The organism is Mesorhizobium sp. CA5, assembly GCF_020165105.1.
In the GTDB taxonomy this organism is placed as follows: Bacteria; Pseudomonadota; Alphaproteobacteria; order Rhizobiales; family Rhizobiaceae; genus Mesorhizobium.
Genome location: NZ_JAIUHJ010000001.1, coordinates 439,968 through 489,766, shown reverse-complemented (window position 1 = coordinate 489,766; position 49,799 = coordinate 439,968). Strand labels below are relative to the sequence as shown.

The following is a 49,799-nucleotide window of genomic DNA, read 5'->3' as shown; positions in this document are numbered from 1 at the left end:
GCGCGCGCAGCGCCTCGCTTGACCTTGCAGCAATCCCATGCCGAAAGCAGCCTCAGCGCCACGCGCCGCATTCGTACAATTTCATTCGGGCGAATTGCCGAACCGACTCTGCAAACCGTCGTAAAGGCTTGGCGCGATTGAGAAAGCCGAGGCCGCTGGCGGCGCGTCCGGCGCGGATCGCTGTGCAATAATATTCTCTTCAGCGGCGAATCTACGGATTGGTTTGGCTTTCAAATCCGCGGCTTCAGCGGCATTGCGGGCAACGCAATTCCACCTCTTCGATCAAGGGCCTGCCATGGCGTTTCGCCTTTTCGTTCCGATCCTTGCCGGTGCGACGCTTCGCGAACGGCTGCTTGCCTGCATCGGCGCTACCATCGGTATCGCGCTCACCGGCATGATTAGCGGGCTCGCCATGGGTAGCGGCCCGCTTGTGGCGATGCTGGTGGCGCCAATGGGCGCTTCGGCAGTGCTGCTCTTTGCCGTTCCCTCGAGCCCGCTGGCGCAGCCCTGGTCGATCATCGGCGGCAACACGATTTCGGCGCTGGTTGGCGTGACCGTGGCGCATTTTGTGCATGACACGGTGGTCGCCTCCGGCCTAGCGGTGGCGCTGGCGATCGCCGCCATGTCGTTCACGCGCTCGTTGCACCCGCCGGGCGGCGCAGCGGCGCTTACCGGCGTGCTCGGCGGGCCGGCCGTCGCCGCTGCGGGCTTCCTGTTTCCCTTCGTGCCGGTAGCACTCAACTCGACCATCCTGGTTGCGCTCGGCTTCCTTTTCCACAAGCTGTCGCGGCGCAACTATCCCCATGTGCACGTGCCCGCCGCCCGCGGCCACGGCACCGCCGACCGGCCGCCGGCCGAGCGCGTCGGCTTCCGGCCCGAGGATGTCGACGCCGCCCTCTCGGCGCTCGACGAGACCTTCGACATCGACCGTGACGACCTGGAGCGCCTGCTGCGCCAGGTCGAGTTGCAGGCCATGGTGCGCTCGCAGCGTACGCTGCTTTGCAAAGACATCATGTCGCGCGATGTGATCTCCGTGGCGGAAAAGGCCTCGGCCGACGAGGCGCGCAAACAGCTGATCGACCACAATATCCGCACCTTGCCGGTGATCGACGCGGACGGTCGGCTCTCCGGCGCGGTCGGCCTGCGCGAGCTGACAAGGGCGACCGACACGGTCAAAGGGGTGATGTCTAAGGCCGGCACAGCCTCACCCGACATCCCGGCGATGAGCCTGCTACCGGTGCTGACCGACGGGCGAAGCCATGCGGTGGTGATCGTCGATGCCGAGCGGCGCATCCTCGGCCTGATCACCCAGACCGACCTGCTCGCGGCCGCCGCACGCCTGCAGCAGGCAGACAGGGCGCCGTTGAAGGCGGTGGCCTAAGCAAGGCCCTCACCCCGGCAAGCCGGCTGCCAGGTCGAGACGCTGCCGCCGGTCATGTCGCCGCGGCGCCCTCGATCAGGCGGTCCGAAGGGACAGCGTCTTCAGGCCCAGGCCAGCCAGGCGGTTCCGGCAAGAAGCGTCACCAGCGTCAGCGGCAGGCCGACCTTAAAGAAAGCCGAGAAGGAAAGCTCCTTGCCGGCAGCTTTTGCCTGCTCGGCGACGATCAGATTGGCAACCGAGCCGAGCAGCGTGAAATTGCCGGCAAGCGTCGAGCTCATCGCCACGACCAGCCAGGCGCGCGCCGGGTTTTCCAGCCCAGGAACGAAGGGCCGGAGCGCCAGCACCGCCGGCACATTGCTCATGATGTTGGAAAGCACCGCAGTGAAGCCGGAGAGCCGCCAGACATCGTCGAGTCCGATGTTCTTGGCCCAGGCGATCATGTCGGGCGTGAGCAAGGTGCGCTCGGCACCCGCCACCACCACGAACAAGCCGGCGAACATGAAGAGCAGCGGTCCGTCGATCTCGCGGTAAATGCGCCGCGGCTTGATTGCCCGCGTGACCAGCAGGAAGGCGCCGGCAATGAGCGCCGCCTTCGCGACGGGAACGCCGGCGAAGAAGGCGAGCGCCAGCAACACGCACACGATGGTGGCCTTCAGGACCTGCCCGGGCAGCATGCGGCCGCGATAGACTTCCGGGCTGAGCTCGGCAGGGCGGGAGAATTCGGCCCGGTAGACGATGCGCACCATGACGATGACGCAGAGCAGGCCGAACAGCGCCACCGGCGCGAGCGCCAGCGTGAAAGCCGGATAGGAAATGCCGGACAGCGCACCGATCACCATGTTCTGCGGGTTGCCTGTGATGGTGGCGACGCTGCCGCAGTTCGAGGCCGTGCAGGTAGCGATGAGGTAAGGCACCGGGTTGCGGTTGATGACTCGTGTGACGTGCACGACAATCGGCGCCATCACCAGGCAGATCGCGTCATTGACCAGGAAGGCCGAGAGCGCGCCGGTCAGCAGCGTCACCATTACCAAAAGCATGAAGGGCGCGTGGGCATGCTCGATGGCAAAGCCGCCGAGCGCCCGAAACGCGCCCGAGACCTTCAGATGCGCCACGACGATCATCATGCCGAGCAGCAAAGTTATGGTGTCGAAATTGATGGCTCTGTAGGCATCCTCGATGCCGATCGCGCCGATTGCGATCATGGCGGCGCCGCCCAGCAACGCGATCCCGGCGCGGTCGAGCCGCAGGCCCGGAATACGGCCGACGGCGACGCCGGCATAGGTGAGCACGAGGATGAAAAGCGCGCCCGCGCCGGTCCATGTCATTGCAAGAAGGTTCCCTTTGCGTGCCCTGATCCGTCGACGCATCGGGCGGCACCACATTTAACAACGCCAGCGCAAAGGGAAAGCGCACAAGCGCGTGAAAGCCTTATGTCGCTTTCACGCCTTTCACATTCATAAACCCTAATGTAAAGAATAGTGAATTAACATATGTGACCGATAATCCAGGCGTTGGGGACTAAACGGATGAACACGGTCGTTGAAGCGGAACATGGAGTCCCGTCACGGGAGGAACTGATCCATCCGCAGGAATGCTCCCGCTGTCACGGGGCCAAGAAGGTTTTCGTTTGCGCGCGCTGGCTGAGCTCGAACGGCCATTGCTGCCCAGAGGGCACGCACCGGCTGAATTGTCCGGGACACAGTATCGTGTGCCTCGAATGCAGTGGGCGCGAGGGCTAGCGGGATTCGCGGATCTGCCGCCGGTCGACCGCAACGCTGCCGAATCCTGTTCTGTGGCAGCAATGATCATCTGACTACGATGCGCCCTGCGACGGCAAATGCTTCCGCTCCTTGCCGTCGTCGCGCTGATCGCCGCCTAGCCCGCCAAACTCGCCGAAACGCAGATCGGGAACCGCGACGCCAGCCGCGAGGCAATCGCCCGGCGGCGAAGCTGAGGGACGCGCTGGCGACACTCTGAGGCCTGGTCGCATCGTGGGCCGTCAGATGCGGCCGAGCAACACCAGGATGATCACGATGACCAGGACGAGTCCGAGGCCGCCGCCGCCATAATAGCCGGTGCCGTAGAAAGGCCCTCCGCCTAAGCCGCTGAAGCCGCCAAGCAGGGCAAGAATGAGAATGATGATGAGAATCGTGCCGAGGCCCATGGTTTCTTCCTCTCTGACAGTGCGATCCCGCGCATTGCTATCGAGGAAGTGAACTCGCAAGCCGCGCGCATGTTCCGCCGACGTCGAAGCCGGCTTCTGCTTTCGGACGACACGATCGGTGGCTCAATCCGCTTGGAACCATTTCGCAGCCGGCAACGTTGGAGCCTGCCCATCCGGGCAATCTTAATAAGAAGGCAGGCTAATGGGCGTATCGATCCTTATCGGCATATTGATCACCTTCCTCGTGGTGATCCTGGTGCTTTACCTCGTGCAACGCCTGCCGCTCGATGCCCGCGCGCGCCAGATCGCGCAGATCATCGTCATCATCATCGGAATCGTTTCGCTGCTCAAATATCTTGCGGTGTTCTAGCCGCGGTCGATATTCGACACCCGGAAACTTCAAAAACCTGGCGTCCCCATGAGAACCCTGTTGATCGCACTTGCCGCAGGCAAAACATTGTGCGCCGGCCCAATGTTGTGCACCATGAACGCCGCCTACGCCCGGCCGGACACACGCGCGATGACTTGCGAGCAGACGCAGATGCTGATCAAAAGTGATCGTGCCGTGGTCTTGAGCACAGGCGCGGACACTTATGACCGATTCGTTCGGCAATTCGGCAATGAGTGCGACTGGCCGGAAGTGCCTGTGTCGACGACTGTTCCCACCAAGGACGGCGAGTGCCGCGTCTATCGGTGCGAGGAGCCGATCAACCTCCCCGACTGACCGTGCTTCTTGCACGCAGGCGTGGAACCATCGCAACTTGTTGCGGGTTTAGCAGCGGGCAGCGGGACCTGCCGGGGCGAGCGAAATTGGCTCTGTGCATAGCCGCAGGAGGAACAGCAATGCCTGAAATCGCGCGCAGCGGGAGTTGCCTGTGTGGCGGGGTGCAGTTCCGCGTCACTGGGGAGCCGCTCCGGGTCGGCCTCTGTCACTGCAAGGACTGCCGCAAGACAAGCGGATCGGCCTTCCATGCCTACGCCGTATGGCCGCTAAAAGCGTTCGAAACCACCGGCATCACCAGCAGCTATGGCGCTCGGAGCTTTTGCCCCACCTGCGGAAGCCGCGTTCCGTTCGTTGACGACGACGAGGCCGAAGTGACGATCGGTAGCCTGGACGTTGCGCCAACCGAAGGGCTGGTGCCGAGCTATGAACTCTGGATCGGACGCCGCGAGCCCTGGTTGCAGGCCCTGCCCACGGCGCGCCAGTTCGAGCATGACCGAATCGCCGATGATTCGGCCGCAAGCGCTGAAGCCGACCTGGAGCCGCGGCAAAGACTGGCTTAGGTTGATCTCTTGGCAGACTTTAGTCTGAACGACAGAGACCTTCAGTCTGGTGACGGCTTCGGACGTCCGGGAGGACGCCCAGCCGCGGATTGATATGCGCGGGCTTTTCTCGAAGTTTCGCGTTTTTCAACCACCGGTCGGTTTGCCGGTCAATCGGCTGACGCTAGCATTTAGATATGCTGCAAATATGAGGCGGCAAGCCGGCTTGGCTCCCTGCAGCAGCACGCAAAGAGTTTTATTCTTTTTACAAAATATAAGAATTTTCAACCATGCCTCTTGCGGAAATACAGCCTCCGGGGTTGTTTCGCCTGCTTGTCCGCCGCGTTTTCGCGTAAAATGCCAAGCGGCAGTTGCAACATCAAAGTGAAAATTCTTTCGGCTCGAGAAATTTTTCTTCGCCGTCTTTCCGGTTATATCAGCGTGACATCCCCGAATTGCCAGTGGCAGCAAGTCTTATGACTTCCGGCCTTGTACAAAAGGCCATGTTTGTTTCTTACCGCTTTTGCGACATAGTGCTGCCAAAGCTTGAAACCGGACGGGGCGGTTTTCATGATGTCGGCGCCTGAACACGGCCGCAACATGCATATGCGGTATCCACCGATCGACGGGTTCTGGACCTGGGACATCAAGCGCGACCGCGTTTATGGCGACGCCAATCTTTCAGATTATTTCGGTCTGACACTCGATGAGTTCTCTCATGGCGCTTCGCTTGAACGATGCATGCAAAGCATCGATCAGGACGATCGTTCACGGGTTCGGCTGGCGATCCGCAAGGCCGTGGAGCGCAGGTCCGCATTCAGGGAGGTCTATAGGGTCCATTCCGAAAAGATGGGGTTGCGCAAGATCCTGGCCGTCGGCCAATGCTATGTTGACGGGACGGGCGAGGCAGCGCTCTATCCCGGCTGGTTCGTCGATTTGACGGACGACGCCGCGTGCGAAGAGCAGGCGCTGCGCGAGATCCGCAACCATGTCGGGCAAGCCAAGGACCTAGCGCGGTCGATCGGACACGACCTGATGTCCTATCTCCTGGACAACATCGAGGAAGAGGTCGAGCAGCGGCTTAGCGCAAGGCTGGGGAGGCGAAGGTCGTCTTGAAGCAGCTTTCGCCGATTGCTCGCGGGTCAATTTCGCTTGCCGCGCCGGCCGACTTCAGCCACGACCATGCGCGCAAAATGCGACTGGGGCGACCGGCGCTCTATGAGCTTGGCCCGCTCCAGGGCTGCATCGCCGTAAAATTCGATCAACACGCCGGCAGCCTTGGCGGCGTCGGCTTTCAATCGGCCGAAATCGGCTTGCCCGCTCTCGCTTGGGGGCTCGCTCCTGGCGATCACGTCAAGCATGGCTTGCAACTTGTCAGGAGTGCTGCCCTCGTCTTCGTGCATGGTCGCCATCCGATTGGGCGCGTAAAATATCGACATTTCCGCGCGATGTCCAACAGCTTCGTTGATCGGGCGTCCTCAGTGCAACCGAGTACAGCTTCACCGCGAGCGAGGCGATAATCTTCGTACAAGCATAGTGAGCCAAACTTACCGCACCGACATTTGGGGGCACCCATGGACCAGCCTAGCAAAATGGAAAACCTGCAATTTGCGCAGGGAATCCTGCGAGAACTTCGCCAGAAGGCGGAGGCCGATGGCGAGAAGCTTCTGACCTACCTGATCGACATGGCTTATCTCGAAGCCAGCGACCGCATCCGCGCCCACTGGATCGGCAACCACGAACACGAAGGCCGCCGAGCCAAGGGCTAAGGCCCGCCGGGCCGGGACAACCAGCCGAAACGCAAAAAAGCCCGCCATGCCTTCCGGCACGGCCGGCAGATCAAAGCGCGTGAAGACTATGTCAACACACCGCGGTCGCTGATTATGACGCGGCCGCCTGTTGACGAACCGGAAGCTTCCAGCCCGGCCGTGCGAAATGGCAGGTGTAGCCGTTGGGATAGCGCTCGAGATAGTCCTGATGCTCGGGCTCGGCTTCCCAGAAGGGCCCGACCGGAGCGAGCTCGGTGACGACCTTGCCAGGCCACAGGCCGGACGCGTCGACATCGGCTATCGTGTCCTCGGCGATCCGTTTCTGTTCATCGCTGGTATAGAAAATCGCCGAGCGATAGCTCGCGCCGATATCGTTGCCCTGGCGGTTCTTCGTCGTCGGATCGTGGATCTGGAAGAAGAATTCGAGCAGCGTGCGGAAGCTGGTCTTGGCCGGATCGAAGATGATCTCGATCGCCTCGGCGTGGGTGCCGTGGTTGCGGTAGGTGGCGTTGGGGACATCGCCGCCGCTGTAGCCCACTCGCGTCGAGATCACGCCGGGCAAGCGCCGGATCAGATCCTGCATGCCCCAGAAGCAGCCGCCGGCAAGGACCGCACGCTCGGTGGAAGAAGCCATGTCGTACCTCCTTTGGATTGCTCCATAGATAGGCGTTGCGCCTGGATTCTTCCAGCGGCTCGAGCGGGCAAACCGCTGATACCGTCATCTTGGTATCGTGTGGACGATCTCCCGGTCGATGTCTCGATGCCTGCACGGTGTCGGTCCGCCGCGATCAGGAATCCGGCGTTTGTTTGAATCTTCGCACGACCACCTCGAAAACGATGTCCGAGATCCACATGGCCGAGACTCCGATGAGGAAGGCTGCGGCGAGCGTGGTGGTGTCGTCGGCGGCGGGAATTGGCAGGCCGCTTGCCCGGACCCAAGCGACGACAGGCAATGTCAGATAGGCGGCGGCCAAGGCGCCGCAGATGGGCGAGGCAATCATCTCGCGCAGCTTGTAGCGATGGCGCGACAGCGCCCGCAGCACGCCGCCGGCGAGCCCCGCTGCCACGACCTGGCCCTTGATGCCGAGAAGATCGAAGATGTCATGCATCACGGCCTCCAGCCGCAGAGTTTTTCGCCCTTGCGGTTGTGCGCAAGCAGCGCCCTCGCCTCCTGGTCGGACAAGGCATCGACCGCGCTGGCAGAGAGGCGCATCGGCGGCGCGACGGCGCAGAAGCTGCCCCTGGCCGTCGTGCAGCCGGCGAGCGCGGCGACGATGGCGGCGACGATCAATCCCTTGCCCATGACTTCAGCTCCTTTCTGACCGCGTCAGCCGGCAAAGCGCCGACATCGTTGTCGACCTGGTCGGCGACATCCCGGGCCGCGGCCTCGGCGTCGGCCTGCTTGCTGCGCTCAGCCCTTGCGCCTGCGAGGCGCTGGCGGAAGCCCCAGCCGAGCGCGCCGACAAGGCCGGCTCCGATCGCCAGGATTGTCGGATTGGTGAGAAGCCATGCCAGCAGCGCGCTCATAGCAGCGCTCCGATGAGAAGACCGGCGACAAAGCAGGCGGCGCCGATAACGACATACGGCCTGGCGGCTTCGATACAGGCGGTGAGCAGAGCTTTCAGATTTTCCATGGTCAATGCTCCCAGCCGAACCGGCGCGCGAGCAGATGCCACCACTCGGCCGCGGCGGCGATGGCAAGACCGAGGCCGGTCTCCAGCGCCATTTGAATGTCGGGATCGGCAGAGAATGCCGAGGCGTCGTCGGCGCCCAGAAGGCCGCGCGCGACAAGCACGCCCGCGCAATAGCGCAGGGCGACGCGGATGATAACGGCAGTCATCGGCAGAGCACTCCGAAAAGATTGCAAGGAAGATGCGCGGTCCAGGCGATGAGCGAGCCGAGCGCCAGCGCGATCAGGGTGAGAATGCCGGCTACCTTGGCACCCGATGCGGATTTGTGTGGCAGAGTGGGCGCCTCGCCGGCGGCAGGCAATCCGACGCCGGCAGACGCTGCGGCTAGCGGGACGTCATCGGTGGATGCCGGCCTCGGCGAAGCGTATCCCTCAGTCGCCGACGGCACGGCCGACATCAGCAGCGCCTGCCGGCGCACGGAGGCGACTCGGACGCTCCAGCCCCGGCCGAAGCTCGGCCAGGTCGATAGTTTTTCCAGGAAGGCGAGCCGCGCGTCGCACAGCGCATCGATGACGACGCCGGCGGGTTTTGCCCTCACCGCCGCCAGCGTGGCCGGGCCAATGCGGCCATCCTGAACAACACCGAGCACACCTTGAAGATACTTCGCCGCCCTGCCCGGCCCGCTGTTCACGGCGAAGTCGAAGAGCGCGTAGTCGATGCCGCCGGGGAGCTGAGCGCCCACCACAGCATCCCAATAGAAACGGCGGTAGACGGTGGCGACTTGGTCATCCGAGATGGCGCGCAGATCGGCCTTCGTGGCGTCTGCTTTGACGTAGCGGCGGAAATTGGCGAGCGTAACGCCCTTCATGGTCGCACCGCCGGGGTCGGCGGGGTTGTCGGACCAGCCGCCTTCGGAGGTGAGGACGAGCGAAAGGGCACGCGCAAAGTTGCGGTCCATGGGGGTTCCTTTCCGCCGGGAGGGGCAGTCAATGTTGGCTTTGATGGGGAAGCTGCTAAACTGTGCGCCAAACAGAGACTGGCGCGCGAAATGGAAGAGAACCTGCGAGCAGGCGAAATACTGGATGGCGAGACCTTATTAAGCGAGGAGCCAAACTTGCTCCTGTGGGCGCTGGTCGGATCGCTTGTATTGAATGTTGTTTTGGGGGTGGCGCTAGCCGGCTTTTATTTCGGACTGGTCAACTAGTCCCCAGGCCTTGTCGTCGCGTCGGCCAGCGTACCCGATAACGTGAACCCACCACCCCCGCCTTTGTTGGTCGGCCATCCCGAAGTGGGGCCGCTGAGACGGATCAAAGGTGTCCCCAGAGCCGCGACCGCCACGGCTGGGTCAACTGGCTTCTTGATGGAATCGATGAACAGTCGCCTATTAGCTACTACCGAAAGGTCGAGGTAAGTCGGCCACACCAGCAAGTCAGCCATATCGCCCGGATATTTCAAATTTCCCGTTCCGCCGCCGCTTATGAACCAGTCGACCAGCGTCCAATCGACGGTCGATCCAGTCGCGTACGTTGGCACCGTCGCCAAATCGGAAACGTCATTCATGTACAGCCAGCGAGTCGCTGTGCTGGCGAGCTGGAATGACACCAAGAAATGACACCAACCCGACGCCACAAAGTACGACGCGGAAGAACGCATGTCGCCGATAACGGTCCCCGATGAGTTGCTGACAGAAGCTTGAACAGCCCCGGAGCCTCCCAGCGCCAAGAACACACGAGAACCCGTCGCCCCCGCTACCCCAATACCGCCAAGGTTCCTGATACCGCGTCAGATGATTTTTTGAACCAAAGCGAGGCCAACAACGAATTGCCGTCCACTGCGCCGGTAAGCCCTCCGCCGCGCGAAAGGACGGTGGTCGTGCCGTCGAAATTGACGGCATTCGCCCGATAGCGCGGCCGGGCTGTGGCCGGGATGATGCCGGGCAGCATCCTACAGGCCCAGCCCCAGCACGGACTTCAGCTCGCTGATCGACACATCGAAATTCGCCAGCATGGTGCCCACCTTCTCCTCTGCCGTCGGCGGCTCCGGTGGCGGCGGGGTGTCCTCGATTTCGTAGACCTGCTGGATCACGCCATCGGTTTCCACATAGGACGGTGCGCCGACAACCTGTTTTCCTTCCGGCACTATGAACGGCACAGCAATCCTGCCGCCCAGCGCCTCGACTTCGTCGATCGTCCAAAGGCCCTGGTCGTAGAAGCAGCGCAGGCTGTCGCCGTTCATCTGGATTTCAACAGGATAAGGATCGCATGGCGTCTCCACTTGCCGGCCATCCCCGTAGATGGCGGTATAGGTACCGACCATCTGGGTCACGATCGAGGAGGCGTGCCACTCCTGCCAAACGTCATTGATCTTACGAACGAGAAGGGACATCGGGTTCTCCTGTTAGGTTCTCAAAACGCTGGTGATGACAAGGCGGCTCGCCGTGTCGACAAAGCCGGCCAGGAAGACGGTTTCCGTCGTCTGGATGGTGATCGGAAAGCTCTCGACGCCGGCCGCTGGCACAAGATTTGCGCTTAGGCTCACGGTGCGTGCGGACGTCACGGCGGTGATCTTGAGCACGAAGCCGAACTGGGGCACCGCATTTGTCGGATTGCCGATCGTGACGTTCGTCGACGCAGCCAACGAAGCGTTGTTGCCAAGCGACATATCCCACGAGACCGACGCGCCGGACGTAAGTGTCTGGTAGGCTACGGTCGACTTTAATGCGGCCGCCGTGAGAAGCTTGCTTGCCGTGCCGAGCTGGAATTCGCTGTTCGACGCGATCGCCGCCGAAGCGAGCATGGCATAGGTCACCAGACCGGCCGGCACCATGCCTGCCGTCAACTGGCCGAAACCCAGCGCCGAGGACACGCGCCGCAGCAGAGTGTCATCCGACCCGGCCGCGATATCCGCGCGCGTGCCGCTCGAATTGGCCGATCGGCCGAGGACCGACACCGCAGCGCTGTCAGCCAGGGTGTTCAGTGCTATGGCGTTCGCCGGCGGGCTGAAGGTGCCGGTGAAAGAGGCATTGGCTTTCGGCGCCAGGCTTGCCACCGCCACGCCGCTGTCCTTCACCAGCTTGCCCGTCGTGCCGTTGAATGTGGCGATGTTGTCGGCCGCGGCCGAGGCCGGCCCTGCCACAAGGCTTCCCACTGCCACGCCACTGTCCTTACCGGCCTTCCCCGTGGTGCCGGCGAAGGTGACGATGTTATCGGTCACCGAGGAGGCCGGGCCTGTGAAGTCACCCACGCCGGTGCCATCCGCGCCCTTGTCGCCAGCGCGGGTGAAGATCAGCCAGATGCCGTCGGTGCTGGTCGGCAAAGTGCCGGCGCCGCTGACATAGGCGAGCGTAAGCTTTCGATAGCGTGTCGCGGCCATGAGATCGTCACGCAGCTTCACCACTTGGCCGTTCTTTCGATGAAAAAGCCTGAATTCCTCAAACCATGCGTGAAGGGTGGAAAACACCTTGAAGCGGCCGGACTGCATGCGGTCGAGCATTTCCATCAGCCCGGCCTCGACCGAAAGCGAACCGTCGGCGAAGCGGGCGTGGCTGGTCAGCATGTTCAGCCCGTGGGCGGCATATTGTCTGGCCAAAGCCACGCCGGCGCCTTCCAGCGTTTCGCGGCGGCCGTCGCGCGGCCAGGCGAAGGGGAGCCATTCACCCCAGGCCTTCAGCGCCAGCGCCTGCATCGCTGGCGTTTGCTGGGAGGCGCGATGAGCTTTCGTCACGTAGACGACATCCGCTTCGGTATCCCAGGCAAGCTCGACCGCGGCCGACGGATGGTCCCAGCCGAAATCGAGCGCGCCGATGCGCGGCCACCACCGCGGCAATTTGAACGGCTCGCAGGCGATCGTCTCCTCCGCCACCGGAAAGATGCGGCCTGAGCCGAGAACAGGGATACCTTTCGCGCGGGCTTCGCGCTCATGCTCGGGATAGGCCGCGACGATCTCGGCGCGCTGCCCGGGCGAATAATGTCCGGCATCGTCGATGGTCATGAAGGTAACGTGTCGGGACATGGCAAACCTTTCCCTTCTCCCCTTGTGGGAGAAGGTGGATCGGCGCGCAGCGCCGAGACGGATGAGGGGTGTTCCAGCGGAGAGACGCGCTGCCGATCCCTGGAGCACCCCTCATCCGGCCGCTTCGCGGCCACCTTCTCCCGCAAGGGGAGAAGGAAAGAACTTCACGTCGCGATGTCGTTGACCGGCGCGAGCGGCGCGGGAAGCGCGGTCTCGCCAAGCCCTCGCCGCAGCTCGATCTCGATGTCGCGGCAGATTTGCGAGATCGGCACGTCGTTGGCGTTGCCCTCGAACGGATTGGCGCTGCTTTCGCCGACCAGGTCCAGCGACATGTAGACCCAGCCCAGCAGCGCGCTGAACGGGACGGTCAGCCAGATCGAGATCCAGCCGAGCACGCCGCCCAGCTTGGCCATGTCGGCAAAGACCGGAACGACGCCGAAGGGCAGCAAGGTGCAGAAGATGATCATGAACATCGAGCTCACGATCGCGTACTGCCGGGGATAGGGATTGTTCTTGATGCGATCGCAACGCGCCTGCTGGTCCTGGAAGTCGCGTATCAGCTTGATCAATTCGGAATAGACCTGCGTCGGAACGGCTGAGCTCTTCAACAAGCCGTTGACCTCGGCCAATTGCCTGTCGAGAAGTTCTATCGCCGGCTGCGGCGATTTCAGCACGCTTGCGGCTTCCTCGCCCAACAGGCTGCGCAGTTCCTCGGCAAGCGACGTCTTGTCCTCCTCAATGTGATAGCGGCGGCGCCGGAACTCGATGTTGGCCGCTTTCGCCAGCGATTCCCAAGGCATCGGCCGCCGCAGCGAAAAGCGCAGCGCCGTCAGCCAGGCGAGATGGCGGCAGATCAGCCGCCGGGCGGCGGCCGCATCCATGAAATCGCGGCAGAAACCGGACAGCATCCGGCTGCCGGCGGTGATCTGCGAAAAGGCCTGCAGAGCCTCGTTGGCGCGGGTGAAGACCTGAGAATTCTTGAAGCCGGCAACGAGCGACACCGTTGTGCCGAGCACCAGCACGACCGACCATGGCACCGAGAACCCCGCGGTCGCCGGAAGGCGGTAGGCGGCGATCGCCAATCCGCTCACCACAACCATGTAGATGACGCTGCGCCGCGACCAGAGTGCGAAGTCCAGCAACCGGTAAGAACGGCCTACATACATTCCTGAAGTCCCTTACAGCAGGCAAATCGCGCGACCGCGCGCTCGCGCACCATAAGCGGTGGAAATCGTTTTGACAGGGCCTACGGCAAGCTCCAGTTCGTCGCCCCCACGCAAGTGAGGGAGAGATGGCGCGGCGAAGCGGCGATGGAGTGGCGGCAGCGCCGGCCTTCGATGCAAGAGCGGAAAGCTATTCGTAGAGCTTATCGCCCTACGAAGCCCCCCTCTCCGGCCGCTGCGCGGCCACCTCTCCCCCGCCTTGCGGGGGCGAGGAACCCAAGTCCTGAACCGCCTCCGCGCTCAAAAACCGCAGCACCACGTCGCTCATGCCGAGCAGCGGCGTGAACGTGACGATCGTGATGCCGTCCGTGGCATTCGTACGGGTGAGGCCCTCGGAATAGATATCCAGCGGCGGTTCCTCGTCAAACCAGACGCCGTGCAGCGTCTCGCCCTGCCATTTCTCGCGGCCTTTTTCGTAGCTCTTGAAGGAAAGCACGCTCTCGCCGGTCTGCACATCGCCGCCACCGCCCCAGCGCACGACGACGCTGTCCAGCGCTCCCGGCGCGCCGCAGCCCATTACCGTGTCGGCGATGGCATCGGCCGGGATCATGCCGGTGCCCCACTCGCTTTGCTGCTGCGGCGGGCCGACCAGCACGCGCTGCGGATTGTCGCGCGTGCCCTCGCCGGTGACGCCGGCGGCCCAGAGCCTGACGGGTTGGCCGAACACCTTGCCCTTCCACCAGCCCGGATAGCGACCGGTGAGGTGCATGGCCCATTCCGCGCCCCCTGCCCTGGTCTTGCCAAGCTGGTTTCCGGCCATGAACAGACGCTCGCGGTGCGTCGCGCCTGCCGAATGAAATTCGGCCTGCTGCTTGTAAGGCGCGTAGGCTGCAAGAAGGTTACGGCGATGCCTGCGGTCCAGCTCCTCGAGCAGCGCCAGATAGGTCTGCATCGCTGTCCAGGAGGGGCCGGAGGCTCGTTTCGAGGCTGCGGATGCGGCTGCGGATCTCCTCATCGCTCAATTGCCCGAGGCTGGTTTGCTTGGCATCGACACGTTCCGAGAAATCCTTGGCCGAGAAATCCTTGGGCAGCAGCGTCAGCACGACCTTCAGATACTGCTCGGGTTTTTCGGCGCGCACCGCGGCGATGACGCCGGCGCCATGGACGCGGAAATCGGCGCGAAGCGCGGCGGCGAAATCGTCGACGAGCGTCCTTCGCGAGCGCTTGGGGCGGGGGGACGGAGCGGCAGCGGCTTTGGTAGCTTTCGGCTTTCGCCTCGCCGGCTTCGCGCCGACGGGCTCGCGGCGTCTGTTTTCGTCAGTCATGGATGACAGAATCCGATGGCGCTGCTTTCGCCGCCTTCGCCTTGCGGACCTTGCGGGCCGGCTTCCTGCGCGGCCTTGCCATGGCCGGCCTGGCGGGCCGGGCATCGGCGGACGGCGCGGCCATTGCCTTCAGCCCCGCCGTGGCTGTGCGGACCGCAGCCGGGCCGAGGCCCTGGCGCGGGAAACCGAAACCGGCGACGGCTTCATCAAGGCCACCGCGAACCATACCGATGCGCACGCCCGGCGCGACCTGCTCGAAACGGCCCGAGCGGTGCGGAAGGCTTGCGCCTTCGAATTCGCCGATAGCGCTGACGATCTCGGCGCCGTCGTCGGCGGTGACGATGGTGGCATAGCGTGGCATCTGGGCCTCGAGCAGAATGTTGAAAGCGCCGCAGGACAGGGAAGGCGCCGCCAGCGCTTCGAAAGAATGGATGGCGCGAAAAACAAAAAACCCGCCGGCGGCGGGTCGTTGGCGCAAATCAGCACCATGGACAAAATAGTAGCATAGCTGCCTTCACCAGGCAATAGCCTCTAGGTACATTTTCCTAAATTTCTCAAAATACCGGCGGCAAAGCCCCCGTGCGCGCCACACCTATAGATTGAAACGCCGGGCCAGATCACAACAATTTTTGTCGGAACCAACCTTGGTCCGACGGATTCCACCCCTAGTCGCAACGCGACAGATGACCGTCTCGCAACAGAGGAGAAGAGATCATGCTTACAAGGATTCTTGCAGCTTCGGCCTTGATCGGCCTCGCGACGGCGGCGATGGCCCAGAACGCGGGTACCGCCGGAAATGACGGCACGGGCAGCGGCCAGACCGTTACCGTCGAGCCGAAGACGCCGGCCGCGCCGTCGCCTGACCAGGCCGCTCCGCCCGATACCGGCACGACCGGCAGCATCACAGGCGGCGACATGAATTCGAACGCCGACAAGAACTGCGCGAATCATCCGCAGGGCGCAATGGGCGATGCCAATAACAGCACCGCCACCACGGTGCAGCCGAACGTGAACGACAACAACTGCGGCAAGTAACTGCGGCAAGCAAGGGCATCGGGCTTGGACCAAGGGCCGTGGAGTTCGCTTCGCGGCCCTCGTCTTTTGGTCTGGCGGCGCGCCTGCGGAAAACCGCGGGGGAACAATGGCACGGCTCGGCCGTTCGTTCCCAGGAGGCAAAAAGGAGAGACCGATGGCAGACAATGACACCAGCACCACCAATTCAGCCAACGGCAACGCGAAAACCGCCGCCGCGCGCGCCACGCGCACCCGTCCCGCGTCCCGCAGCAGCGCACGAGCCTCGCGGGCATCGGAAGACGCGATGAAGAAGCAGATCGCCGAATTGAAGCGTGAGGTGAACCGGCTGAACCGCACGCTTTCCGAACAGGCCGGGGAAGCCGCAGAGACCGCGCATGGCTGGTATCGGGGCGCGGCCGACCGGGCTTCGAACCTTTACAGCGGCGCCTCTGACCGCGCGTCGCGCGCGGCGAGCCAGTTGCGCAGCCAGGCGCAGAGCGTTTCGGAGACCGTGCAGCAGAACCCCGGCACCTTCTCGACCGCGATGTTGATCGGCGGGCTGGTCGGCTTGCTGGCCGGCATGGCGATCAGCCGAAGCTCCGCCCCCGAGCCGGACTGGCTGCATCGTTGGCACAGGTAGACATTTCCGGCCCGGCCAGAGAGCCGAGCTGGAAAACAATAGTGAGCGAGGGTTGCTTTGCGGCAACCGCGCGGAAAGGCCGGGCCGTCGCGCCCGGCCTTTTTCTTTCCCCGCCGGCTTTTTAGTTTTCGAGGTTGTGCTGGGGCCCGCTCTGTTTCGGCGGCCGTCCCGGGCTGGTCATTAGCCGGTGCTTATGGGATCATTCCCTAAGGGGAATCGCGGAGAGCAGGCATGGACAAACCTGCCATGGCATCCGTCTTTCGGATGCGGCATGTGCCAGCAAGCATTTCGGGCGTTCGCAGCCTGGGCCGGGGCCAGGCCGATCCGATCTTCCATTCGAGACCGCTCGGCGAAGCGATCCGCTTCATCGCCCAGGCCGAGGGCCAATATGACCTCAGCGCCGTCGCTGTCTTCTACGGTGACCGCCAGACGCCGCCGCTCGGCAACCGCGAGATCAGGCGGCTTTGGAGCGAATATGGAGAGCGGTGGATGGAGGCCTAAGCGAGGCTCGCGCATCTCCGGATCGTAACCGCGGTTCGCGCGTTTCACCCCGGTCAATGGGAGCAAAAGCCATGAATGTCGCCAATCTGCAGCTCGAGGGCCTCCTGATGGCCGTCGCTTCGGTCAATCAGGTGCTGGTGCGCAAGGGCGTGCTGACGGTCGAGGAGATCGACATCGCGCTGCGCAAGGCGGAGGCCAGCGAAACCAGCGAGGAGCGCTCGGAAGGCATGTCGGCCTCGAGCCGCGACGCCGTCAACTTCCCGATCCGGCTGCTCGAACTCGCCAACCAGTGCCAGCCGGAAGCCGACATGCCGTCCTTCTCGAAGCTGGCGCGCATGGTCGGCCAGATGAAAGAGCCGTATAACGATCAGATGTGAGCATGTGGGAAGGCGCCTTGTCTTGAAATGTTGGCGCCGCCCCTCATCCGGCCTTCGGCCACCTTCTCCCGTAGAACGGGAGAAGGAAAGTTCATGCCCTGCCCGGCCAACCCAGCTTGACGGCCAGCACGCTGCCCGGGCCGTGGGCGGCGGCGTAGAGCAGGCCGGCGGCGAACGGGAAATGCGACATGAAGGCGCCAAACTCGGCCTGGTTTCCGGCCCAGTGCGACGGGCCGTGAAAGGCGAAGCCGAGGAAGGTGACGTAGACAGCGCCGATCAACGCCAACGGCGTCAGATAAGCGCCGGTGAGGAAGGCGATCACCAGCAACGCTTCGAGGATCGCCGCGCACCAGGCCAGGAACAGCGGGAACGGGAAGCCGGCGGCCGCGATGTAGCCTGCGGTGGCGCCGATATCCATCAGCTTGAAGGCGACAGCCATCGCGAACATGGCGGCGAAGATCAGGCGGGCGATGAGAATGGCGGCGGTCTGCCAGGTCGACTGCATTTCCACGGTGTCCTCCGGATTGTTGAAGCGGTTGATGCCCCAAGGACGGGCGGAGAGAGATGGTTCCGACAGGCGCTGGAAAAATTGTTTGGCGGGGCGCCACAACTTTCTCCTTCTCCCCTTGTGGGAGAAGGTGGATCGGCGCTTCAGCGCCGAGACGGATGAGGGGTGTTCCAGCGGAGTGAAACGCTGGCTTTCCCTGGAACACCCCTCATCCGGCCGCTTCGCGGCCACCTTCTCCCACAAGGGGAGAAGGAGAAAGTTGCGGCAGATGGCTGATCGAATCCCGAACGGTGCCGTATTCGGCGCCCCAGCGGTCCGTCATGGCGCAGCGAATGTCCCAGAGCTCGGGGAAGAAGCGGTGGCGGGCGCCGCCTTCGAGGATCTCCACCGGCCTGCCTTTCAGCGACTTCGCGCCGAGCCCGATCGAGCGGTGGATCAGATAGAGGTGATTGGCGCGGAATTTCTGGAACAGCTCGTCGAACTCGATCAGCGCCTCGGCCACGACATAGGAATCGCCGTGGTTGTAATGCTCGTCATAGATATCCTCCACGGTCAGTCCGCGGCCGTCGAGATAGGCATGCCTGAAGGCCCGCCAAAGGTCCGGCGGCAGGCGCAGCAAAAGCTTGAAGCCCGGCGATTCCTGGCCGCTGCCATTGCCGAGCTGCAGGCGGATCTGCTGGTACTCCTTGGGCGACATGGTCTCCAGGAGGTCGAGCTGCGCCGTCATCATGCGCATCAGCCGGTGCACGCGGCCCATCAGCGTGACGATGCGATGCGTGTCCTGTTTCTCCAGATAGTCGAGGACATCGACCAGCGTGTAGGCGATGAGCTTCATCCACAGTTCCTCGACCTGGTGCACGATCTGGAACTGCAGCTCGTCGGCGTTGACCATGTCGGAGAGCGGTTTCTGACAGGTCAGAAGCTTGTCGCATTTCAGATAGACGCCGTAGTCGCGCATCTCGGGCGCCTCTATGCGGGCGTGGTAATCGTTCTTGTCCATGGCTTCTCCTCCTCGCGGCAGGTTTTCGACCGGGCGACAAGGATAGCGCTTTCGGCTTGAACATTGTTCCTTTCTGTTATCCAAATGACGTAGAATGAAGGACGATCTTCGATATCTTCTGTCATATTGGAGAACGAATGACGCTGGATGCTCTCGACCGCAGAATAGTCGCCGCGCTTGAGCGCGACGCACGCATCTCGTTCGGCGAACTCGCCGAGGAGGTCGGCTTGAGCAAGACGCCTTGCTGGAAACGGGTGAAGGCGCTGGAAGAGGCCGGCGTTATCCGGGGATATTCGACCCGCATCGACCCGGCCAGGATCGGCTTCGGCATCGAGGCCTTCATTCAGGTGTCGATCGACTTCGAGGTGTCGGATGCCTTCGAGGCGGCAGTGAAGAAGCACCCGCTGATCCGCCGCTGCTACGCCACCACGGGCGAAGCCGACTACCTGCTCCAGATCGTCACCGTCGACATGATGGCGCTCGACCGGATGCTGCGCGAAGAACTCAGCCGCCTGCCCGGCGTGCGCCGCACGGTAACTTCGATGGCGATGCGCGAGATCAAGGGCGACATCTCGTTCGCCGAGGCGGCGGCGCGTGCGCTGAGGGGATAAGGCGAGCGCCAAATTGAGACGTCGGCTCGACGGTATCCCTGTCGGCAATCGAGCCGTGGACGCGGGCCGCGCAGGCCCGCGCCGCATGGTGTCTTTATGGCGACGCAAGGCGCGATCTACTGGTTGGAGGACGCGTGACGAGAATATGGGAGCCTGATCACGGCCGGCTCCCGCTCCACCTTTTCCTTCTCAGCGTCGGCCTTGCGTTTCGGGCATTCCTCGAAATCATGGTCGCGGCCGCCGCAGTATGAGCAGCACTTGGCCGGGGTGTCGGGGTTAAGCATCGAGACCATTCCCAAGAATGCACCAAAACGCTTCCCGTTGCAGCAATCGCGTGAAGACGCTGCAATGGCCGCTCAGCCCGATGCCCAGACGCCGCAGTAGCAGGAGCTCGCCGCTTGCGCGGCGGGCTCCCGCTCAATCACCGCTCACGCATGAGCGTGGGGATGACGGAAGTCCCAGACAGCCCAGGCCGATGCCGCGACCACCAGCACGCCGAGAACGACATGCGTGGCCATGACATACGTGTCAGCCGCGAAGTGTAGCAACCAGGGCGACACGATCAGCCAGAGCCCGAGGACGACGTTTACCCATTCTTCCCATTCGGCGAACACCGAAAGCGTCGCGAGCGCCAGCGCGCCGAGGAGAACGCCGACAATCCAGGCGTTCCACGCGGGCACCGTCGCTGCGGTGAATCCGATGACCCATGGTGAGATGAACAGGCAAATCGCCAGGATCAGGGTGATCCAGTCCTGACTCTTTCTTGCTTCCATCAGTTTGCTTGGCATGACAACCTCCATAGACGAAGCTTGACCAAAGCAACTGTATCCGCGTGGACATTGCACGCTTAGCGATTGATGTAATTACGTTTCTATCAGGCTGCAAGTGGCGGTCAGGCGGGCCCGGACTGCGCGTCGCCCGGCGTGGGACGGCAGAAATCCCGCCGCCTGCCGCTCAAACGCTGAAGTCGGCGTCGCCCTCTGCCCCGAGCTGCGGAACGACGATTGCCTCGAGCGGCGCGTCGAGCGTCCATTTCACGCTGCCGGGCGAGCGTTCGAGACTTGAGGAACCGCTCAGCGACTGCGGCGCCACCCGCTGCAGCACCACGGTGCCAAAGCCCTTGCGCTCACTCGTCTTCTGCTCAGCTCCAACGGCCGTCGCGCCGGATGTCTCGTGCCACAGAAGATGAAAGCGCCGCTGCGCTTGCGGGCCGGGCTCGACCTGCCAGGTGATTTCGATGCGGCCGCCTTCGCCCGCCAGCGCGCCATATTTGGATGAGTTGGTGCCCAACTCGTGGAAGGCCATGCCGAGATTCTGCACGGCGTTGGACTGCAGCGTCAGGAGCGGCCCGGAAAGCGAGATGCGCTCCTCATGGCCGAAAGGCTTCAGATGCTCCTGGATCAGGTCGAACAGGCTGGCGCCGGCCCATTCGGAGGTGACCAGGAGATCGTGCGAGCGCGACAGCGCCATGATGCGCGAACGGATCAGTTCCTCGAACTCGCCCGGATCGGTGGAGCGCTTGCTGGTTTCCCTGATCATCGACAGGATCACGGCGAACTGGTTCTTCACGCGGTGATTGACCTCGCGCATCAAGAGCCGGATGCGGCGCTCGCTTTCCTTGGCAGCGCTGATATCGCGAGCGATCGTCGAGGCGCCGATGATCTCGCCCGCATTGTTCTTGATCGGCGAAATCGTCAGTGAAACGGTGATCAGCGAGCCGTCCTTGCGCCTGCGCACCGTCTCAAAGCTCGGAATGCGCTCCCCCTTGCGGATGCGGCCGATGATCTCGGTTTCCTCGTCTTGCATATGCTCTGGGATCAGCATCAGGATCGACCGGCCGATGGCCTCTTCGGCGGTATGGCCGAACATCCGTTCGGCCGCGTGGTTCCAGTCGGTGATCACGCTGTCCAGAGTCTTGCCGACGATGGCGTCGTAGGAAGAATCGACGATCGCGGCCAAGCGCGCATCGGCGTTCGGATCGTGTCGGAACGTCCCCCCGGGATTGGTCATGGACGGTAATTAGGGCCGGCCGAGGTCAAGGCAATCTGCCGCGAGCGAGCGTGCATCTGCTCAGGGTTTCGAGTCGCTGGAGCCATCTGCGACCTTCCGATCCAGCGATATCACGCCGAAATCCTGCGACTTCGCGCCCAGGTCAGCGGTCAGAAACCCATCGGACGCCAGCCCACGGCGCAAAAGCTCGCGCACGGCGGCCGAGCGGCTTGGCATGCGTTTTTCGAAACGCCAGTTTTCCAGCGCCGCCAATTCCTCGTCGGTCAGCATGATCTGCAACCTTTGCGGCCGTTCAAGCTCAACCACTTCCGCCTCCGTCCGAGCCGAATGCTGTGAGTTAGTATGTGCCTAACTGTGAGTAGAAATAGGAAGCGGCCATAAGGCGTCAAGAGGGGATGATTTGCCGACCGGCAATGAAGCCAACGATGCTAAGGATGCGGTGAAACTGCGTTTGATATACTTTGCTAACCGGCTGATTTATTTATTGTTTTTAAAATTTGTGTATTGCCAACCGCACTGCTCCAGCGCATGGTTGCAACCGAGGGATAGACCCCCGCGAAAGGAGGGTTTTCCAATGATGCGAGGATTTTCCAACCGGCTGCGCGACGACTCTCACTGCAAGGTCCAGCAGGCCCTGCGGATCGACGGCATCGTCAACATCATCCGGGTTGCGGAAGAAATCAGGCTCAAGAACCTCGCCGAGAACATCGCCCGCGAGGACATCGAAAGCCTAGTGATGCAAATCGCCCAACTTTACGGGGCGCCGATCGAGTTCGACGACCAGGCCTTAACGGCGCTCGACCTGCCGGAAGCCACGGGCGGCGACAACCGCAACGACCTCGAAAGGGCCCTGTGGGAGCACGCGCTGCCCGACGCGCGGCTCGATTTGCTGCAGCTCGATGAATAGCGGGGCGACGCCGGCAGCAGCCTAGTGCCCCAACGCCGCTCAGTCCCTGGCGGCCAACTCGCCCAGAATGTCGAGGCCCGTCTCATACCGGTCCGGCGCAACGCCCGCCTGATGAGCTTGCCACAGATTGTCGCGCAGGTCGGCTATCTTAACCGGCAGGGCAAGCTCGTTCGAGGCGGCGCGGAAAATGAAACTCTCCTCGCTCTCGTCCATGCGCCTGGTCAGCGCATCGACCGCCGCCACCACCGGCAGGCCGAAGCCGGCGCCGTGCAGCCGCTCGAGACTCCAACCCTCGCCTTTCTCGACCACATCATGCAGATAGGCAACCGTCTTTTCGTCCAGCGTTTCGACCGCATCGGCAACCCGTCTCAGATGTTCGATGTAGGGTCTGCCGGTCTTGTCTTTCTGACCCCGATGGGCCTGCTCGGCGATTTTGGCGGCTTGGTGAAGCATGGTCCTTCCGATCTCGTCACGATAAAGCCCGTCCCGGCGAGGGACGGCCGAGGCGGGCTTGCTCGGGTCGGAACCCGGTCCGGATGACGGGCCTTCGGGGAACTGCGCGCCATCCATGCATGCAAGAACCTCGGCACCGGCCTAATGTTCCAACGCTGCCGGATTTTTGAGGATGCGCCATCGCCAATCCGCGCCACCCGTTCCAGGCGGGATGCCAGCACCTGAGGCGCGTCGCTGAAACGAATTCAGACGACACGCTTTAAGTCTTTGTTTTGATGCCCGTCGTCCCAGAACCGCTGCGCATTCTGGGCGACATGCATTAAAAAGAAGCCCGGACCAGGAGCCGGGCAAGAGAGGTCTTGGGAACATGCTGACCGGGGGTCACGTTCAGCGTTTGCTAATTTGGCGGTTCATTATGACGGCCAGATGAAGGCACATTCGTCCGTGTCGTTGTGCTCAGCGTCTGCCTCGACGCAGAAAGAGCTTTCGACAGGAACTTCGCGGTCGTGTTGCCGTTAGCCCTCCGTGTCCAACAGGAGGTCCGGCCATGGACTGGAACCGCGTCGAAGGCAATTGGAAGCAGGTGAAGGGCAAGGTGAAGGAACAGTGGGGCAAGCTGACCGACGACGATCTCGATCGTATCGCCGGAAAGCGCGACCAGCTCGAAGGCGTAATCCAGGAACGCTACGGCCTGGAGAAGGATCGCGTGCGCCGCGACATCGACGACTGGTACAGGATGCAGGGCTGGTAACAGCCGGCTCCCCAAAACGAAGGGGGTTGCCTCGCGGCAGCGCCTTTGAGTAAGCCGGTCACCCGCGCGACGGCGGCGTATCCGTCTCGACCTGCAGGTCGGGCGGCATGAATGGCTCTGATGGGCTACCATGGCCGAGTTCCGCCCGCGCCGAAGGCGCGCTGGATTACCTTCGCGAGGCTCCTGTCGCGCCGCCTTGCGCCGGTTCCAGAAAGGCGCCGCATCGGGGATCAGCCGCGGATCTCATGGTCCGCCGCCAGCAGGATGCCCCCGGATATCAAAATTGCAGAAACGCATGAAACATGCCGCCGCCTCGAAAGTTCCTACCCGGAAGGAGTTGGCTCATGATCAACCGAGGCGACGGCGCCGAACCCGGCGATGGCAAAGCGGCTCAACCAGCACAGGGCGATGTGGAATTGCTTGCCCGCCGCCTGGCAAAGGATACCGACATCTCGGAGGACGAAGCTCGCGAACTGATCAAGCTTATCGGCCCTGACTGGACTTCACTGGTGAGAGAGGCGAGGTTCCTCAAGGGACGGCACTGATCAAAGGCTTATCAAGATTTTCCCGCAGCCGGGGCGACCATCTCCGGAAAGGGCGAACCCAGCCCGGCCGCCACGGCGCCGCTCACCTATTTGGCGGCGGCCTTCTTCTTCACCTTCTTTACCGGCTCCTCCACCGGCTCCTGCGCAAGCCTGGCCTTGCGAAGACGCGCCGTTTTGGCAACCCTGGCCGCCGCCTCGCTGTCGATGATGGCGCGCGCGGTTTTTGTAGTGGCCTCGTTCTTGGCGTCGCCTTTCGGCTTGAACACATTCGTATCAGCCATGTGCTACCTCGCTATGCAAACGAAAAAGGCCGGGCGAACCCGACCTTCCCTCAAAGCCCCAGCGCCTGTGCCGGTACATCCGTGGTCAAAGGCGCCGACGCATGGCTTAGGCTGCCTGGAGGTTCTCCGCGGCGCTCTTGCCGCTGCGAGCGTCCTTGACGACGTCAAAGCTTACCTTCTGGCCTTCGACGAGAGAACGCATCCCTGCGCGCTCCACGGCGGAGATGTGAACGAACACGTCCGGCTGGCCGCCGCCCTGTTCGATGAAGCCAAAGCCCTTGGTGGCGTTGAAAAACTTCACGGTTCCAGTAGTCATACGATTTCCTTTCAAATCGACGCAAATTACCGCCGCTTGGCCGAATGCCAAACGTCACGGTTTTCGAAATTGAGAGGGAAGATCGTCGGGCGCAAAGGCCCTGAAACAACGTTCGTTCAACAAGATCGATGTCACACATATAGCGTTTAAACTGACTCCCGGCAAGACAACCCCCGATATATTTATGCAGGACCCTTTTCGGCACCCGACCGGATCCGCCCTCTGATGCAAAAGTGACGATGACGGCGGAACCGACGTCATCGCCGCACAGTTACTCACCATCTTCGTTAGCTCTTGCTTATCTACGCAAAACACCTGTCCGAGCCTGTCGTGCAAGTCGCTCCGATTACCCCTGGCCTCGGCTGCCATTGCGCTAGCGCTCGGCCGGGCACGGAAGAACCAAGGATGGCCGAAGTCGGTTCGCACATCGAGAGAGAACGAAGCAACACGTCGGCGAAGGGACCTTTGCAACGGTTCCTGCGTATGATCGGCCCCGGTTTTATCACCGGCGCATCCGACGACGATCCCTCCGGCATCGGAACTTACAGCCAGGCCGGCGCGCAGCTCGGTTTCGATATCGGCTGGAGCATGCTGTTCACGTTCCCGCTGATGGCGGCGATCCAGGAGATCGCCGCCCGCATCGGCCGCACCACCGGCAAGGGGATTTCCGGCAATCTCAGCAGACACTATCCCGCCTCGCTGCTCTGCGTCGTGGTGGTGTTGCTTTCCGTCGCCAACGTCATCAATATCGGTGCCGACCTCAGCGCCATGGCGGAGGCGTTGGAGCTGCTCATCGGCGGGCCGAGCCCGCTCTATGTCATCGCATTCGCGATCGTCTGTATCTGCGCGATCGTCTTCATCGACTACACCCGCTACGTGAAAGTGCTCAAATGGACAACTTTGAGCCTCTTCGCCTACGTCATTGCCATGTTCGCCGCGAATGTAGCCTGGGCCGATGCGGCCAAAGGCCTGTTTGTTCCGCACATTCAATGGAGTGGCGCTTTCTTCACCACGCTGCTCGCGATCCTCGGCACGACGATCTCGCCTTATCTGTTCTTCTGGCAGGCCTCGCAGGAAGTCGAGGAGGAGGAACTCAAGCCAAGCGCCAAGCCGCTGCGATGGGCGCCGTGGCAAGCTTCCAGGGCATTCCGGCGGATACGCGCCGATACGCTGGTCGGAATGGCGTTTTCGAATTTAATAGGCGTCGCGATCATCTTCACCACGGCCGCCACGCTTCACAAGGCGGGGGTGACCGATATCGCTTCGTCCACGGACGCGGCCAAGGCTCTGGAGCCGGCCGCCGGAAAGTTCGCCTTCATCATTTTCTCGATGGGAATTATCGGCACCGGGCTTTTGGCTGTGCCGGTGCTGGCGGGGTCAGCGGCTTTCGCCGTTGGCGAAGCCCTGCACTGGACGGTGGGGCTGCAGCGCAAGCCGAAGGAAGCGTTGGCGTTTTACGTCACACTCGCCGCCGCGACCGCTCTTGGCACCGGGATCATGTTTACCCCGATCGACCCGATCAAGGCGCTTTACTGGAGCGCCGTCATCAACGGCATATGCGCCGTTCCCGTGCTGATCGTCATGATGCGGATGGCCGGCCGCAAGGACATCATGGGTGAATTCCCAATTCAGGGTTGGCTGCGCGCACTGGGATGGCTAACGACAATGACCATGGCAGCCTCGTCAGTAGGCCTCATCGCGCAGTGGTTTGCGTGAATCCCGAGCAGGGGAACGCGATCTTTCAGATGCGGCTGTCGGGCGATTCATGCGTCGGTCCGGCCAATTGCCTGGCCGCGGCGGCGCTTCGTCGCCGTCAATAACAATTGATGCTTTTAGCTGTGTCGCCGCATGTATTTCTTTCTGGAACAACTTTAGTCGGGCCGTGTTGGTGGTGATCCAACCGCACCAGGAGATTCAGAATGGCGACGACGAAAGCGGCCTCGAACAAGGGCCTCAACGAACTTTTCCATGACACGCTGAAGGATATCTATTTCGCCGAGAAGAAAATCCTGACGACGCTGCCCAAGATGGCGAAGGCGGCGCAGGATGACGCGCTGAAAATGGCCTTCGAGAAGCATCGCGACCAGACGGAGGAACATGTCGCCCGTCTCGAGGAAGTGTTTGAGGTGATCGATAAGAAACCGGCGGGCAAGACTTGTGCCGCCATCATCGGCATCACCGAGGAAGGTGCCGAGATCATGGACGAGTACAAGGGCTCGCCCTCGCTCGACGCCGGCCTTTTGGCTGCCGCCCAAGCCGTCGAGCATTACGAGATCTCTCGCTACGGCACGCTCAGGACCTGGGCGCAGGAACTCGGCCTGACGGAGGCCGTCACCTTGCTCGACAAGACGCTGAACGAAGAAAAGGAAACGGACGCCGCGCTCACCCAGCTTGCCGAATCCGCGGTCAACGTCGCGGCTGAAGCCGCATAGCGGACGATCCGCTGACGCCGCCGAGCCCCGGCAGCTTGCAAGGGGTCTCTGCCACATTGCAGGTCTAATCGAACGACGGCGGCCGCCGCCCGCGCCACCAACGATCTTAGCTGTTTGTTGGACCGATAATTCGTCGTGGATGGCAGAATTGGCGCGCCGGTTCTTGCAGCGACCCCGGGCCTCTTGACGGTCAAGATCTACAAACCCATATCGCCGCTGAGCTTGGGCCGCTGTCGGCACCAAGCCGTTGCCTGAACTCAATTGTTCGTTCGATTGGAGGACGTTATGAACGATCGCATGTTCGACAGCCCTGTTTTCGTGAAGAGCGGAGACAGCCTCATCCAGGAAATCGCGTGCCTGGAAGATGCCCTGGAATTTCTCTACGCGTGGCCCAAGAACAGGCGCGGAACCATTTTTGAAACGGCACTTCGTGCCTGCCAGCGGGCATTCGACAGCGGCTATCCGCTGACTGCCGCCAGAGATGCCTTTAGCGGTTTCGCAAGGTCGGTCAAAATTCTCGAGGAAGTGAGTATGCCCTTGCCATGGATGACCGGCAAAGGCGGCCGCGGCGGCGGACTGACTGTTTGAAAGTTTCGCGGTTATGGGAGTTCGCGATGCTTTCCAAACCTTTCGAGAAACCCCTTCGCGTTTGGGTCGGACTGGGCTTTCCCCGGCAACTGAACACCGTCGTCGATGCCTATCAGTTCGCGACCGACTGGTGCGGCAATAGCCCGGAGCAGAAAGCGGCTATCCGTGCCTGCAAGGCGGCTTTGGTCGGCGAAGTCGACGCGGAAACCGCGCGAGGCGTTTTCGCCGCATTCGCGCGCAAGAAGGATATCCTTGTCGAGGACGGACCAATCCCCCCCGCGATAGAAAAAGCTCGGCCGTCAGATTACCGATGAGGATCGGGGTGCGCCCCGCGACCGCTGTCGGGGCGCCTCACAGCGTGCCGCATGTCATCCGGTCCGCCCCTTGGCACTGGATCGTTGGCCTCGAATGAACGCCCACCAGTCGCGGGAATGATGGGCGTTCAAACAGTTGACGATGAAGGGACTCAAATATCCGTCAAACCGTCCCCCAACCACCAACGGCGGGCCAAGGTTTCACTGCGTGGACCAAAGCGGCGCTGCGTGCGACTTCAGTCCCAAGTGAGTTGTATGTTGCGGCCGGCCAGCCTGCCTTCCCGTTTCCAGCAAGTGCCTCATGCCGCCACCGTCGTGGAGGAACATCGGCTAAATGGAACCTCGATCCTGATTGTCTGTTCATTGGAAGGCGGGCCAACATGACCAGATCGTCGCTTCATCTTCTCAAGGGTACAGGGTATCTGATTTCCACAGTGAGCGTGGCGCTGCTGGCGATCGTCAGTTGGGACAGTGCCTCGAAAAGTCCGTTGCTGATTGCTTGTCTGCTCGGCGGAGCCGCTACCTCGGTTATCGGCATGTTCTGCCGCTGGCTGTCCTACGAAATCGAGAAACGGCAGGAAGAACGGCGGTAAGGCCCGAGCCCGGCGACGAGGTCGTGTCAGCCTGAGCGGCGCAAGACCCGCGTGACAAGCAGAGTGATCAGGCTGCCGAGGACAATCCATAGGACGATCCCGCCGCCGGATGCCCGAGGCGCCGCCGCGCCGACACTTGCACCAGCGTCGGCCGGCATCGTCGTCTCGGGTTTGGCTACTTCTTCGGCATGGTGCAGCGCAGCCCGGTCGGTTGCATTCGCAACGACCGGCGCGAGGTCGCGCCGGCTGCCGCGCCGTACCGAATAGGCGCGGGTAATCTCGGCGCCGAAAAGAAAAATCTGTGCCGAATAATAAACCCAGACCAGCACCACCATCAGCGCGCCCGCCGCTCCGTAAGACGTCGCTATGGCGCTGGTGCCGATGTACCAGCCAATCAGCGACTTGCCGATGGTGAAGAGCAGCGCCGTCACCAACGCCCCGACGCCGACGTCACGCCATTTGAGCTCCCGGTCCGGCAGGACCTTGTAGATGGCGGCGAAGAGCAGAGCGATCAATGCGAACGAGACGACCGTGTTGATGCCGCTGACGATCAGCGTTCCAAACGGCAGGCTGCGGTTAATGACTTCGCCAAGCGCGGCGATTGCGGTGCTGGCTGCAAGCGACACCAGCAGCAGGAAGCCGAGCGCCGCCACAAGTCCGAGGCTCACCGCCCTCGCCCGCACCAGGCGCGAAAACGACACGCTGGTGGGCTTGACCTTCCAGATCTCGTTCAATGTCTGCTGCATCTCGCCGAAGACGCCGGACGCGGTGATTAAAAGCGTGACCAGCCCGATCAAGGCGGCCAAAGTACCGGACCCGCGCTGCGAGGCGGTCTCGACCGTTGCCTTGAGAAGATCAGCGCTCTGCGGTCCCATGACGCCCGATATCTGTGCCGAGAGCGCCAGTTGCGCGGCATCGTTGCCGATGACGAACCCGGCGATCGCGACCACGATCAGCAGGATCGGCGCCAGCGAGGTGGTGGCATAGAAGGCCATCGCCGCGCCGTGGCTCAGCGCATTGTCGGCAATATAGCCGGAGACGCTTTCCTTGAGGATTGTCCAGCCTTCGTTGGCCCAGCGCGGCATCTTCTTCCTCTATTTTGGGCGTGGATCCTTGAGGTCGGCTCCGATGGTGGGGAATTCCCCTGCCCGGCGCCTCGCCACCGCTTCGGCCAGGGCTAGCGCGGCGTTGGTTACTTCAACCTGAACGTCCTTGTCAGCGTCGAGCTCGTCATGGCTGGTTGCATAGGGCTTCCAGTAGCCAATATAGCGGTCGAGTTCGGCAATCTCGCCGACGGGATCGAGCTTCATCGAACGCAGCCAGTCGGCAAGCGCATGCCGCACGTTCGCAGCGCCTTCCGTATCGCCATGAACGACAACCGAAAACAACCGGCCTTCGAGATGGCGGGGATAGCTCCAGCCAGCGAGTTCGGCTTGCTTGGCAAGCGCTGCATCCTTGCCCTGCGTCAAAGACGGATCGGGATTGCCACCGTCAGCGCAGACCAGCCGGTCCATCATCAACTTCACCGGCGAGGAGGTCTGGTACCAGTTGACGGGCGTGACGATCATCACGCCATGCGCCTCGACCCAAAGGGGATAAATGTCGTTCATCCAGTCGTGCACCTGGCCGAGCGAATGGTTCGGATAGCACGAGCACGGCCAGTGGCAGAGCGCCGCCGCTGTCGAGAAGCAGGCCTTGCAAGGGTAGATCCTGCGGCCATATTCGGAAGCGAGCCGTGACAGATCGAGCACTTCAACGGAAAAGCCCGGCCTGCCGGCAATGGCGCGGCGCGCCAGTTCGACGAGACGAAAGCTTTTCGACATTTCGCCCGGGCAAGTATGCTCGCTGCGTGAGGAGCCGTTGATGATCAGGATGCGCGACGGTGCAGTTCTGTCCTCGTGGCGCCGTTGCGCGGCCTTGACCGCATCGTGAGCGGCGATCCATTCGACGGAGAGATCGTAGCTTGGGTCGTGAAAACCCTCCCCCGCTTTGCGGGTCACCGGACTTTTGCGTTCCTCGCTATAGGCCTGCCAAGCAATTTCGGCCAGCCTGCCTATGGCTTCGGCCTCCGGCTCGAAGGCCGGATCGTAGAACAGCTTCCTGTAGCGTCGCTTGAACTCGCTCTCGCCGAGACGCGGGCTGGGCATGCCCTTGCGCGGTTCGACGCCGCCACCGTTTAATTCCGTATCCACTGCCATGTACTGCCCCAAGCTCGGAGCGGGCCGGGTGGGACAAGAGCTCGACTGCCTTTTCGTTGGCCAGGGCGGGAAGCCGGAGAAACCAGCCCTGTTCTCTTTGCCACCAGGTCCGGCTGACGCGACCCGCAAGTCACAATCCTGTGCCGGTGCAATGGTTCCCCAATGGCACAGGCAGCCCAGCAGGATCGCCAAAAGCAGCGGTGAATTTGCAATGAGAAACAATGAGCCTATAATTAGCTGACTAATTGATTCATGGCACGGCAAACCGATGGCCAAGAAGAAAGAGAGACGGTCCCCTTCCGGCGTTGCGGCAGCCTCTCGAGCCGAAATCCATGAGGCCGCTTATTACGCCCGCAAATGCGGCCTCACGCGTGAGGAGGCATTGCAGATGATACGCGAGGCCCACAACTTGCCGGCCGCCAAGGCGACCGAGGGCGAGAAGCGCAAGCATTGAACCCTTGTTGTTGAAGACGGCCTCATTGGCCGGTCTGCGGCGGAATTTCGCCCGGCTTGATCACCGGCATGTCGCTGCCTGTCGGGGGCGGCGGCGTCGCGTTCTTGTCGCCGGTCGGCGGCGGCTTCAGCACGCCGCCGCAATTGCCGAGTTTTTTTCGACAGCTCATCGGTGTCGGCCTGCTGCTTCTGTTTCTGCTGCTGGTCGTTGGCGTCGGGCTTGGCCTGGCAGTTCTGCGCCTGCTGGTCGTTCGGCTGGGCGGCATTCTGGGCCACCGCCGGCAGGGCCGGGATCAGGGTGACGACTGCAATGAGAAGCGCTTTTTTCATGAGATCCTCCTCATGGGTGTCAGTAACCCCCGATGATCGGCAGGATTTCGCCGGTGATGTAGCTTGAGCATTGCGGCGAGGCCAGGAACACGTAGGCCGGCGCGATCTCTTCCGGCTGGGCGGGCCGCTTCATCGGCGTCTTGGCGCCGAACTGCGAAACGTCTTCCGCTTGTTTTTCGGATGGGTTGAGCGGCGTCCAGACCGGACCCGGCGCCACCGCATTGACGCGGATGCCCTTCGAGATGAGATTGCCGGAGAGAGCGCGGGTGAAGGCGTGAATGCCGCCCTTGGTCATCGAGTAGTCGACCAGTTCCTTCGAACCCTCGATGCCGGTGACCGAACCGGTGTTGATGATGGCCGAACCCGGCGCCATGTGCGGCACGGCTTCCTGAGCCATATGGAAATAGCCGTAGAGATTGGTCTTCAGCGTGGTGTCGAAATGCTCCTCCGTCAGATCGGCGAAATCGGTGGAGTGGATTTGAAAGGCGGCATTGTTGACCAGCACGTCGAGCTTGCCAAAGGCCTTGAGCGTTTCCGCCACCGCCTTGCGGCAGAAGGCGCGTTCGGCCAGGTCGCCGCGCAAGGTGATGCAGCGCCTGCCCTCCGCCTCGATCGCATGCTTCGTCGCCTCGGCATCGCGGTCCTCGCTGAGATAGGCGATGGCGACATCGGCACCCTCGCGTGCGAACAGCACGGCCACAGCGCGGCCGATGCCGGAATCGCCGCCGGTGATCAGCGCGACCTTGTCCTTGAGCTTGCCCGATCCTTGCCAGAAGGGCGCATCATAAAGCGGCGCGGGCTCGATCGCCCATTCCTCGCCGGGCTTGGGATGATGCTGCCTGGGGAAAGGCGGCGTGGGGTATTTGCGCGCGCCGGCCTGCATGGCGCCCGGCGCTTCCGGCTTCGGCTTGCTGCGGTCCGTGGCATCGACCTTGCGCTGCACGCCGCGCTGCCTGTTCGCGGCCTTCGCCGTGTCTGTCTTCTTGGCGATCGCTGATTTTCTGGCTGTGTCGGCTTTCGTTCGGCTGCTGGTCGGCATGGTCATCTCCTTTCGGAGGACAACGCATGCCAACGGAAAAGGTTGGCCCTTGGATCGCCGCACCTCGCCAAGATGCCTGCGCGTACATCAAAGTTAAATGCGGCCGCCCGGCCGCGGTGCTAACGCTTGGTCGCTGGGGGACTCTTCAGGAGGAGTCCACATGGACGTTCGAACTCTCATCGGCAGTCTCTCGGCCGCAATGCTGCGCCGGCGCGCCGCAGCGCCACCAGTCCCCGTCAGGGTGATCCGCGCTTCGCTGGCCGAGGTGCCGCTCAGGCCGCGCCCACGTCCGCCGCACCGCCCGGCGCCGCCGGCCCGGCCCGCGAGCAATATGTAGCCTCGGATTTGCAGCCTCGGACCAGCCGGCCGGATGCAACCGACTGCCGAAGTCATCGTTTACTGCCATCCGCAATTTTTACGGTGAAACATGAAATCCATGCGTACGAACAGTCCGCTTTTTATTCTCGCCGCCACCATGATCACGGCCGCTCCCTTTGTCGGTCTTGCCTGGCGCACGCGCGAATGGCTCGGATGGTGAAGGACCGATGAGCCGTTTCCTGCCCCTCACCATACGCTTCGTCAGCGGCGGCACGATGGTGGTCACCACCGTCGCCGAGGCCAAGAAGGCGCTCGGAGGCGCATGGAAGAACAAGGAGGCGCCGGCCTATCTCGAAGCGGCCCGGCTGGTGGACGACGCGATCGCCGGCACCTGCCGTCCGGCCATCGCCTTTGCCGCCTTCAAGAAGGTCGCCGCGCAGCAGGGCCTGCTGAGGCCTGCCCAGCCGAGTGCCGCGCTTACCATGCTGGACGAGTTGTGGTCGCGCTCCAAGACCCCGCGCAGCTAGATGCCTATCTCGGCTCGCGCGTCATGCTGAGATAGGTTGGATCGAATTCGGCGATCGCAACCAGCCGCTCCCAGTCGAGGATCGTGATCATATGGTTCGTCCAGTTGACCACGTTCATGCGGCGCAGCGTGCCGATGACCCGGTTCATATGGACGACGGAGAGGCCGAGCACGTCCGCGAGCTCGGCCTGCGACAGCGGCAGATGGAAGCTCATCTCGCGCGTCTTTTTCACCACCTGCAGCCTGACGAACAGCTCGCATATCAAATGCGCGAGATGAGAGGTCTTGGAGCGCCGGCCCATGGCCACGATCCATTCGCGGTGAATGGCGCCATCGACGAGCGTGTCTAGCCACAACAGCCGGGTAAGGTGCGGCGCCTGCTCGGTAATCGTCTTGAGCTTGCTATGCTCCGCTGCGGCGACGTGGCAGGGAGATAGCGCGACGATGCCATGGTCCATCGTCTTCAGCAAAAACGCATGAAGGTCGACGAAATCGCCCGCGACCTGCAGCGAGGTGAACTGGCGGCCGCCGTGCTCCAATACTTTGTAGCGGGCGGCAAACCCGTCGATGATGAGCGTGCTGTAGATCGGCCGCGTGCCTTCCGTGACGATATCCTCGCCGGCGGCGACGTATCTTTCGAGCGGCATGGCGCCCGCGAGCAGCGCCTTCTCTTCTTCTGACAGCGCGTCATGCTGGCCCAGGTTGAGGTAAAGCGATTCCAGCATCCGCGGTTCTCCATGCGCAACAGCTAACGCCGCAGGGCCGGGCCGGTTGCAGGCGGCGGCGCAGCAAGGGCCGGCGCACCGCGGATTCTCCTGGGGATCAACCGCTTGGAACCATGATCGGGGCCAGGGATTGAACTTGCCAAACGCCCGGAGTGCTTCATCGATGGAACGCTACTATTTCGACCTCCATAACGCCGAGCATGGCCAGATTGACGACCACGGGCAGCTTTTTGCCGACCGCGAGCGTGCCCGTCTTGAGGCGTTGCGCATCCTGCACGACATTGCCCGCGACGAGGCGCCCGGGACCGAACAATTGAAGATCACCGTGAAGCTGCGCACCGAGAAGGAGCAGATCTTCGAGGCGTCGCTGACGCTGGACTCGGCCTGGAAGTGAGGCCTTTGCCATCAGCATCGCATCCCGCCGGAGCCAAGCATGTTCGCCGATTTTGACACATTGGAAGTAGACACCGGCGAGGCGCGTATCTTCGCCCGCCGTGGCGGCAGCGGGCCCGGCCTGCTCCTGCTGCACGGCTTTCCCGAAACGCATGCGATGTGGCGCGACGTGGCGCCCAGCCTGGCGCGGGATTTCACCGTCGTCTGTGCCGATCTGCGGGGTTATGGGCAAAGCTCCTGCCCGCCATCGGCTGCCGACCATGCGCCCTACGGCAAGCGCGCCATGGCGGCCGACATGGCGGCACTCATGGGGGACCTCGGCTTCCAACGTTTCCTGGTCGCCGGCCATGATCGCGGCGGGCGCGTCGCCTACCGGCTGGCGCTCGATCATCCGGACCGTGTCGAGAAGCTCGCCGTGCTCGACATCGTCCCTACCGCCGAGGTCTGGGACCGGGCCGATGCCAGGCTGGCGCTAGGCTTTTGTCCATGGTCGCTGCTGGCGCAGCCCGAGCCGCTGCCGGAGGCGATATTGGCGGCGACGGCCGAAGCAATCGTCGACAATGCGCTTTCCGGCTGGGGATCCGCAGCCGACGCGTTCCCGCCCGGCGTACGGCAGGCTTATGTCGATGCGCTGCGCGATCCGGCGCATATCCACGCCATCTGCGAAGAGTATCGCGCGGCGGCTTCGCTCGACCGGCTGCACGACCATGCGGACCGCGAGGCCGGCCGTCGTATATCCTGCCCCGTGCTGGCGCTGTGGAGCGAGCATGGCGCGTTGGCCGAATGGTATCGGGACGAAGACGGACCGCTGGGCATATGGCGGAACTGGGCCGACGACGCCAGAGGCGGGGCGATGCCCGGCGGCCACTTCTTTCCGGAGGAATGGCCGATCGAAACGGCGGCCACGCTCGACGCCTTCTTTTCCGGAAGATAGAGGCGATCCTTTCCGGCAGATGGCGCCGGCCGGCCAAGCGGCCGGTCGGCCTGGCTCACCTCAGCATCAGCCAGAGCAACGGCAGGGCCGCCAGGCCGATCGCCATTGCGATGAGCGCGGCATGGCCGAGACGCTCTGCGCGCCTGGCAATATCGGCGACCTCGTCCTCGTCATTGATGATGTCGAGGAACGAAAGATCGGCAAGGGTGGTACGCTGGTTGTCGTTGGCAGGCAGGCTTTCGGCATCCTGCCGAGCGGGCTTTGCAGAGATATAGGTCAAAACGTCGTCTCGCTCCGAGGTCGGCTGCGCGGCCTTCTGTTTATGGATAACGGTGCCCGCCGGAATTGCGCGGGGCTGACCGGCGGGCACCATGATAGCCGGCGATGGAGGGGGCTTTCTCGTCGGCCGCTCACCAATTCGCAAAAGGAGGTTTGGTTGCACAAGCCAGCCCAATGCGCTGGCCGGATCGGACTTCAGTCTGACGAGTCACAAAATGTTTCGACCGGAACATCGGTTGCCGGTGCCTGTTGCCCTTACTCAGGGATGTTGGACGCGTCCTTGAATCACCCTCAAGAAAATCCGAACCAACGGAGAATTCGATATGCCCAATCAAGGCGGAACCCACGAACAGCACGTCAAAGCCGGCCAGCAGAGCCACAAGAACCGCGAAGACCAGCATCGCGGCAGCGGGCAGCAGCAGGCCGAGGACCGCAACATGGGTCAGCGGAGCGCCGGCCAGCACCGAGGTGGCAGCGGCAACTTCGCCGAAGACCGCCAGCGCGCCTCCGAGGCCGGCCGTAAAGGCGGTCAGCGCTGAATTCAAATGGCGTCCGTGTCCTTCACGGACGCCATTTCATCTGCCCGCGGGATCGACCCCGCGATGGAACTTCTGCCCCGCCCTCCAGTTCCTCTTCAGTCGGTTGCCCAGGCTGCCGTCGCAGGAGTTTGAACGGAGGCATCAATGTCGCTGCAAACGCTTCATCCCGAACAGGTGGATGAGACCCGCATGCAAGCCTACTCGACCTTCGGTCCGTTGCTGATCCAAGCTCTGGCGCAGAAACTTGGGCACTGCCAGGGCATGCGCGAGTTGGACAAGCTCGAACAATCGCTTGTTCGCCTGGTCGAGGAGACCGACGTCGCCGCCCCGCACGGCGAGGAGATGAAGGAATTCGCCGTAGAACTCGTCGTGTCGACGCTGCGCAATGTGCGCGAGCATCCCGACGCCAAGCAAGATCTGGAAGAGATCGACGGACGTCGCGCCGAAGGCCGTTCGGAAGATCCGGATACGCTGGAGGAGCAGTTGCAGTCCGGCCTTGAGGACTCCTTTCCGGCAAGCGATCCGCCGGCCGTGATCTCGACCGCGATCACCGGCGGCTCGAAGGACATCGTCGGCACCGACGAGGTGCTGCGCCGCAAGAAGGAAGCGCGCCGCAGGCAGTCCCAGACAGCGGACTGATACGGCGGAAATCGAAGGAGGCCTGCGATGACCCAGGCGAACGACAATATACCGAACCGGCCGGGCGCCGCCGATGCGACGGCGACCGGCAATTTGCCGACCAAGGGCGGCGACGATCCCGACGTGCGCTTCCTGGCGGAGAACACCGATCTGTCGCCAAAGCAGGCGCGCGAACTGATCCGGGAGCACGGGCACGACCGCGACAAACTCTTGAAGATCGCACGGACCATGAAAGCGGAAGGCTGACGGTTCTCCAAGGACGGAGGGCAAACGGCCTTCTCGAAAGCGAGGTTAAGATGAGCAATTCACCCAATACCGGACGTCCCGGAACCTCCGATCAATGGCCGCGCTGGGAAGGCCCGAAGGCCAACAAGCCGCGCGGCTATCTGCCGGCCAAGGATGATCCCGACGAGGATCGCGACGCGGCCGATGAGAACAACAAGGATCCGGAACGGGCCGACCTCGGCGACGTCGCCAAGAAAAAGAGTTCCTGAGACTCTCAATCACTCAGCGCAACAAGGAGCAGGACAATGCCACGCGGAGATAAATCGAAATACACCGACAAGCAGGAACGCAAGGCCGACCATATCGCCGAAGGCTATGAAAAGCGCGGCGTGTCCGAGAAGGAAGCCGAGCGGCGCGCCTGGGCGACGGTCAACAAGGACGACGCCGGCGGCAAGAAGACAGGCGGCTCCGGCCGCGGCAAGCATACCGGCCATCCGGCGGCGCATAAGGGCGGGAAAGCTGGCGGCAAGGCGTCGGGCGAGCGATCGGCGGCCGCGCGCTCCGCTTCCGCCAAGAAGGCAGCGGCCACGCGCAAGCGCAACGCGGAGCACCACGCCCATCATTGAGGACTTTGCCTTCTCCCCTTGTTGTGGAGAAGGCAAGGGCCTCACAGCGGCATCTCCGAGGTCTGCTTGATCGTCTGGCTTGGCACATCCGTCTTGACGTTCTGCACGCCCTTGATGCGGCTCAGATGCTCCGACTGGAAGCGGCGGTAGTCGTCGATGCCGGCCGCCACGATCCGCACCATAGCGTCGCAGTCGCCCAGCATCAGATAGCACTCCATCACTTCGGGGAATTTCGCCACCTCGGCGGCGAAATGCTCGATCGTGTCCTCATCCTGCTGCTTCAGCCAGATGCGGGTGAAAAAGGTCTGGCTGCGGCCGATCTTGGCCGGGTTGAGCACCGCGACGTAGCGATCGATGACACCGGCCTCCTCCAGCAACTTGACGCGCCGCAGGCAAGGCGACGGCGAGAGGCCGACTTCCTTGGCCAGATCGTTGTTGGCCATGCGCCCGTCGCGCTGCAAGGCGCGCAGAATGCGCCTGTCGATCTCATCCAGCTTCATGGTGTCAGATTCCAACCTTTTTCCTGAATGCGCCATTCAATGCTAAATTTTCGCATAAACGTGGCACCTTCGCAACCCGATTGCGAGGCAATTCGGCTATAGTGCCCCACCGATAGCAACCCACAACCGAGCGGGAGAACGGCGGCCGCGAGGCCAAGCCGAAAGCAAAGCCATGAGCGTTTCCGAGATCGCCCTCGCCGAGGGTCAAAGCGCCGATGGACGCGGCGGCGAGTTCCGACGCGGGCTCGCCGCTTCGACGCCGGTGCTGCTCGGCATCATCCCCTACGCGCTGGTGCTCGGCGCGCAGGCCGCGCAGAAGGGCCTGAGCGTGGCCGAGGTGCCGCTGATGACCGGCCTCAACTTCGCCGGCGGCTCAGAATTCGCCGCGATCCAGCTCTGGACTTCGCCGCCGCATATCCTGTTGATCGCCGCCATCACCTTTCTGGTCAACAGCCGGCATTTCCTGATGGGCGCCGCACTCGCGCCGTTCATCAACCATCTGCCGAAGCGGCAGGTTTTTCCGGCGCTGTTTCTGATGTGCGACGAGAGCTGGGCCGTAGGCCTCGCGGATGCGCGGCGGCGCGCCGACGTCGGCATGCGGCCGGCCTTCAGCCTGGCCTTTTATCTGGGCGCCGCGCTGCCCTTCTATCTCGCCTGGGTGGCGTTTACGACCTGCGGCGCGGCACTCGGGCCGGTGCTTGGCGACGTCGAGACCTACGGTTTTGCCTTGGCTTTCCCTGCTGTCTTCCTGGTGTTGCTTCGGGGCATGTGGACGGGCTTTGCCGCGGCGCGGCCCTGGCTGGTCAGCCTGGCGGTGGCGACGCTCACCTATCTCGTCGTGCCCGGCGCCTGGTATGTGGCGGCCGGTGCGCTGTCCGGCCTGGTGGCCGCGTGGTTCCTGGCAGGTGAGAGATGATCGATCCGATGACCGTGCTCGCCATCCTGGCGATGGCCGGCGTGACGTATCTCACCCGCGTCGGCGGCTATGTGGTGCTGAGGAACCGCGCGCTCGGCCCGCGCGCCACGGCGGTAATGGAAGCCGCGCCCGGCTGCGTGCTGATCTCGGTGATCGCTCCGGATTTCGTCTCGAAGAATCCGGCCGATCTGGCGGCGCTTGCAATCACGGTGCTGGCGGCGACACGGCTGTCGATGCTGCCGACGGTGGTGATCGGGGTGGCTTCGGCGGGCATGCTGAGATGGCTGATAGGCTAGCTGCCTCAGCCGCCGTAAAGCCCGAGCTCGTCCAGCTGGATCGATGCGGCGTCGCCTTCGCCAGGTCCGTCCGCATGCTGCTTCAACGCGGCATCCAGCCTTTTGCTATCGCTGCCTCGCGGATCGGCTATCGCGTCGACGAGCCTATCGAGAGAAACGCCAAGCTGGTCCAGGCCAAGCTGTCTCTCGATCTCGGCGATCGCCGACGGCGATTGCCGTTTCAACGCTTCGACGGCGTTCTTGATCGCCGTACCGTAGGACGACACTGACTCATATTCGGCCTGATCGATGCGGAACTCATTGCCCGCACGTTCCATCAGTCGGACCTTCGTCGCTGTGATATTGAGGTTGTCGAGGCTGAACTTGGATGCTGGGGCCGTGGGCTCCGCCTGCATGAGCGGCGAAGCCGCGGCGCCGACGGCGCTGTGGCTACTGGCAGCCGGCCTGGCCGTCGGCAACAGGCGCTGCGGCTGCAGGGTCACAATGGCGATGTTGACGGTCGAGGACATTACGGGTCTCGCAGGCGGCCCTCCGTCATGGTTCGGACGCCGGACAGTCGAGCCAAGACGTCATGTCCCGAGCAAAGCGTTTCACAGGCAATTAGCCCAGTTGTCCTAAGAGTTCGATAGAAGGATGGCTCACCTTTTAACGATGGGCGCGTTATCACCCCAAGAGTCATTCGTCCCCGCCACCGTCATGGCCGCCGCTGTCTGCGCCGCCGTCATGGCTGGCACCGTCCCCGCCTTCGTGATCGCCATCATGATCGTCGCCGTCATGATCGTCGCCCTGATGATCGCCGTCCTGGTCGCCTTCATGCGAGCCGGTAGCGGCGCCGTCGCCCTTGTGCCCGGCCTCATCATTGTCGGCGGCTTCATTGTCGTCGCTGACGCTGGATGTATTGACCTGATCGTCGTCAGGGTCGGCTGCGGACGCCGCCGTCAACCCGCCGCCATTGTCGGAGCCCGCATAGGACGACTGCGTGGCGAAGATGCCGAGCAGGCCGATTGCAGTTGCCGCAAACAAGGGAAGGGTTTTCATCCACGCGCTCCGGTCCGTTTTGTGAGATCGGATCATCGTCGCGCCGGATTACGACGCCCTTAAATGAGTGATTGCAATTTTAGGAACGTCTTATTTTTGTGCCGACCTAGCATGCGGCCGCGACGGTGACGCAGTGCCGCTTACGGCTCTCGCCACGATCGCCTCCAGCGGCTCGGGCCGGTGCAGGAAATAGCCCTGGCCATAGGCAACGCCCATGTCCATGAGAATATCCAGCGCGTTCCTGTCCTCGACCTTCTCTGCAACCACGGCAGCGCCCATCGAGCGGGCGATACCGGTGATCGCCGAAACGATCTCGCGGTCGAACCGGCTTTCGGCGATGTGCTCGACGAAGGAGCCGTCGATCTTGATAGCATCGACGGGGAAGCGCCTGAGATATTCGAACGAACTCATCCCGGCACCGAAATCATCGAGGCTGACGCGGCAGCGGCGTTGCCTGGCCTTGCGCACGAACTCGGCCGCGGCATCGAAATTGGTGACGGCGGCGGTTTCGGTGATCTCGAAGCCGATGGCCGGCGCCGGCGCGCCACCGTCGGCGATCGCCTCGTCGACGAAATCCCAGAGCTGCGGATCGGAAAGCGTCTGCGCCGACAAATTGAAGTCGAGCGAGATGGCGCCCGCGCGCATCGCCTCGCCGTGGCGCGTCAGCGCGGTGCGGATGATCCAGCGGTCGAGCCGGGCGGCAAGGCCGAAGCGTTCGGCGACCGGCATGAAATCGCCGGGCGGGATCATCTTGCCGTTGCGGGCCTCGAGCCTGGCCAGCACCTCGACGTGGCGGCTATCTTCCCATGGCTGGCCGAGCCGATGGATTTGCTGACCGAACAGCTTCAACCGGCCGTCCTCCATCGCATCGACAAGGTCCGCGGCCAACCGTGCGGCATTGAGGCCGGCGCCCGACGTCGTTTCCGGCGAGAACACCGCGAAGCGGTCCCGGCCGCCGGCCTTGGCGGCGTAGCAGGCATCGTCGGCGCAGGCGAGCGCGTCGGCCACGCTCATGTTGGGGTCGCGCACGAAGGCGATGCCGATGCTGGCGGCAAGCCTGCGCGAGGTGACGGCAGTGCCGATATCGGCGTCGCGCACCGCGGCAAGCACCGCGCGGGCAAGGTGCTCGGCACAGGCGTCATTGCAGTTCGGCACCAAAAGCGCGAATTCGTCGCCGCCGAGGCGCGCCGCCTGCGCCGACGCGGGCAGGCTGGCGAGGATGCCCGCCGCTACGCTCTTCAGCGCGAGATCTCCGGCGGCATGGCCGGCATAGTCGTTGAGCGCCTTGAAGTAGTCGAGGTCGACATAGAACACGGCAAGCGGCAGGCGCCCGGCCATGGCGATGTTCTCGGCAAGCAGCCGGTCGAAGGCCGAACGGTTGAGCAACCCGGTCAGCGCGTCGTGACGCGCGGCGAAGGCAAGCTCCTCGGCGCGCGTCTTCTCCTCGGTGATGTCGCGTACCGTGCCCAAAATCTGGCCGGCCGAGCCGACGCCGGCAATGAAACGCACCAGCGATTCGAGATGGCGGACCTGGCCGTCACGCAGGACGATCCGGTATTGTGAGGCGACGACGCTGTTCGAGCCGGGGGCGATCAGATGCGCTCGCTCGGTGGCTTCCTTGTTGTCGGGATGAAGGTAGGTGTGCCACAGGTCGGCCGTCACCTCATCGGTATCGGCAACCAGGCCGAAGATCTCGCGCGTGCGCGCGTCCCAATAGCTCTTCTTCGTACCGATATCGTGGTGCCAGATGCCCGTGCCGCTGGCGGCAATCGCGAGGCGGAAGCGGATGTTGACCTGCTCGAGCGCCTCCTCGGCCTCTTTCTGCCGGGTGATGTCGGTCTGCACGCCCATCATCCGAAGCGGCTTGCCGTCGGCGTCGCGCTCGACAATGCCGCCGCGGTCGAGCACCCAGACCCAGTGGCCGTCCTTGTGGCGCAGGCGCAGCTCCGTCTCGATGGATTCGACGAGGCCCGCAATATGCCGGTCGCCGCTTTCCTGCGCGCGCTGGCGATCGTCGGGATGGGTCAACTTCAGCCAGAGATCGGGCGTGTTGGCGAGCTCGTTCGCCTCATAGCCCAACATCTTCGACCAGGTCGGCGAATAGTAGCAATCGCCGGTCGACAAATTCCAGTCCCATAGGCCGAGATGAGCGCGATCAAGCGCCAGCGCCCAGAACTTACCGTTGCGTTTATCGTCGTCCGCCATTCTTTGTTCTTGCCATCCCGTCCCGGCAATATTGCATGAAAGCAGAGAAAAAAGGGTTACCGGGAGTGGTTCAGTTAGTCTCCCCCCAAGAGGGGGAGATGGCCGGCAGGCCAGAGGGGGGCGTGAAGGATCGCGGCGTTGATTTTGTTGGGGTAGAGCTGGTCGCTACCGGCTTGGCTGTGACTGCAAAAACTGAAACGCCGGTGGGACAGCGCCCCCTCTGGCCTGCCGGGCATCTCCCCTCTTGGAGGGAATTTAGCGCTCGACCGCCGTCGCCGATCGCCTAGCCACTGCGAACCTTCTTCGCACCACCGTCGCAACTTTTCCTGGAATTGCTCTCAGGCAGTCTGCAGGAACACCTCTGCCGGCGCCATCCCGACCAGCTCGGCAAACCGGCCATGGTCGGTGGCGCCCTCCGAGTTGACGACGAGCACGCGGGAGCCGGCATCGAGACCTAACGCCGCGCGCATCTGCCCGTCGCCCACAGCGCGGACCAGTCCGGCGAGCCCGACGCCGCCGCTCTCGCCGGAGACGATGGCCGGATCGTTGCCCAAGGGCTGCGCCAGCCGCTTCATTACGGCGACCGCGTCCTCTTCTTCGACCGTCATGAAGGCGTCGCCGACGCGCGCCAGCACGCGCCAGGCGACCAAGGACGGCTCGGCACATTCGAGCATCGTCATCACGGTCGGCTGCTGCTGGGCGATCGTCACCGGACGTCCGGCCTCAGCCGAGGCGTAGACGCAAGCCGAGCGCCGCGGCTCGACCACCACGGCTTTCGGCCGCCTGGAGCCAAGCATGACCGCCACATGGCCGGCGATCGCCGCCGCGAAGCCACCGACGCCGGCCTGCAGGAAGACATGCGTCGGTGGCTCGGCCAAGCGCCGCAGCGTCTCGCGCACGATCACCGTGTAGCCCTGCATGACCAGTCCGGGGACGCGCTCATAGCCGAGCCAGGACGTGTTGGAGACGATCTTCCAGCCGCGCTCGGCACCGACGCGGGCGACTTCGCGCACCGCATGGTCATAGCCGCCCTCGACCTCGACAATCTCGGCGCCGAAGCGAGCGATGGCCGCGACACGCTCGCGGCTTACGCCAGCATGGACGTAAATCACCGAACGCGCGCCGACGAGGCCGGCCCCCTGCGCCACCGAACGGCCATGGTTGCCATCCGTTGCGCAGCAGAATGTCATCTGAGCAGCGATGGCGCGCAGCTTGGGATCGTTGATCTCGTCGATATCGACATCGCGCCCGAAGCGCTTGCCGGCCTCCTCCAGCACCAGCCGCATGACGGCATAGGCGCCGCCCAGCGCCTTGAAGCTGCCAAGGCCGAGACGCTGGCCTTCGTCCTTGACATAAAGTGCCGCGACGCCGAGGTGATCGGCCAGCGCCGGCAAGGTGTGCAGCGGCGTTTCGGCATGATCGTCGCGCGCCTCGAGGTAACGCTCGGCCCGCTCGCCCCCCGCAATGCCGAGCGACTCGGCATCGGCGGCAACCAACGGCTGGTTGTGTTCGGGACGTTGGTTGAGAAGCAGCATGCTAGTCTTCCTGCGAGGCACTGAACTCTGTCGGCGGGCGCGATTCGGGCGCGATTTTGGATGCTTTAATTGGCTAAGTGATTGAAGTTTGTTTCGATTGGATGTCGCCGGATGTTCACTTCGGACGACCAGATCCAGCCAACATGACTATTTTTGGTGGTATTTCATCCCCAGCGGCACGCCTATCTTCCTCCCGCGATCAGTCGGCCGCCAGCCGGGCGGCGACGCCAAGCAGGATGTTGGCGCCGGCGACCAGCTCCTCGGGAGCGGTGAACTCGGTGGGGTTATGGCTGATGCCGCCCCGGCTCGGCGCGAAGATCATCGCGGACGGCGCGATACGGGCGATCATCTGCGCGTCGTGACCGGCGCCCGAGGTCATGCGCCGGCACGAAAGGCCGGCGGCCCTGGCGCCGTCCTCGATCAGCGAGACGATGCGGGCATCGAAGGTCACCGGCTCGAAACGCGCCAGGCTTTCGGCATGGACGGTGACGCCGGCGCTTGCGGCCAATTTGTCGAGGAAGGCGGCAAGCGCCGCTTCCTCTTCGCGAAGATGCGTTTCGTCGGGATCGCGCAGGTCGATGGTGAAGGTCGCGCGCGACGGGATGACGTTGATGGCGTTCGGCTCGAACGCGATGGTGCCGACGGTGGCGACGGTGCGCGTCGACGAGGCGCTGGCCTGGTCCGCCAAGAAGCCGATCACGCGAGCGGCGGCGACGCCTGCGTCCTTTCGCATCGACATCGGCGTGGTGCCGGCATGGTTGGCCTCGCCGTCGATGGTAACGCGCTGCCAGGAAATGCCCTGCAGGTTCTCGACCGCGCCGATGGCGATGCCCTCGCGCTCGAGCACCGGCCCCTGCTCGACATGCAGCTCGACATAGGCATGCGGCTTGAGGAAGCCGGGCTGATGCCGACCGGCATAGCCGATGCGCTCCAGCTCCTTGCCCAACACCGTGCCGTCGGTGCCGACCGAGGCCAGCGCTTCCTCAAGGTTCCGACCGCCGGCAAAGACCAGCGAGCCCATCATGTCGGGCGAGAAGCGCACGCCCTCCTCGTTGGTGAAAGCGGCAACCACGATCGGGCGCGCCGGCGCGAAGCCGGCCTCCCTCAGCCTCTCGATCGCTTCGAGGCCGGCAAGCACGCCATAGCAGCCGTCATAGATGCCGGCATCGATCACCGTGTCGATATGCGAGCCGAGCATGACCGGCGGCTGGCCCGCATTGGCGTCGTCCCGCCAGATGCCGAAAATGTTGCCGATGCGGTCGACGGCGACCTCGAGCCCTGCCTCTTCCAGCCAGCCGACGAAGCGGTCGCGGCCGAGCCGGTCCATCTCGGAGGCGGCGACGCGGACCAGCCGCCCCTGCGCATCGCGGCCGATACTGCCGAGTTCCTGGATACGGCCGAGAAGCCGGTCGGCGTTGATCATCAGATTGCTCATGCCGGCAGCCTCGCTTGCGCGACTTCTTCCGGCGCCATTCCGACCAGCTCGGCATAGCGGCCGGGATCGGTGGCGCCTTCGGAATTGATGATCAGCACGCGGGAATTCCCATCGAGACCAAGCGCCGCGCGCATCGTCTTGTCAGCGGCCGCGCGTATCAGACCGGCGAGCCCTGCCCCGCCGCTCTCGCCCGAGACGATCGCCGGATCGTTGCCGGCAGGTCTCGCCAGACGGTTCATCACCGCGACGGCATCTTCCTCGTCCACGGTCATGAAAGCATCGCCGATCCGCGACAGCACGCGCCAGGCGACCAGAGACGACTCGTAGCATTCGAGCATCGCCATCACCGTCGGCTTGCTGTGCGCGATCGTGACCGGGCGTCCGGCCTTGGCCGTCTCATAGACGCAGGCCGCCCGCGCCGGCTCGACCACGATTGCCTTCGGGCGATCCTCGCCAAGCATGATGGCGAGATGGCCACCCACAGCCGCGGCGAAGCCGCCGACGCCGGCCTGAAGGAAAACGTGGGTGGGCGGCTCAGGCAAACGCTTCAGTGCTTCACGCACGATCACCGTGTAGCCCTGCATCACAAGCCCGGGTATGCGCTCATAGCCCGGCCAAGACGTATCGGAGACGACGGTCCAGCCGCGCTCGGCGGCGACGCGGGCGGCCTCCCTGACCGACTGGTCGTAATCGCCGGCGACGCGCACCATTTCGGCGCCGAAGCGGGCAATGGCCGCCACGCGTTCGTTGCTGACGCCGGAGTGGACGAAGATGACGGAGCGCGCGCCGACAAGGCCGGCACCCTGCGCCACCGAGCGTCCATGATTGCCGTCGGTCGCGCAGGCGAAAGTCATCTGCCCGGCGATCGCCTTCACCTCAGGCTTGTGCAGGTCCTCGACCGCGACGGCGCGGCCGAGCTGCCTGCTTGCCTGCTTCAGCACCAGATGCATGACGGCATAGGCGCCGCCCAACGCCTTGAAGCTGCCGAGGCCGAGGCGCTTGCCCTCGTCCTTGACGTGCAGCGCGCCGATGCCGAGTTCGCCCGCCAGCGCCGGCAGGGCGTGCAGCGGCGTCTCGGCATGGTTGTCGCGCGTGGCAAGGAAGCGCTCGGCCTCGTCGGCCCCGGCGAGCCCAAGCGTCGCGGCGTCCTCCTCGGTCAGCGGCTGGCGATGGTCCGGGTGGCGGTTGAGCAGGAACATGGTCGGCTTTCTCCATCTTGACGACTGAAATTTATTGCAGGCCAAGCGAGAAAGGCGCTCTGTTTTGGCGCTTGAATTGCAAGTTGTTTCGTTGGGAAACGCTGCCATGTCCATTTCGCCCGAACTCGACGCCTTCGACCGCGCCATCCTCGCCATCCTGCAGAAGGACAACGCCACGCCGCAGCGCACGATCGGCGAGAGGGTCAACCTGTCAGCGCCCGCCGTTCAGCGGCGCATCAAGCGCATGGAGGAGACCGGCGTCATTCGCGCCAATGTAGCGCTGGTCGATCCGGCCAAGGTCGGCCACCCGATCACGATCTTCGTCGAGGTCGAGGTGGAGAGCGAACGCGCCGAGCTGATCGATGCCGCCAAGCGCGGCTTTGCCCAAGTGCCCGAAGTGCAGCAATGCTACTACGTCACCGGCGAGGCCGATTTTATCCTCGTCGTCACGGTGGCGACGATGGCCGATTACGAGGCGCTGACCAGGCGGCTGTTCTTTGAGAACAACAACGTCAAAAGGTTTCGCACGTTTGTCGCCATGGACCGGGTGAAGGTGGGGATGGAGGTGCCGGTGGGGTGAGGCGTCGAAGCTGCCGACCTCCCCAACAAGTGGGGAGATAGGCTGCCGTCCCGGTTTTCGCCAATCTCCAACCTCTACTGGGTCGGCGACGCAGCGTGTTCGCACGACACTTTCGGGTTCATGTCGGCGAAGGTGCAAGCGCCGTGGCTGTTTGTGCCTGATGATCCCGGGTTCGATGCGGCGGCCGCCGATCATCCCTTCGGCAGGTATGAAATCGTTCCGGCTAGGTCGGTGTTGTCGATCAGCTGAAAGCGGCTGTCGCTGCCGCCCTGGCGGGCCGACACGAAGGGGGCGTAGGCCGGATCATTGGTGAAGGCGTGCGCCGCCGCTTCCGATGGGAAGGCCATCAGCGCGATCAGCGTCGTGTCGAGCGGCTTGCCCTCGAGCGTCTTCACATTGCCGCTGCGCGCAAGATATCTGCCGCCGTGCTTGTGAACGAGGTCGTGCACGGTAGCGGCGTAGTCCGGTATCCATTTCGGATCTTTCACCTTGATGTCCGCGATAAGGTAAGCAGTCATGGTCATTCTCCTGGTTGCTGCGCACAGGGATATCCGTGCGTCGGCCAAACGGCTCGCACGGCAGAGCTCGCGCCAACCAGTCCTGGATCTGTACCGGCCCGGTACAGTTTCTGTACTCGCCGCTTCATTCATGAAGGTCTAATGTCCGGCCAACTTTTGAGGAGGCGCCGATCATGGCCCAGCACGGTTACAAGCAGTTCTGCCCGCTATCGATGGCCGCCGAGGTGCTGTGCACCCGCTGGACGATGGTGTTGATGCGCGAGCTGGTGGCGGGCTCAACCCGCTTCAACGACCTGCGCCGCGGCGTGCCGAAAATGTCGCCGACCCTTCTGTCGCAACGGCTGAAGGAGCTGGAGTTGGCAGGGATCGTGGAGCGCCGGGAAGTCCCCGGCGAGAAGGGTATCTTCGACTACCGGCTGACCGAGGCGGGATGCGACTTGCGCCCTGTTGTCGAGGCGATGGGTTTTTGGGGACAGAAATGGGTCGAGTCCCGGCTGTCGTTGAAGAACCTCGATCCGTCGCTGCTGATGTGGGATATGCGGCGTAATCTGAACCCCTCGCCGCTGCCTGATGGAAGAACCGTGATACAATTTCTGTATCAGGACCTCCCAGCCTCGAAACGCTCGTGGTGGCTGATCGTCGAGAAGCATGGCGAGGTCGATTTGTGCTGGTATGATCCGGGTTTCGAGGTCGACCTCTACGTCTCGACCGATCTCCACACGATGACCGCAATCTGGATGGGCGTGCTGACTGTCGAGAAGGCCGGCGTGAAGGTCGTCCTGACCGGCGACAAGGCCATTGGCAGGAAGATGCAAAGCTGGCTCGGGCTCAGCCCGTTCGCGGTCGAACCGAAGCGCGCGGCCTAGCTCCAGGTGTTCGCCAGTTGATCGCTCAGGGCATCAAGGCTTGTCGCTGCCGGCATCGACGCGCCCCAGCCATCTTGCATAGATCTCTCCGACAATCCCACGCCGGAATACCAGCACGCAGATCATGAAGATCAGGCCGGTGGCGATCGTCACCGGGAAGCCGGAGGTGGCCAGCGTATTCTCCAGGCCGACCACCAGGCCGGCTCCGACCGCCGGGCCGGCCATGGTGCCGATGCCGCCGAGCAGCGTCATCAGGATCACTTCGCCAGACATCTGCCAGGTGACGTCGGTGAGCGTGGCGAACTGGAAGACGATCGCCTTGGTCGCGCCGGCAAAGCCGGCAAGCGCGCCCGACATGACGAAGGCGGCGAGCTTGTAGCGGCCGACGGAATAGCCGAGCGAAATGGCGCGGTTCTCGTTCTCGCGGATGGAGCGCAGGATCATGCCGAAAGGCGAGTTGACGATGCGCCAGACGGCGAAGACGCCGATCAGGAAGACGGCGAGCACGAAGAAATACATGTTCATCGTGACGTTGAGGTCTACGACGCCGAACAGGTGGCCGCGAGGCACGCCCTGGATGCCGTCCTCGCCCTCGGTGAAGGGCGCCTGGACGCAGAAGAAATAGAACATCTGCGCCAGCGCCAGTGTGATCATAGAGAAATAGATGCCCTGCCGGCGGATGGCGAGGAAGCCCATGACGAGGCCCATGCCCGCGGCACCTGCGGTGCCGAGCAGGATGCCGGCCTCTGGCGGCCAGCCCCAGGCCTTCACCGCATAGGCACAAAAATAGGCCGCGCCGCCGAAGAAGGCGGCATGGCCGAAGGAAAGCAGGCCGGTGTAGCCCAAGAGCAGGTTGAAGGCGCAGGCGAACAGCGCGAAGCACAGCATCTTCATGACGAAGATCGGGTAGATGACGAAGGGCGCGGCGATCAGCGCCAC

At 63.3% G+C, this 49,799-nt stretch carries 73 protein-coding genes (1 of these 73 only partly in view); 32 read left to right on the top strand and 41 right to left on the bottom strand.

Going from position 1 to position 49,799, the window contains the following annotated elements; genetic code table 11:
• The first annotated feature begins 295 nt into the window (after positions 1-295).
• A complete protein-coding gene (locus LB529_RS02720; protein WP_224710083.1) occupies positions 296-1,381 on the top strand; it encodes an HPP family protein in 1,086 nt (361 codons plus the stop codon).
• 101 nt (positions 1,382-1,482) lie between these two features.
• On the opposite strand, the gene LB529_RS02715 is transcribed toward LB529_RS02720, so the two are convergent.
• Together LB529_RS02715 and LB529_RS02710 are read right to left on the bottom strand one after the other, a co-directional pair.
• Positions 1,483-2,706, bottom strand: a complete 1,224-nt coding sequence (locus LB529_RS02715) for an anion transporter (protein WP_224710082.1) — start codon at positions 2,704-2,706, stop codon at positions 1,483-1,485.
• Positions 2,707-3,380: 674 nt separating this feature from the next.
• Positions 3,381-3,545, bottom strand: a complete 165-nt coding sequence (locus LB529_RS02710; RefSeq protein ID WP_095768421.1) for a DUF3309 family protein — start codon at positions 3,543-3,545, stop codon at positions 3,381-3,383.
• A gap of 202 nt (positions 3,546-3,747) precedes the next feature.
• Here LB529_RS02710 and LB529_RS02705 point away from each other — a divergent pair, with 202 nt between their 5' ends.
• The 3 genes from LB529_RS02705 (at position 3,748) to LB529_RS02695 (ending at position 4,829) form a co-directional block, all read left to right on the top strand.
• Complete coding sequence (locus tag LB529_RS02705) at positions 3,748-3,915, top strand: Thivi_2564 family membrane protein (protein ID WP_095768420.1); 168 nt, start codon at positions 3,748-3,750, stop codon at positions 3,913-3,915.
• 60 nt (positions 3,916-3,975) lie between these two features.
• On the top strand, positions 3,976-4,269 hold the full coding sequence (locus tag LB529_RS02700) for a hypothetical protein (RefSeq protein WP_411962415.1): 294 nt from the start codon (positions 3,976-3,978) through the stop codon (positions 4,267-4,269).
• Between the two features lie 119 nt (positions 4,270-4,388).
• Entirely contained in the window at positions 4,389-4,829 is a 441-nt protein-coding gene (locus tag LB529_RS02695; protein WP_224544657.1) for a GFA family protein, read from the top strand.
• A gap of 126 nt (positions 4,830-4,955) precedes the next feature.
• On the opposite strand, the gene LB529_RS02690 is transcribed toward LB529_RS02695, so the two are convergent.
• Positions 4,956-5,279, bottom strand: a complete 324-nt coding sequence (locus tag LB529_RS02690) for a hypothetical protein (RefSeq protein WP_224710081.1) — start codon at positions 5,277-5,279, stop codon at positions 4,956-4,958.
• A gap of 102 nt (positions 5,280-5,381) precedes the next feature.
• Here LB529_RS02690 and LB529_RS02685 point away from each other — a divergent pair, with 102 nt between their 5' ends.
• Positions 5,382-5,924 carry a hypothetical protein gene (locus LB529_RS02685; protein WP_224710080.1) on the top strand — a complete coding sequence of 181 codons (543 nt, stop codon included), beginning with the start codon at positions 5,382-5,384 and terminating at the stop codon, positions 5,922-5,924.
• Between the two features lie 26 nt (positions 5,925-5,950).
• On the opposite strand, the gene LB529_RS02680 is transcribed toward LB529_RS02685, so the two are convergent.
• Complete coding sequence (locus LB529_RS02680) at positions 5,951-6,211, bottom strand: hypothetical protein (protein WP_210200012.1); 261 nt, start codon at positions 6,209-6,211, stop codon at positions 5,951-5,953.
• Between the two features lie 171 nt (positions 6,212-6,382).
• Between LB529_RS02680 and LB529_RS02675 the strand changes: the two genes are divergently transcribed.
• Positions 6,383-6,577 (top strand): hypothetical protein, encoded by a 195-nt coding sequence (locus LB529_RS02675; RefSeq protein ID WP_140840737.1) that lies wholly within the window; start codon positions 6,383-6,385, stop codon positions 6,575-6,577.
• 112 nt (positions 6,578-6,689) lie between these two features.
• Here LB529_RS02675 and msrA read toward each other — a convergent pair whose 3' ends face one another.
• The 6 genes from msrA to LB529_RS02645 form a co-directional block, all read right to left on the bottom strand.
• Positions 6,690-7,211: a peptide-methionine (S)-S-oxide reductase MsrA gene (gene msrA, locus LB529_RS02670; RefSeq protein ID WP_095768415.1), complete on the bottom strand. Its 522-nt coding sequence runs from the start codon at positions 7,209-7,211 to the stop codon at positions 6,690-6,692.
• A gap of 154 nt (positions 7,212-7,365) precedes the next feature.
• Positions 7,366-7,686 (bottom strand): hypothetical protein, encoded by a 321-nt coding sequence (locus tag LB529_RS02665; RefSeq protein ID WP_140545448.1) that lies wholly within the window; start codon positions 7,684-7,686, stop codon positions 7,366-7,368.
• Entirely contained in the window at positions 7,686-7,880 is a 195-nt protein-coding gene (locus LB529_RS02660) for a hypothetical protein (RefSeq protein WP_224601467.1), read from the bottom strand. The genes LB529_RS02665 and LB529_RS02660 overlap by 1 nt, the downstream gene beginning before the upstream one ends.
• Entirely contained in the window at positions 7,865-8,104 is a 240-nt protein-coding gene (locus tag LB529_RS02655) for an ABC transporter permease (protein WP_224601466.1), read from the bottom strand. Before LB529_RS02655 ends, LB529_RS02660 begins: the two co-directional genes overlap by 16 nt.
• Before the next feature lie 109 nt (positions 8,105-8,213).
• The gene (locus LB529_RS02650; RefSeq protein ID WP_140840730.1) at positions 8,214-8,417 is read right to left on the bottom strand and encodes a hypothetical protein; all 204 of its coding nucleotides are present in this window, start codon (positions 8,415-8,417) and stop codon (positions 8,214-8,216) included.
• Complete coding sequence (locus LB529_RS02645) at positions 8,414-9,166, bottom strand: glycoside hydrolase family 108 protein (RefSeq protein ID WP_224710079.1); 753 nt, start codon at positions 9,164-9,166, stop codon at positions 8,414-8,416. Before LB529_RS02645 ends, LB529_RS02650 begins: the two co-directional genes overlap by 4 nt.
• 90 nt (positions 9,167-9,256) lie before the next feature.
• On the opposite strand from LB529_RS02645, the gene LB529_RS02640 reads away from it, so the two are divergent.
• Positions 9,257-9,412 (top strand): hypothetical protein, encoded by a 156-nt coding sequence (locus LB529_RS02640; protein ID WP_224601462.1) that lies wholly within the window; start codon positions 9,257-9,259, stop codon positions 9,410-9,412.
• Here LB529_RS02640 and LB529_RS02635 read toward each other — a convergent pair.
• The 8 genes from LB529_RS02635 to LB529_RS02600 form a co-directional block, all read right to left on the bottom strand.
• Entirely contained in the window at positions 9,409-9,861 is a 453-nt protein-coding gene (locus tag LB529_RS02635) for a hypothetical protein (protein WP_224710078.1), read from the bottom strand. The genes LB529_RS02640 and LB529_RS02635 overlap by 4 nt on opposite strands.
• A 95-nt stretch (positions 9,862-9,956) precedes the next feature.
• Positions 9,957-10,151: a hypothetical protein gene (locus tag LB529_RS02630; protein ID WP_224710077.1), complete on the bottom strand. Its 195-nt coding sequence runs from the start codon at positions 10,149-10,151 to the stop codon at positions 9,957-9,959.
• 1 nt (position 10,152) lies between these two features.
• A complete protein-coding gene (locus LB529_RS02625) occupies positions 10,153-10,593 on the bottom strand; it encodes a hypothetical protein (RefSeq protein ID WP_224710076.1) in 441 nt (146 codons plus the stop codon).
• A gap of 12 nt (positions 10,594-10,605) precedes the next feature.
• Positions 10,606-12,219, bottom strand: coding sequence for a terminase large subunit domain-containing protein (locus LB529_RS02620; protein WP_224710075.1), 1,614 nt, complete (start codon positions 12,217-12,219; stop codon positions 10,606-10,608).
• 164 nt (positions 12,220-12,383) lie between these two features.
• Positions 12,384-13,385, bottom strand: a complete 1,002-nt coding sequence (locus tag LB529_RS02615; protein WP_224710074.1) for a bestrophin family protein — start codon at positions 13,383-13,385, stop codon at positions 12,384-12,386.
• Between the two features lie 208 nt (positions 13,386-13,593).
• Positions 13,594-14,334: a terminase large subunit domain-containing protein gene (locus LB529_RS02610; RefSeq protein WP_224710073.1), complete on the bottom strand. Its 741-nt coding sequence runs from the start codon at positions 14,332-14,334 to the stop codon at positions 13,594-13,596.
• Entirely contained in the window at positions 14,282-14,707 is a 426-nt protein-coding gene (locus LB529_RS02605; RefSeq protein WP_224710072.1) for a hypothetical protein, read from the bottom strand. The genes LB529_RS02610 and LB529_RS02605 overlap by 53 nt, the downstream gene beginning before the upstream one ends.
• Complete coding sequence (locus LB529_RS02600) at positions 14,700-15,068, bottom strand: hypothetical protein (RefSeq protein WP_224710071.1); 369 nt, start codon at positions 15,066-15,068, stop codon at positions 14,700-14,702. Before LB529_RS02600 ends, LB529_RS02605 begins: the two co-directional genes overlap by 8 nt.
• Before the next feature lie 353 nt (positions 15,069-15,421).
• On the opposite strand from LB529_RS02600, the gene LB529_RS02595 reads away from it, so the two are divergent.
• The 4 genes from LB529_RS02595 (at position 15,422) to LB529_RS02580 (ending at position 17,239) form a co-directional block, all read left to right on the top strand.
• The gene (locus tag LB529_RS02595) at positions 15,422-15,742 is read left to right on the top strand and encodes a hypothetical protein (protein WP_224710070.1); all 321 of its coding nucleotides are present in this window, start codon (positions 15,422-15,424) and stop codon (positions 15,740-15,742) included.
• Between the two features lie 154 nt (positions 15,743-15,896).
• The gene (locus tag LB529_RS02590; RefSeq protein WP_095768411.1) at positions 15,897-16,361 is read left to right on the top strand and encodes a hypothetical protein; all 465 of its coding nucleotides are present in this window, start codon (positions 15,897-15,899) and stop codon (positions 16,359-16,361) included.
• Between the two features lie 231 nt (positions 16,362-16,592).
• On the top strand, positions 16,593-16,862 hold the full coding sequence (locus LB529_RS02585; RefSeq protein ID WP_095768410.1) for a hypothetical protein: 270 nt from the start codon (positions 16,593-16,595) through the stop codon (positions 16,860-16,862).
• Positions 16,863-16,933: 71 nt separating this feature from the next.
• On the top strand, positions 16,934-17,239 hold the full coding sequence (locus LB529_RS02580) for a hypothetical protein (protein WP_095768409.1): 306 nt from the start codon (positions 16,934-16,936) through the stop codon (positions 17,237-17,239).
• A gap of 91 nt (positions 17,240-17,330) precedes the next feature.
• Here LB529_RS02580 and LB529_RS02575 read toward each other — a convergent pair whose 3' ends face one another.
• Both LB529_RS02575 and LB529_RS02570 read right to left on the bottom strand, forming a co-directional pair.
• Positions 17,331-17,744, bottom strand: coding sequence for a DoxX family protein (locus LB529_RS02575; protein ID WP_095768408.1), 414 nt, complete (start codon positions 17,742-17,744; stop codon positions 17,331-17,333).
• A 211-nt stretch (positions 17,745-17,955) separates the two neighbouring features.
• The gene (locus LB529_RS02570) at positions 17,956-18,747 is read right to left on the bottom strand and encodes a tryptophan 2,3-dioxygenase family protein (protein ID WP_224710069.1); all 792 of its coding nucleotides are present in this window, start codon (positions 18,745-18,747) and stop codon (positions 17,956-17,958) included.
• 137 nt (positions 18,748-18,884) lie between these two features.
• Here LB529_RS02570 and LB529_RS02565 point away from each other — a divergent pair, with 137 nt between their 5' ends.
• On the top strand, positions 18,885-19,358 hold the full coding sequence (locus LB529_RS02565; RefSeq protein WP_095768406.1) for an Lrp/AsnC family transcriptional regulator: 474 nt from the start codon (positions 18,885-18,887) through the stop codon (positions 19,356-19,358).
• A 428-nt stretch (positions 19,359-19,786) separates the two neighbouring features.
• On the opposite strand, the gene LB529_RS02560 is transcribed toward LB529_RS02565, so the two are convergent.
• The 3 genes from LB529_RS02560 to LB529_RS02550 all read right to left on the bottom strand — a co-directional run bounded on the left by LB529_RS02560 (position 19,787) and on the right by LB529_RS02550 (position 21,674).
• Complete coding sequence (locus LB529_RS02560; protein WP_095768502.1) at positions 19,787-20,146, bottom strand: SPW repeat protein; 360 nt, start codon at positions 20,144-20,146, stop codon at positions 19,787-19,789.
• Positions 20,147-20,312: 166 nt separating this feature from the next.
• Complete coding sequence (locus tag LB529_RS02555; RefSeq protein WP_224710068.1) at positions 20,313-21,368, bottom strand: PAS domain S-box protein; 1,056 nt, start codon at positions 21,366-21,368, stop codon at positions 20,313-20,315.
• Positions 21,369-21,428: 60 nt separating this feature from the next.
• Positions 21,429-21,674 carry a hypothetical protein gene (locus LB529_RS02550; RefSeq protein WP_095768404.1) on the bottom strand — a complete coding sequence of 82 codons (246 nt, stop codon included), beginning with the start codon at positions 21,672-21,674 and terminating at the stop codon, positions 21,429-21,431.
• Between the two features lie 94 nt (positions 21,675-21,768).
• Between LB529_RS02550 and LB529_RS02545 the strand changes: the two genes are divergently transcribed.
• Positions 21,769-22,275 (top strand): hypothetical protein, encoded by a 507-nt coding sequence (locus tag LB529_RS02545; RefSeq protein WP_224710067.1) that lies wholly within the window; start codon positions 21,769-21,771, stop codon positions 22,273-22,275.
• A gap of 39 nt (positions 22,276-22,314) precedes the next feature.
• Here LB529_RS02545 and LB529_RS02540 read toward each other — a convergent pair whose 3' ends face one another.
• Positions 22,315-22,728, bottom strand: a complete 414-nt coding sequence (locus tag LB529_RS02540; RefSeq protein ID WP_095768402.1) for an HD domain-containing protein — start codon at positions 22,726-22,728, stop codon at positions 22,315-22,317.
• A gap of 547 nt (positions 22,729-23,275) precedes the next feature.
• Here LB529_RS02540 and LB529_RS02535 point away from each other — a divergent pair.
• Both LB529_RS02535 and LB529_RS02530 read left to right on the top strand, forming a co-directional pair.
• Entirely contained in the window at positions 23,276-23,479 is a 204-nt protein-coding gene (locus LB529_RS02535; RefSeq protein ID WP_095768401.1) for a CsbD family protein, read from the top strand.
• Positions 23,480-23,823: 344 nt separating this feature from the next.
• Positions 23,824-24,024, top strand: a complete 201-nt coding sequence (locus tag LB529_RS02530) for a hypothetical protein (RefSeq protein ID WP_095768501.1) — start codon at positions 23,824-23,826, stop codon at positions 24,022-24,024.
• 86 nt (positions 24,025-24,110) lie between these two features.
• On the opposite strand, the gene LB529_RS02525 is transcribed toward LB529_RS02530, so the two are convergent.
• Positions 24,111-24,305, bottom strand: coding sequence for a hypothetical protein (locus LB529_RS02525; protein WP_140543027.1), 195 nt, complete (start codon positions 24,303-24,305; stop codon positions 24,111-24,113).
• A gap of 106 nt (positions 24,306-24,411) precedes the next feature.
• The gene (locus LB529_RS02520; RefSeq protein WP_095768399.1) at positions 24,412-24,621 is read right to left on the bottom strand and encodes a cold-shock protein; all 210 of its coding nucleotides are present in this window, start codon (positions 24,619-24,621) and stop codon (positions 24,412-24,414) included.
• 405 nt (positions 24,622-25,026) lie between these two features.
• Here LB529_RS02520 and LB529_RS02515 point away from each other — a divergent pair, with 405 nt between their 5' ends.
• The 5 genes from LB529_RS02515 (at position 25,027) to LB529_RS02495 (ending at position 28,548) form a co-directional block, all read left to right on the top strand.
• Positions 25,027-26,337, top strand: a complete 1,311-nt coding sequence (locus LB529_RS02515; protein ID WP_224710066.1) for an Nramp family divalent metal transporter — start codon at positions 25,027-25,029, stop codon at positions 26,335-26,337.
• 203 nt (positions 26,338-26,540) lie between these two features.
• Complete coding sequence (locus tag LB529_RS02510; protein ID WP_224530884.1) at positions 26,541-27,053, top strand: ferritin-like domain-containing protein; 513 nt, start codon at positions 26,541-26,543, stop codon at positions 27,051-27,053.
• A 285-nt stretch (positions 27,054-27,338) separates the two neighbouring features.
• A complete protein-coding gene (locus LB529_RS02505; protein ID WP_224710065.1) occupies positions 27,339-27,641 on the top strand; it encodes a DUF982 domain-containing protein in 303 nt (100 codons plus the stop codon).
• Positions 27,638-27,955: a DUF982 domain-containing protein gene (locus tag LB529_RS02500; protein ID WP_224610576.1), complete on the top strand. Its 318-nt coding sequence runs from the start codon at positions 27,638-27,640 to the stop codon at positions 27,953-27,955. Before LB529_RS02505 ends, LB529_RS02500 begins: the two co-directional genes overlap by 4 nt.
• Positions 27,956-28,335: 380 nt before the next feature.
• Positions 28,336-28,548: a hypothetical protein gene (locus tag LB529_RS02495; protein ID WP_140681722.1), complete on the top strand. Its 213-nt coding sequence runs from the start codon at positions 28,336-28,338 to the stop codon at positions 28,546-28,548.
• A gap of 26 nt (positions 28,549-28,574) precedes the next feature.
• Here LB529_RS02495 and LB529_RS02490 read toward each other — a convergent pair whose 3' ends face one another.
• From LB529_RS02490 to LB529_RS02475, 4 genes are all read right to left on the bottom strand, one after another.
• Positions 28,575-29,633, bottom strand: a complete 1,059-nt coding sequence (locus LB529_RS02490; protein WP_224710064.1) for a YihY/virulence factor BrkB family protein — start codon at positions 29,631-29,633, stop codon at positions 28,575-28,577.
• Positions 29,634-29,642: 9 nt separating this feature from the next.
• Positions 29,643-30,746 (bottom strand): flavodoxin family protein, encoded by a 1,104-nt coding sequence (locus LB529_RS02485; protein ID WP_224710063.1) that lies wholly within the window; start codon positions 30,744-30,746, stop codon positions 29,643-29,645.
• A 345-nt stretch (positions 30,747-31,091) separates the two neighbouring features.
• A complete protein-coding gene (locus LB529_RS02480) occupies positions 31,092-31,529 on the bottom strand; it encodes a hypothetical protein (protein ID WP_224710062.1) in 438 nt (145 codons plus the stop codon).
• A 19-nt stretch (positions 31,530-31,548) separates the two neighbouring features.
• Positions 31,549-32,568, bottom strand: coding sequence for an SDR family oxidoreductase (locus tag LB529_RS02475; RefSeq protein WP_224710061.1), 1,020 nt, complete (start codon positions 32,566-32,568; stop codon positions 31,549-31,551).
• Between the two features lie 545 nt (positions 32,569-33,113).
• Between LB529_RS02475 and LB529_RS02470 the strand changes: the two genes are divergently transcribed.
• Positions 33,114-33,413, top strand: a complete 300-nt coding sequence (locus LB529_RS02470; RefSeq protein WP_095768390.1) for a DUF982 domain-containing protein — start codon at positions 33,114-33,116, stop codon at positions 33,411-33,413.
• A 4-nt stretch (positions 33,414-33,417) separates the two neighbouring features.
• On the opposite strand, the gene LB529_RS02465 is transcribed toward LB529_RS02470, so the two are convergent.
• A complete protein-coding gene (locus LB529_RS02465; RefSeq protein ID WP_224710060.1) occupies positions 33,418-34,137 on the bottom strand; it encodes a Crp/Fnr family transcriptional regulator in 720 nt (239 codons plus the stop codon).
• A gap of 163 nt (positions 34,138-34,300) precedes the next feature.
• Here LB529_RS02465 and LB529_RS02460 point away from each other — a divergent pair, with 163 nt between their 5' ends.
• Positions 34,301-34,531: a DUF6894 family protein gene (locus LB529_RS02460; RefSeq protein WP_095768388.1), complete on the top strand. Its 231-nt coding sequence runs from the start codon at positions 34,301-34,303 to the stop codon at positions 34,529-34,531.
• 39 nt (positions 34,532-34,570) lie between these two features.
• Positions 34,571-35,464 carry an alpha/beta fold hydrolase gene (locus LB529_RS02455; protein WP_224710059.1) on the top strand — a complete coding sequence of 298 codons (894 nt, stop codon included), beginning with the start codon at positions 34,571-34,573 and terminating at the stop codon, positions 35,462-35,464.
• A gap of 55 nt (positions 35,465-35,519) precedes the next feature.
• Here the strand turns inward: LB529_RS02455 and LB529_RS02450 are convergent, their stop codons facing one another.
• Positions 35,520-35,744: a hypothetical protein gene (locus tag LB529_RS02450; protein WP_224544631.1), complete on the bottom strand. Its 225-nt coding sequence runs from the start codon at positions 35,742-35,744 to the stop codon at positions 35,520-35,522.
• A gap of 322 nt (positions 35,745-36,066) precedes the next feature.
• On the opposite strand from LB529_RS02450, the gene LB529_RS29185 reads away from it, so the two are divergent.
• The 5 genes from LB529_RS29185 (at position 36,067) to LB529_RS02425 (ending at position 37,772) form a co-directional block, all read left to right on the top strand.
• A complete protein-coding gene (locus LB529_RS29185) occupies positions 36,067-36,282 on the top strand; it encodes a KGG domain-containing protein (RefSeq protein ID WP_095768385.1) in 216 nt (71 codons plus the stop codon).
• 144 nt (positions 36,283-36,426) lie between these two features.
• Entirely contained in the window at positions 36,427-36,921 is a 495-nt protein-coding gene (locus LB529_RS02440) for a hypothetical protein (RefSeq protein WP_224710127.1), read from the top strand.
• Between the two features lie 27 nt (positions 36,922-36,948).
• Positions 36,949-37,167, top strand: coding sequence for a hypothetical protein (locus LB529_RS02435; RefSeq protein ID WP_140840683.1), 219 nt, complete (start codon positions 36,949-36,951; stop codon positions 37,165-37,167).
• Between the two features lie 50 nt (positions 37,168-37,217).
• Positions 37,218-37,415 (top strand): hypothetical protein, encoded by a 198-nt coding sequence (locus LB529_RS02430; protein WP_095768383.1) that lies wholly within the window; start codon positions 37,218-37,220, stop codon positions 37,413-37,415.
• Between the two features lie 36 nt (positions 37,416-37,451).
• The gene (locus LB529_RS02425; protein ID WP_224710058.1) at positions 37,452-37,772 is read left to right on the top strand and encodes a plasmid stabilization protein; all 321 of its coding nucleotides are present in this window, start codon (positions 37,452-37,454) and stop codon (positions 37,770-37,772) included.
• Between the two features lie 41 nt (positions 37,773-37,813).
• Here LB529_RS02425 and LB529_RS02420 read toward each other — a convergent pair whose 3' ends face one another.
• On the bottom strand, positions 37,814-38,272 hold the full coding sequence (locus LB529_RS02420; protein ID WP_224710124.1) for an Lrp/AsnC family transcriptional regulator: 459 nt from the start codon (positions 38,270-38,272) through the stop codon (positions 37,814-37,816).
• A gap of 172 nt (positions 38,273-38,444) precedes the next feature.
• Here LB529_RS02420 and LB529_RS02415 point away from each other — a divergent pair, with 172 nt between their 5' ends.
• Positions 38,445-39,188 (top strand): AzlC family ABC transporter permease, encoded by a 744-nt coding sequence (locus tag LB529_RS02415; RefSeq protein WP_224601430.1) that lies wholly within the window; start codon positions 38,445-38,447, stop codon positions 39,186-39,188.
• Positions 39,185-39,484 carry an AzlD family protein gene (locus LB529_RS02410; protein ID WP_224530856.1) on the top strand — a complete coding sequence of 100 codons (300 nt, stop codon included), beginning with the start codon at positions 39,185-39,187 and terminating at the stop codon, positions 39,482-39,484. Before LB529_RS02415 ends, LB529_RS02410 begins: the two co-directional genes overlap by 4 nt.
• Positions 39,485-39,489: 5 nt before the next feature.
• Here LB529_RS02410 and LB529_RS02405 read toward each other — a convergent pair whose 3' ends face one another.
• The 6 genes from LB529_RS02405 to LB529_RS02380 all read right to left on the bottom strand — a co-directional run bounded on the left by LB529_RS02405 (position 39,490) and on the right by LB529_RS02380 (position 46,896).
• Positions 39,490-39,993, bottom strand: a complete 504-nt coding sequence (locus LB529_RS02405) for a hypothetical protein (RefSeq protein WP_224611528.1) — start codon at positions 39,991-39,993, stop codon at positions 39,490-39,492.
• Positions 39,994-40,159: 166 nt separating this feature from the next.
• Entirely contained in the window at positions 40,160-40,522 is a 363-nt protein-coding gene (locus LB529_RS02400; RefSeq protein ID WP_224544627.1) for a hypothetical protein, read from the bottom strand.
• Between the two features lie 90 nt (positions 40,523-40,612).
• A complete protein-coding gene (locus tag LB529_RS02395) occupies positions 40,613-42,727 on the bottom strand; it encodes an EAL domain-containing protein (RefSeq protein WP_224710057.1) in 2,115 nt (704 codons plus the stop codon).
• 338 nt (positions 42,728-43,065) lie between these two features.
• Positions 43,066-44,262 carry a diaminopropionate ammonia-lyase gene (locus LB529_RS02390; protein WP_224710056.1) on the bottom strand — a complete coding sequence of 399 codons (1,197 nt, stop codon included), beginning with the start codon at positions 44,260-44,262 and terminating at the stop codon, positions 43,066-43,068.
• Positions 44,263-44,461: 199 nt separating this feature from the next.
• Positions 44,462-45,697, bottom strand: coding sequence for a Zn-dependent hydrolase (locus LB529_RS02385; protein WP_224710055.1), 1,236 nt, complete (start codon positions 45,695-45,697; stop codon positions 44,462-44,464).
• On the bottom strand, positions 45,694-46,896 hold the full coding sequence (locus LB529_RS02380) for a diaminopropionate ammonia-lyase (RefSeq protein ID WP_224710054.1): 1,203 nt from the start codon (positions 46,894-46,896) through the stop codon (positions 45,694-45,696). The genes LB529_RS02385 and LB529_RS02380 overlap by 4 nt, the downstream gene beginning before the upstream one ends.
• A gap of 106 nt (positions 46,897-47,002) precedes the next feature.
• Here LB529_RS02380 and LB529_RS02375 point away from each other — a divergent pair, with 106 nt between their 5' ends.
• Positions 47,003-47,476, top strand: coding sequence for an Lrp/AsnC family transcriptional regulator (locus LB529_RS02375; RefSeq protein WP_095768373.1), 474 nt, complete (start codon positions 47,003-47,005; stop codon positions 47,474-47,476).
• A 191-nt stretch (positions 47,477-47,667) separates the two neighbouring features.
• On the opposite strand, the gene LB529_RS02370 is transcribed toward LB529_RS02375, so the two are convergent.
• Positions 47,668-47,994: a DUF1330 domain-containing protein gene (locus LB529_RS02370; protein WP_140645515.1), complete on the bottom strand. Its 327-nt coding sequence runs from the start codon at positions 47,992-47,994 to the stop codon at positions 47,668-47,670.
• A gap of 173 nt (positions 47,995-48,167) precedes the next feature.
• Here LB529_RS02370 and LB529_RS02365 point away from each other — a divergent pair, with 173 nt between their 5' ends.
• Positions 48,168-48,860, top strand: coding sequence for a winged helix-turn-helix transcriptional regulator (locus tag LB529_RS02365; protein WP_224544620.1), 693 nt, complete (start codon positions 48,168-48,170; stop codon positions 48,858-48,860).
• A 33-nt stretch (positions 48,861-48,893) separates the two neighbouring features.
• Here LB529_RS02365 and LB529_RS02360 read toward each other — a convergent pair whose 3' ends face one another.
• Positions 48,894-49,799, bottom strand: the 3' portion of a protein-coding gene (locus tag LB529_RS02360) for a branched-chain amino acid ABC transporter permease (RefSeq protein WP_224611540.1). The gene runs 78 nt beyond the window's last position; the window shows 906 of its 984 coding nt (coding positions 79-984); the start codon falls outside the window, past its right edge — the gene reads right to left on this strand; the stop codon is at positions 48,894-48,896.

What these genes read in the sequence shown, in the direction of transcription:
- LB529_RS02720 (WP_224710083.1), top strand. Translation starts at nt 296, where the DNA reads ATGGCGTTTCGCCTTTTCGTTCCGATCCTTGCCGGTGCGACGCTTCGC.
- LB529_RS02715 (WP_224710082.1), bottom strand. Translation starts at nt 2,706, where the DNA reads ATGACATGGACCGGCGCGGGCGCGCTTTTCATCCTCGTGCTCACCTAT.
- LB529_RS02710 (WP_095768421.1), bottom strand. Translation starts at nt 3,545, where the DNA reads ATGGGCCTCGGCACGATTCTCATCATCATTCTCATTCTTGCCCTGCTT.
- LB529_RS02705 (WP_095768420.1), top strand. Translation starts at nt 3,748, where the DNA reads ATGGGCGTATCGATCCTTATCGGCATATTGATCACCTTCCTCGTGGTG.
- LB529_RS02695 (WP_224544657.1), top strand. Translation starts at nt 4,389, where the DNA reads ATGCCTGAAATCGCGCGCAGCGGGAGTTGCCTGTGTGGCGGGGTGCAG.
- LB529_RS02685 (WP_224710080.1), top strand. Translation starts at nt 5,382, where the DNA reads ATGTCGGCGCCTGAACACGGCCGCAACATGCATATGCGGTATCCACCG.
- LB529_RS02680 (WP_210200012.1), bottom strand. Translation starts at nt 6,211, where the DNA reads ATGCACGAAGACGAGGGCAGCACTCCTGACAAGTTGCAAGCCATGCTT.
- LB529_RS02675 (WP_140840737.1), top strand. Translation starts at nt 6,383, where the DNA reads ATGGACCAGCCTAGCAAAATGGAAAACCTGCAATTTGCGCAGGGAATC.
- msrA (WP_095768415.1), bottom strand. Translation starts at nt 7,211, where the DNA reads ATGGCTTCTTCCACCGAGCGTGCGGTCCTTGCCGGCGGCTGCTTCTGG.
- LB529_RS02665 (WP_140545448.1), bottom strand. Translation starts at nt 7,686, where the DNA reads ATGCATGACATCTTCGATCTTCTCGGCATCAAGGGCCAGGTCGTGGCA.
- LB529_RS02660 (WP_224601467.1), bottom strand. Translation starts at nt 7,880, where the DNA reads ATGGGCAAGGGATTGATCGTCGCCGCCATCGTCGCCGCGCTCGCCGGC.
- LB529_RS02655 (WP_224601466.1), bottom strand. Translation starts at nt 8,104, where the DNA reads ATGAGCGCGCTGCTGGCATGGCTTCTCACCAATCCGACAATCCTGGCG.
- LB529_RS02650 (WP_140840730.1), bottom strand. Translation starts at nt 8,417, where the DNA reads ATGACTGCCGTTATCATCCGCGTCGCCCTGCGCTATTGCGCGGGCGTG.
- LB529_RS02645 (WP_224710079.1), bottom strand. Translation starts at nt 9,166, where the DNA reads ATGGACCGCAACTTTGCGCGTGCCCTTTCGCTCGTCCTCACCTCCGAA.
- LB529_RS02640 (WP_224601462.1), top strand. Translation starts at nt 9,257, where the DNA reads ATGGAAGAGAACCTGCGAGCAGGCGAAATACTGGATGGCGAGACCTTA.
- LB529_RS02635 (WP_224710078.1), bottom strand. Translation starts at nt 9,861, where the DNA reads ATGCGTTCTTCCGCGTCGTACTTTGTGGCGTCGGGTTGGTGTCATTTC.
- LB529_RS02630 (WP_224710077.1), bottom strand. Translation starts at nt 10,151, where the DNA reads ATGCTGCCCGGCATCATCCCGGCCACAGCCCGGCCGCGCTATCGGGCG.
- LB529_RS02625 (WP_224710076.1), bottom strand. Translation starts at nt 10,593, where the DNA reads ATGTCCCTTCTCGTTCGTAAGATCAATGACGTTTGGCAGGAGTGGCAC.
- LB529_RS02620 (WP_224710075.1), bottom strand. Translation starts at nt 12,219, where the DNA reads ATGTCCCGACACGTTACCTTCATGACCATCGACGATGCCGGACATTAT.
- LB529_RS02615 (WP_224710074.1), bottom strand. Translation starts at nt 13,385, where the DNA reads ATGTATGTAGGCCGTTCTTACCGGTTGCTGGACTTCGCACTCTGGTCG.
- LB529_RS02610 (WP_224710073.1), bottom strand. Translation starts at nt 14,334, where the DNA reads ATGCAGACCTATCTGGCGCTGCTCGAGGAGCTGGACCGCAGGCATCGC.
- LB529_RS02605 (WP_224710072.1), bottom strand. Translation starts at nt 14,707, where the DNA reads ATGACTGACGAAAACAGACGCCGCGAGCCCGTCGGCGCGAAGCCGGCG.
- LB529_RS02600 (WP_224710071.1), bottom strand. Translation starts at nt 15,068, where the DNA reads ATGCCACGCTATGCCACCATCGTCACCGCCGACGACGGCGCCGAGATC.
- LB529_RS02595 (WP_224710070.1), top strand. Translation starts at nt 15,422, where the DNA reads ATGCTTACAAGGATTCTTGCAGCTTCGGCCTTGATCGGCCTCGCGACG.
- LB529_RS02590 (WP_095768411.1), top strand. Translation starts at nt 15,897, where the DNA reads ATGGCAGACAATGACACCAGCACCACCAATTCAGCCAACGGCAACGCG.
- LB529_RS02585 (WP_095768410.1), top strand. Translation starts at nt 16,593, where the DNA reads ATGGACAAACCTGCCATGGCATCCGTCTTTCGGATGCGGCATGTGCCA.
- LB529_RS02580 (WP_095768409.1), top strand. Translation starts at nt 16,934, where the DNA reads ATGAATGTCGCCAATCTGCAGCTCGAGGGCCTCCTGATGGCCGTCGCT.
- LB529_RS02575 (WP_095768408.1), bottom strand. Translation starts at nt 17,744, where the DNA reads ATGCAGTCGACCTGGCAGACCGCCGCCATTCTCATCGCCCGCCTGATC.
- LB529_RS02570 (WP_224710069.1), bottom strand. Translation starts at nt 18,747, where the DNA reads ATGGACAAGAACGATTACCACGCCCGCATAGAGGCGCCCGAGATGCGC.
- LB529_RS02565 (WP_095768406.1), top strand. Translation starts at nt 18,885, where the DNA reads ATGACGCTGGATGCTCTCGACCGCAGAATAGTCGCCGCGCTTGAGCGC.
- LB529_RS02560 (WP_095768502.1), bottom strand. Translation starts at nt 20,146, where the DNA reads ATGCCAAGCAAACTGATGGAAGCAAGAAAGAGTCAGGACTGGATCACC.
- LB529_RS02555 (WP_224710068.1), bottom strand. Translation starts at nt 21,368, where the DNA reads ATGACCAATCCCGGGGGGACGTTCCGACACGATCCGAACGCCGATGCG.
- LB529_RS02540 (WP_095768402.1), bottom strand. Translation starts at nt 22,728, where the DNA reads ATGCTTCACCAAGCCGCCAAAATCGCCGAGCAGGCCCATCGGGGTCAG.
- LB529_RS02535 (WP_095768401.1), top strand. Translation starts at nt 23,276, where the DNA reads ATGGACTGGAACCGCGTCGAAGGCAATTGGAAGCAGGTGAAGGGCAAG.
- LB529_RS02530 (WP_095768501.1), top strand. Translation starts at nt 23,824, where the DNA reads ATGATCAACCGAGGCGACGGCGCCGAACCCGGCGATGGCAAAGCGGCT.
- LB529_RS02525 (WP_140543027.1), bottom strand. Translation starts at nt 24,305, where the DNA reads ATGGCTGATACGAATGTGTTCAAGCCGAAAGGCGACGCCAAGAACGAG.
- LB529_RS02520 (WP_095768399.1), bottom strand. Translation starts at nt 24,621, where the DNA reads ATGACTACTGGAACCGTGAAGTTTTTCAACGCCACCAAGGGCTTTGGC.
- LB529_RS02515 (WP_224710066.1), top strand. Translation starts at nt 25,027, where the DNA reads ATGGCCGAAGTCGGTTCGCACATCGAGAGAGAACGAAGCAACACGTCG.
- LB529_RS02510 (WP_224530884.1), top strand. Translation starts at nt 26,541, where the DNA reads ATGGCGACGACGAAAGCGGCCTCGAACAAGGGCCTCAACGAACTTTTC.
- LB529_RS02505 (WP_224710065.1), top strand. Translation starts at nt 27,339, where the DNA reads ATGAACGATCGCATGTTCGACAGCCCTGTTTTCGTGAAGAGCGGAGAC.
- LB529_RS02495 (WP_140681722.1), top strand. Translation starts at nt 28,336, where the DNA reads ATGACCAGATCGTCGCTTCATCTTCTCAAGGGTACAGGGTATCTGATT.
- LB529_RS02490 (WP_224710064.1), bottom strand. Translation starts at nt 29,633, where the DNA reads ATGCCGCGCTGGGCCAACGAAGGCTGGACAATCCTCAAGGAAAGCGTC.
- LB529_RS02485 (WP_224710063.1), bottom strand. Translation starts at nt 30,746, where the DNA reads ATGGCAGTGGATACGGAATTAAACGGTGGCGGCGTCGAACCGCGCAAG.
- LB529_RS02480 (WP_224710062.1), bottom strand. Translation starts at nt 31,529, where the DNA reads ATGAAAAAAGCGCTTCTCATTGCAGTCGTCACCCTGATCCCGGCCCTG.
- LB529_RS02475 (WP_224710061.1), bottom strand. Translation starts at nt 32,568, where the DNA reads ATGCCGACCAGCAGCCGAACGAAAGCCGACACAGCCAGAAAATCAGCG.
- LB529_RS02470 (WP_095768390.1), top strand. Translation starts at nt 33,114, where the DNA reads ATGAGCCGTTTCCTGCCCCTCACCATACGCTTCGTCAGCGGCGGCACG.
- LB529_RS02465 (WP_224710060.1), bottom strand. Translation starts at nt 34,137, where the DNA reads ATGCTGGAATCGCTTTACCTCAACCTGGGCCAGCATGACGCGCTGTCA.
- LB529_RS02460 (WP_095768388.1), top strand. Translation starts at nt 34,301, where the DNA reads ATGGAACGCTACTATTTCGACCTCCATAACGCCGAGCATGGCCAGATT.
- LB529_RS02455 (WP_224710059.1), top strand. Translation starts at nt 34,571, where the DNA reads ATGTTCGCCGATTTTGACACATTGGAAGTAGACACCGGCGAGGCGCGT.
- LB529_RS29185 (WP_095768385.1), top strand. Translation starts at nt 36,067, where the DNA reads ATGCCCAATCAAGGCGGAACCCACGAACAGCACGTCAAAGCCGGCCAG.
- LB529_RS02440 (WP_224710127.1), top strand. Translation starts at nt 36,427, where the DNA reads ATGTCGCTGCAAACGCTTCATCCCGAACAGGTGGATGAGACCCGCATG.
- LB529_RS02435 (WP_140840683.1), top strand. Translation starts at nt 36,949, where the DNA reads ATGACCCAGGCGAACGACAATATACCGAACCGGCCGGGCGCCGCCGAT.
- LB529_RS02430 (WP_095768383.1), top strand. Translation starts at nt 37,218, where the DNA reads ATGAGCAATTCACCCAATACCGGACGTCCCGGAACCTCCGATCAATGG.
- LB529_RS02425 (WP_224710058.1), top strand. Translation starts at nt 37,452, where the DNA reads ATGCCACGCGGAGATAAATCGAAATACACCGACAAGCAGGAACGCAAG.
- LB529_RS02420 (WP_224710124.1), bottom strand. Translation starts at nt 38,272, where the DNA reads ATGAAGCTGGATGAGATCGACAGGCGCATTCTGCGCGCCTTGCAGCGC.
- LB529_RS02415 (WP_224601430.1), top strand. Translation starts at nt 38,445, where the DNA reads ATGAGCGTTTCCGAGATCGCCCTCGCCGAGGGTCAAAGCGCCGATGGA.
- LB529_RS02410 (WP_224530856.1), top strand. Translation starts at nt 39,185, where the DNA reads ATGATCGATCCGATGACCGTGCTCGCCATCCTGGCGATGGCCGGCGTG.
- LB529_RS02405 (WP_224611528.1), bottom strand. Translation starts at nt 39,993, where the DNA reads ATGTCCTCGACCGTCAACATCGCCATTGTGACCCTGCAGCCGCAGCGC.
- LB529_RS02400 (WP_224544627.1), bottom strand. Translation starts at nt 40,522, where the DNA reads ATGAAAACCCTTCCCTTGTTTGCGGCAACTGCAATCGGCCTGCTCGGC.
- LB529_RS02395 (WP_224710057.1), bottom strand. Translation starts at nt 42,727, where the DNA reads ATGGCGGACGACGATAAACGCAACGGTAAGTTCTGGGCGCTGGCGCTT.
- LB529_RS02390 (WP_224710056.1), bottom strand. Translation starts at nt 44,262, where the DNA reads ATGCTGCTTCTCAACCAACGTCCCGAACACAACCAGCCGTTGGTTGCC.
- LB529_RS02385 (WP_224710055.1), bottom strand. Translation starts at nt 45,697, where the DNA reads ATGAGCAATCTGATGATCAACGCCGACCGGCTTCTCGGCCGTATCCAG.
- LB529_RS02380 (WP_224710054.1), bottom strand. Translation starts at nt 46,896, where the DNA reads ATGTTCCTGCTCAACCGCCACCCGGACCATCGCCAGCCGCTGACCGAG.
- LB529_RS02375 (WP_095768373.1), top strand. Translation starts at nt 47,003, where the DNA reads ATGTCCATTTCGCCCGAACTCGACGCCTTCGACCGCGCCATCCTCGCC.
- LB529_RS02370 (WP_140645515.1), bottom strand. Translation starts at nt 47,994, where the DNA reads ATGACTGCTTACCTTATCGCGGACATCAAGGTGAAAGATCCGAAATGG.
- LB529_RS02365 (WP_224544620.1), top strand. Translation starts at nt 48,168, where the DNA reads ATGGCCCAGCACGGTTACAAGCAGTTCTGCCCGCTATCGATGGCCGCC.